The 56,226-nt window shown below is 69.3% G+C and carries 53 protein-coding genes, 1 tRNA gene and 2 pseudogenes (1 of these 56 only partly in view); 25 read left to right on the top strand and 31 right to left on the bottom strand.

The annotated features are described in order from the left end of the window. The 4 genes from JJ683_RS08870 to JJ683_RS08855 form a co-directional block, all read right to left on the bottom strand. Positions 1-945 carry the 5' portion of a class I adenylate-forming enzyme family protein gene (locus JJ683_RS08870; RefSeq protein WP_200173244.1) on the bottom strand. The gene continues 696 nt to the left of window position 1, outside the view, so the window shows 945 of its 1,641 coding nt (coding positions 1-945); the start codon lies at positions 943-945; the stop codon falls past the left edge of the window. Next, positions 933-2,561 carry an ABC transporter substrate-binding protein gene (locus JJ683_RS08865; protein WP_200173242.1) on the bottom strand — a complete coding sequence of 543 codons (1,629 nt, stop codon included), beginning with the start codon at positions 2,559-2,561 and terminating at the stop codon, positions 933-935. The genes JJ683_RS08870 and JJ683_RS08865 overlap by 13 nt, the downstream gene beginning before the upstream one ends. A 53-nt stretch (positions 2,562-2,614) precedes the next feature. Continuing rightward, a complete protein-coding gene (locus JJ683_RS08860; protein ID WP_200173240.1) occupies positions 2,615-3,439 on the bottom strand; it encodes an SDR family NAD(P)-dependent oxidoreductase in 825 nt (274 codons plus the stop codon). Positions 3,440-3,595: 156 nt separating this feature from the next. Then, positions 3,596-4,237, bottom strand: coding sequence for a TetR/AcrR family transcriptional regulator (locus JJ683_RS08855; protein ID WP_200173238.1), 642 nt, complete (start codon positions 4,235-4,237; stop codon positions 3,596-3,598). 338 nt (positions 4,238-4,575) lie between these two features. Between JJ683_RS08855 and JJ683_RS19035 the strand changes: the two genes are divergently transcribed. Next, positions 4,576-5,154: an LLM class flavin-dependent oxidoreductase gene (locus JJ683_RS19035; RefSeq protein ID WP_242474539.1), complete on the top strand. Its 579-nt coding sequence runs from the start codon at positions 4,576-4,578 to the stop codon at positions 5,152-5,154. A gap of 395 nt (positions 5,155-5,549) precedes the next feature. Here JJ683_RS19035 and JJ683_RS08845 read toward each other — a convergent pair whose 3' ends face one another. The 5 genes from JJ683_RS08845 to JJ683_RS08825 form a co-directional block, all read right to left on the bottom strand. Beyond that, positions 5,550-5,825 carry a hypothetical protein gene (locus JJ683_RS08845; protein WP_200173268.1) on the bottom strand — a complete coding sequence of 92 codons (276 nt, stop codon included), beginning with the start codon at positions 5,823-5,825 and terminating at the stop codon, positions 5,550-5,552. A gap of 223 nt (positions 5,826-6,048) precedes the next feature. Then, positions 6,049-6,504, bottom strand: a complete 456-nt coding sequence (locus JJ683_RS08840) for a nuclear transport factor 2 family protein (RefSeq protein ID WP_200173236.1) — start codon at positions 6,502-6,504, stop codon at positions 6,049-6,051. A 43-nt stretch (positions 6,505-6,547) separates the two neighbouring features. Beyond that, positions 6,548-8,146 carry an ABC transporter substrate-binding protein gene (locus JJ683_RS08835; protein ID WP_207280089.1) on the bottom strand — a complete coding sequence of 533 codons (1,599 nt, stop codon included), beginning with the start codon at positions 8,144-8,146 and terminating at the stop codon, positions 6,548-6,550. 88 nt (positions 8,147-8,234) lie between these two features. Further along, entirely contained in the window at positions 8,235-8,915 is a 681-nt protein-coding gene (locus JJ683_RS08830; RefSeq protein ID WP_200173233.1) for a TetR/AcrR family transcriptional regulator, read from the bottom strand. 142 nt (positions 8,916-9,057) lie between these two features. Then, entirely contained in the window at positions 9,058-9,417 is a 360-nt protein-coding gene (locus tag JJ683_RS08825; RefSeq protein WP_372435275.1) for an IS66 family transposase, read from the bottom strand. Positions 9,418-9,478: 61 nt separating this feature from the next. Between JJ683_RS08825 and JJ683_RS08820 the strand changes: the two are divergent. Continuing rightward, positions 9,479-9,940: pseudogene (locus JJ683_RS08820) on the top strand (IS1634 family transposase); the annotation flags it as partial. Between the two features lie 234 nt (positions 9,941-10,174). Here JJ683_RS08820 and JJ683_RS08815 read toward each other — a convergent pair. The 7 genes from JJ683_RS08815 to JJ683_RS08785 all read right to left on the bottom strand — a co-directional run bounded on the left by JJ683_RS08815 (position 10,175) and on the right by JJ683_RS08785 (position 18,305). After that, positions 10,175-10,930, bottom strand: coding sequence for an SDR family NAD(P)-dependent oxidoreductase (locus tag JJ683_RS08815; protein WP_200173228.1), 756 nt, complete (start codon positions 10,928-10,930; stop codon positions 10,175-10,177). Further along, positions 10,923-11,690 carry an ABC transporter ATP-binding protein gene (locus JJ683_RS08810; protein WP_200173226.1) on the bottom strand — a complete coding sequence of 256 codons (768 nt, stop codon included), beginning with the start codon at positions 11,688-11,690 and terminating at the stop codon, positions 10,923-10,925. The genes JJ683_RS08815 and JJ683_RS08810 overlap by 8 nt, the downstream gene beginning before the upstream one ends. Before the next feature lie 32 nt (positions 11,691-11,722). Continuing rightward, the gene (locus JJ683_RS08805) at positions 11,723-13,603 is read right to left on the bottom strand and encodes a branched-chain amino acid ABC transporter ATP-binding protein/permease (protein ID WP_200173224.1); all 1,881 of its coding nucleotides are present in this window, start codon (positions 13,601-13,603) and stop codon (positions 11,723-11,725) included. A gap of 1 nt (position 13,604) precedes the next feature. Beyond that, entirely contained in the window at positions 13,605-14,462 is an 858-nt protein-coding gene (locus tag JJ683_RS08800) for a branched-chain amino acid ABC transporter permease (protein WP_200173222.1), read from the bottom strand. Between the two features lie 75 nt (positions 14,463-14,537). Then, positions 14,538-15,731 carry an ABC transporter substrate-binding protein gene (locus JJ683_RS08795; protein WP_200173220.1) on the bottom strand — a complete coding sequence of 398 codons (1,194 nt, stop codon included), beginning with the start codon at positions 15,729-15,731 and terminating at the stop codon, positions 14,538-14,540. Between the two features lie 106 nt (positions 15,732-15,837). After that, complete coding sequence (locus tag JJ683_RS08790) at positions 15,838-16,611, bottom strand: N-acyl homoserine lactonase family protein (RefSeq protein ID WP_200173217.1); 774 nt, start codon at positions 16,609-16,611, stop codon at positions 15,838-15,840. After that, the gene (locus tag JJ683_RS08785; protein WP_200173215.1) at positions 16,608-18,305 is read right to left on the bottom strand and encodes an AMP-binding protein; all 1,698 of its coding nucleotides are present in this window, start codon (positions 18,303-18,305) and stop codon (positions 16,608-16,610) included. Before JJ683_RS08785 ends, JJ683_RS08790 begins: the two co-directional genes overlap by 4 nt. Before the next feature lie 212 nt (positions 18,306-18,517). Here JJ683_RS08785 and JJ683_RS08780 point away from each other — a divergent pair, with 212 nt between their 5' ends. Continuing rightward, the gene (locus tag JJ683_RS08780; protein ID WP_200173213.1) at positions 18,518-19,471 is read left to right on the top strand and encodes a phosphotriesterase family protein; all 954 of its coding nucleotides are present in this window, start codon (positions 18,518-18,520) and stop codon (positions 19,469-19,471) included. Continuing rightward, on the top strand, positions 19,468-20,394 hold the full coding sequence (locus JJ683_RS08775; protein WP_200173211.1) for an SDR family NAD(P)-dependent oxidoreductase: 927 nt from the start codon (positions 19,468-19,470) through the stop codon (positions 20,392-20,394). The genes JJ683_RS08780 and JJ683_RS08775 overlap by 4 nt, the downstream gene beginning before the upstream one ends. A gap of 55 nt (positions 20,395-20,449) precedes the next feature. Here the strand turns inward: JJ683_RS08775 and JJ683_RS08770 are convergent, their stop codons facing one another. Continuing rightward, positions 20,450-21,190, bottom strand: a complete 741-nt coding sequence (locus JJ683_RS08770; RefSeq protein WP_200173209.1) for an SDR family NAD(P)-dependent oxidoreductase — start codon at positions 21,188-21,190, stop codon at positions 20,450-20,452. A 108-nt stretch (positions 21,191-21,298) separates the two neighbouring features. Then, a complete protein-coding gene (locus JJ683_RS08765) occupies positions 21,299-22,207 on the bottom strand; it encodes an SDR family NAD(P)-dependent oxidoreductase (RefSeq protein ID WP_200173207.1) in 909 nt (302 codons plus the stop codon). A gap of 404 nt (positions 22,208-22,611) precedes the next feature. Between JJ683_RS08765 and JJ683_RS08760 the strand changes: the two genes are divergently transcribed. From JJ683_RS08760 to JJ683_RS08700, 13 genes are all read left to right on the top strand, one after another. Further along, positions 22,612-23,547 carry an SDR family NAD(P)-dependent oxidoreductase gene (locus tag JJ683_RS08760; RefSeq protein ID WP_200173204.1) on the top strand — a complete coding sequence of 312 codons (936 nt, stop codon included), beginning with the start codon at positions 22,612-22,614 and terminating at the stop codon, positions 23,545-23,547. A gap of 15 nt (positions 23,548-23,562) precedes the next feature. Next, positions 23,563-25,224 carry an AMP-binding protein gene (locus tag JJ683_RS08755; protein WP_200173202.1) on the top strand — a complete coding sequence of 554 codons (1,662 nt, stop codon included), beginning with the start codon at positions 23,563-23,565 and terminating at the stop codon, positions 25,222-25,224. Positions 25,225-25,451: 227 nt separating this feature from the next. Continuing rightward, entirely contained in the window at positions 25,452-26,012 is a 561-nt protein-coding gene (locus tag JJ683_RS08750) for an FAS1-like dehydratase domain-containing protein (protein ID WP_307810783.1), read from the top strand. Continuing rightward, the gene (locus JJ683_RS08745; RefSeq protein WP_200173198.1) at positions 26,009-26,446 is read left to right on the top strand and encodes a Zn-ribbon domain-containing OB-fold protein; all 438 of its coding nucleotides are present in this window, start codon (positions 26,009-26,011) and stop codon (positions 26,444-26,446) included. Before JJ683_RS08750 ends, JJ683_RS08745 begins: the two co-directional genes overlap by 4 nt. Continuing rightward, the gene (locus JJ683_RS08740; protein ID WP_200173196.1) at positions 26,443-26,865 is read left to right on the top strand and encodes a hotdog family protein; all 423 of its coding nucleotides are present in this window, start codon (positions 26,443-26,445) and stop codon (positions 26,863-26,865) included. Before JJ683_RS08745 ends, JJ683_RS08740 begins: the two co-directional genes overlap by 4 nt. Then, positions 26,862-28,043 (top strand): lipid-transfer protein, encoded by a 1,182-nt coding sequence (locus JJ683_RS08735; RefSeq protein WP_200173194.1) that lies wholly within the window; start codon positions 26,862-26,864, stop codon positions 28,041-28,043. Before JJ683_RS08740 ends, JJ683_RS08735 begins: the two co-directional genes overlap by 4 nt. An 81-nt stretch (positions 28,044-28,124) precedes the next feature. Then, complete coding sequence (locus tag JJ683_RS08730; protein WP_200173192.1) at positions 28,125-29,336, top strand: DegT/DnrJ/EryC1/StrS family aminotransferase; 1,212 nt, start codon at positions 28,125-28,127, stop codon at positions 29,334-29,336. Position 29,337: 1 nt separating this feature from the next. After that, a complete protein-coding gene (locus JJ683_RS08725; RefSeq protein ID WP_200173190.1) occupies positions 29,338-30,213 on the top strand; it encodes an SDR family NAD(P)-dependent oxidoreductase in 876 nt (291 codons plus the stop codon). Next, on the top strand, positions 30,210-31,358 hold the full coding sequence (locus JJ683_RS08720; protein ID WP_200173188.1) for a steroid 3-ketoacyl-CoA thiolase: 1,149 nt from the start codon (positions 30,210-30,212) through the stop codon (positions 31,356-31,358). Before JJ683_RS08725 ends, JJ683_RS08720 begins: the two co-directional genes overlap by 4 nt. A gap of 31 nt (positions 31,359-31,389) precedes the next feature. Next, positions 31,390-33,651, top strand: a complete 2,262-nt coding sequence (locus tag JJ683_RS08715; RefSeq protein ID WP_307810782.1) for an acyl-CoA dehydrogenase family protein — start codon at positions 31,390-31,392, stop codon at positions 33,649-33,651. A gap of 39 nt (positions 33,652-33,690) precedes the next feature. Further along, positions 33,691-34,932 carry an acyl-CoA dehydrogenase family protein gene (locus JJ683_RS08710; RefSeq protein ID WP_200173186.1) on the top strand — a complete coding sequence of 414 codons (1,242 nt, stop codon included), beginning with the start codon at positions 33,691-33,693 and terminating at the stop codon, positions 34,930-34,932. Between the two features lie 2 nt (positions 34,933-34,934). After that, positions 34,935-36,062 (top strand): acyl-CoA dehydrogenase family protein, encoded by a 1,128-nt coding sequence (locus JJ683_RS08705; protein ID WP_200173184.1) that lies wholly within the window; start codon positions 34,935-34,937, stop codon positions 36,060-36,062. A gap of 26 nt (positions 36,063-36,088) precedes the next feature. Beyond that, positions 36,089-36,922, top strand: a complete 834-nt coding sequence (locus tag JJ683_RS08700; protein WP_200173182.1) for an IclR family transcriptional regulator — start codon at positions 36,089-36,091, stop codon at positions 36,920-36,922. Between the two features lie 65 nt (positions 36,923-36,987). Here JJ683_RS08700 and cysN read toward each other — a convergent pair whose 3' ends face one another. The 4 genes and pseudogenes from cysN to JJ683_RS08685 all read right to left on the bottom strand — a co-directional run bounded on the left by cysN (position 36,988) and on the right by JJ683_RS08685 (position 40,646). Continuing rightward, a complete protein-coding gene (gene cysN / locus JJ683_RS08695) occupies positions 36,988-38,922 on the bottom strand; it encodes a sulfate adenylyltransferase subunit CysN (RefSeq protein ID WP_200173180.1) in 1,935 nt (644 codons plus the stop codon). After that, complete coding sequence (gene cysD, locus JJ683_RS08690) at positions 38,922-39,857, bottom strand: sulfate adenylyltransferase subunit CysD (protein WP_200173178.1); 936 nt, start codon at positions 39,855-39,857, stop codon at positions 38,922-38,924. Before cysD ends, cysN begins: the two co-directional genes overlap by 1 nt. Then, positions 39,854-39,955, bottom strand: a pseudogene (locus tag JJ683_RS19735) (3'(2'),5'-bisphosphate nucleotidase CysQ); the annotation flags it as partial. The pseudogene JJ683_RS19735 and the gene cysD, both read right to left, overlap by 4 nt. 64 nt (positions 39,956-40,019) lie before the next feature. Beyond that, positions 40,020-40,646, bottom strand: a complete 627-nt coding sequence (locus JJ683_RS08685) for a TetR/AcrR family transcriptional regulator (protein ID WP_200173176.1) — start codon at positions 40,644-40,646, stop codon at positions 40,020-40,022. A gap of 83 nt (positions 40,647-40,729) precedes the next feature. Between JJ683_RS08685 and JJ683_RS08680 the strand changes: the two genes are divergently transcribed. Continuing rightward, complete coding sequence (locus tag JJ683_RS08680; protein ID WP_200173174.1) at positions 40,730-41,023, top strand: hypothetical protein; 294 nt, start codon at positions 40,730-40,732, stop codon at positions 41,021-41,023. 522 nt (positions 41,024-41,545) lie between these two features. On the opposite strand, the gene JJ683_RS08675 is transcribed toward JJ683_RS08680, so the two are convergent. Both JJ683_RS08675 and JJ683_RS08670 read right to left on the bottom strand, forming a co-directional pair. Continuing rightward, positions 41,546-41,752 carry a CsbD family protein gene (locus tag JJ683_RS08675; protein WP_200173172.1) on the bottom strand — a complete coding sequence of 69 codons (207 nt, stop codon included), beginning with the start codon at positions 41,750-41,752 and terminating at the stop codon, positions 41,546-41,548. A 244-nt stretch (positions 41,753-41,996) separates the two neighbouring features. After that, positions 41,997-42,593: a helix-turn-helix domain-containing protein gene (locus JJ683_RS08670; RefSeq protein ID WP_200173169.1), complete on the bottom strand. Its 597-nt coding sequence runs from the start codon at positions 42,591-42,593 to the stop codon at positions 41,997-41,999. Positions 42,594-42,658: 65 nt separating this feature from the next. Between JJ683_RS08670 and JJ683_RS08665 the strand changes: the two genes are divergently transcribed. Next, positions 42,659-44,332, top strand: coding sequence for a bifunctional NAD(P)/FAD-dependent oxidoreductase/class I SAM-dependent methyltransferase (locus JJ683_RS08665; protein WP_200173167.1), 1,674 nt, complete (start codon positions 42,659-42,661; stop codon positions 44,330-44,332). 236 nt (positions 44,333-44,568) lie between these two features. Here the strand turns inward: JJ683_RS08665 and JJ683_RS08660 are convergent, their stop codons facing one another. Next, entirely contained in the window at positions 44,569-45,129 is a 561-nt protein-coding gene (locus JJ683_RS08660; protein WP_200173165.1) for a maleylpyruvate isomerase N-terminal domain-containing protein, read from the bottom strand. Positions 45,130-45,288: 159 nt separating this feature from the next. Between JJ683_RS08660 and JJ683_RS08655 the strand changes: the two genes are divergently transcribed. Further along, on the top strand, positions 45,289-45,660 hold the full coding sequence (locus JJ683_RS08655; RefSeq protein WP_200173162.1) for a VOC family protein: 372 nt from the start codon (positions 45,289-45,291) through the stop codon (positions 45,658-45,660). A gap of 109 nt (positions 45,661-45,769) precedes the next feature. Here JJ683_RS08655 and JJ683_RS08650 read toward each other — a convergent pair whose 3' ends face one another. The 5 genes from JJ683_RS08650 to JJ683_RS08630 form a co-directional block, all read right to left on the bottom strand. Further along, positions 45,770-47,278 carry an MFS transporter gene (locus tag JJ683_RS08650; protein ID WP_372435274.1) on the bottom strand — a complete coding sequence of 503 codons (1,509 nt, stop codon included), beginning with the start codon at positions 47,276-47,278 and terminating at the stop codon, positions 45,770-45,772. Positions 47,279-47,359: 81 nt separating this feature from the next. Next, on the bottom strand, positions 47,360-48,028 hold the full coding sequence (locus JJ683_RS08645) for a YoaK family protein (protein ID WP_200173160.1): 669 nt from the start codon (positions 48,026-48,028) through the stop codon (positions 47,360-47,362). Between the two features lie 98 nt (positions 48,029-48,126). Further along, on the bottom strand, positions 48,127-49,467 hold the full coding sequence (locus tag JJ683_RS08640; RefSeq protein ID WP_200173158.1) for a DUF2252 domain-containing protein: 1,341 nt from the start codon (positions 49,465-49,467) through the stop codon (positions 48,127-48,129). A 25-nt stretch (positions 49,468-49,492) separates the two neighbouring features. Continuing rightward, the gene (locus JJ683_RS08635; protein ID WP_200173156.1) at positions 49,493-50,008 is read right to left on the bottom strand and encodes a GNAT family N-acetyltransferase; all 516 of its coding nucleotides are present in this window, start codon (positions 50,006-50,008) and stop codon (positions 49,493-49,495) included. Positions 50,009-50,030: 22 nt separating this feature from the next. Then, positions 50,031-50,807: an SDR family NAD(P)-dependent oxidoreductase gene (locus JJ683_RS08630; RefSeq protein WP_200173154.1), complete on the bottom strand. Its 777-nt coding sequence runs from the start codon at positions 50,805-50,807 to the stop codon at positions 50,031-50,033. A gap of 147 nt (positions 50,808-50,954) precedes the next feature. On the opposite strand from JJ683_RS08630, the gene JJ683_RS08625 reads away from it, so the two are divergent. After that, entirely contained in the window at positions 50,955-51,584 is a 630-nt protein-coding gene (locus JJ683_RS08625; RefSeq protein WP_200173152.1) for a mycothiol-dependent nitroreductase Rv2466c family protein, read from the top strand. A gap of 88 nt (positions 51,585-51,672) precedes the next feature. Then, complete coding sequence (locus tag JJ683_RS08620; protein WP_200173150.1) at positions 51,673-52,317, top strand: dihydrofolate reductase family protein; 645 nt, start codon at positions 51,673-51,675, stop codon at positions 52,315-52,317. Between the two features lie 159 nt (positions 52,318-52,476). Here the strand turns inward: JJ683_RS08620 and JJ683_RS08615 are convergent. Then, a tRNA-Leu gene (locus tag JJ683_RS08615) sits at positions 52,477-52,559 on the bottom strand. A 220-nt stretch (positions 52,560-52,779) separates the two neighbouring features. Between JJ683_RS08615 and JJ683_RS08610 the strand changes: the two genes are divergently transcribed. The 3 genes from JJ683_RS08610 to JJ683_RS08600 all read left to right on the top strand — a co-directional run. Then, the gene (locus tag JJ683_RS08610) at positions 52,780-54,180 is read left to right on the top strand and encodes an FhaA domain-containing protein (protein WP_200173148.1); all 1,401 of its coding nucleotides are present in this window, start codon (positions 52,780-52,782) and stop codon (positions 54,178-54,180) included. 282 nt (positions 54,181-54,462) lie between these two features. Beyond that, positions 54,463-54,927 carry an FHA domain-containing protein FhaB/FipA gene (locus tag JJ683_RS08605; RefSeq protein WP_200173146.1) on the top strand — a complete coding sequence of 155 codons (465 nt, stop codon included), beginning with the start codon at positions 54,463-54,465 and terminating at the stop codon, positions 54,925-54,927. Beyond that, on the top strand, positions 54,924-56,226 hold a 1,303-nt coding region (locus JJ683_RS08600; RefSeq protein ID WP_200173144.1), incomplete at its 3' end, for a PP2C family protein-serine/threonine phosphatase. The genes JJ683_RS08605 and JJ683_RS08600, both read left to right, overlap by 4 nt.

Raw genomic sequence — 56,226 nt, 5'->3', positions numbered from 1 at the left:
CGACAGGTCGTGCGCGCCGCTGTTGGCGTCGTCGAGCACGCGGTGCGCCATCGTCGGCACGCCCGTCCAGTGCGTGACGCCCTCCCGGGCGATGAGCGCCAACACGGCGTCCGCATCGAACCGGCCGGTGTAGATCACCGCAGTCTCGCCGTTGTCCAGACGTGGCACGGCGATGTTGTGCAGCGCCGCGATGTGGAACAGCGGCCCGGTCATCAGGTACCGGCGATCGTACTGGGGGGCGCGGCCCGCCGCGGCGGCGACGGCGTCGTTGTACCGGTAGAAATCGCGCGCGGCGATCATGTTGCGGTGCGAGTGCACCGCGCCCTTGGGCCGCCCCGTGGTGCCGGAGGTGTAGATGACCACCGCCGGCGCGTCCTCGCCGAGCCGCACCGATGGGCAGGCGAGGCCGGCCGGCGCGGTCCGGGCGGGGGCGGCGACGTCGGATTCGATCCGCAGCACCGGCACGCGTGCGGCCGGTTCCTGCGCGGCCGCCTCGGCGAGGCGCTCGCGCCGGCGGGCGTCCGCGACGATCAGCGTCGGCCGCACGTGGGCGCAGCCGTAGGCGATCTCGCCGGCCGCCCAGTGCGAGTTCATGGCCACGGCGATGCCGCCGATCGACACCGTCGCCCAGAAGGTCGCGATCCACTCGATTCCGTTGGCGGCGAGGATCGCGACCCTGTCGCCCGGCCGGACGCCGTGGGTGTCGCGCAGCTCGACGGCCAGCGCGGACACCAGCCGGTAATGCTCCTCGAAGCCCACGCGCCGCCCGTCGCACACCAGGTAGGTGCGATCGCCGTACCCACGTGAGCGCTCGAGCAAGTCCACAAGCGACCGGTCACGATCGGCGAACACGGGCAGCCGGGCCCCGCGCACATCCTCCTCACGGATCGGCGGAATGCCGCCTGCTGCGGCCTCCGGTTCCGCGGCCCCTGTCACGCCTTCCATGCGTCGCCCAGCAGAATCATGGAGTTGGAGGTGCCCACCATGCCGTGCACGTTCTTGTGCCAGGTGGTGTACTCCGCCCAGTACCCGAGGTTGATGAATGGAACGTCTTCATTGACCTGCTGCTGGATTTGCGCCATCACCTGCAGCTTCTGGTCCATATCGGTGGCCGTTTGGAACCGGTTCACCAACGCGTCCATCTCGGGGCTGGTGGGCATGCCGTAGGTCTGCTTGCCGTCGCTGGTCAGGGTGGCGAACATCTTGGGGAACGGGTCGGACTCGCGGTACGCCAGCCCCCACGCGCCCAGGTCGTAGTCGCGCTCGGCGGCGATGACGCGGATCTGGTCGCCGATCGTCGGCATGATCTTGGTGTCCACCGTGAAGCCCACGGCCTCCAGCTGCGCCTCCAAGGCCAGGGCCTGTTGCTGACGGGCCTGTTCGGGGGCGTTGATCGACACGAGCGTTGTGTTGACGCCGTCGGCCTTCGCTTCGGCGACGAGCCGCTTCGCCGCCTCCGGGTCGAATGTCGGCCCGGGAGCATCGGTGTGCCAGCGTGAGTACTCCGGGAACAGCACACCCTCGCCGAACTCCGGGTTGCCGTAGGCGCGCTGCGCCACCGCGGACGGGTCGACCGCCAGTTGAATCGCCTTGCGGATGCGCGGGTCTGCTCCCGGACGGCCCGGTGCCGCATTGATGATGTACACGTTGCCGGCGGAGGTCATGTTGACATAGCCGGGCATGCCACGATCGAGCATTTCGGTGACATCATCGGGTTCACGCACGAACGTCATGTCGACGCCGCCGCCCATGAACGTGTCCTTCGAGACCTCCATAGTGGGCATGTACACGAATTTCACCGCGTCGAGGTGCGGTTTTCCGTTCCAGTAGTCGGGGTTGGCGTCAAGGGTCATCGACTCCCCCGGTCGCCACTCGCCGAGCGTGAACGGACCGGCGCCGACGGGCGTGAAACCGTCCCCCGGAGCGCCTGCCGACGCTGCGACGATCATCCCGGGGCCGGAGGTGAGCATGAGGTCGAACTCCGGCCACGTCTTGTTCAGCGTATAGACCACGGTCTTGTCGTCGGGGATGGAGATGTCGACGACGTTCGCTGCCCACAGGCCGGCCTCGGGGCCCTTGGCGGCGACGTAGCGCTCCTGGCTGGCCTTCACAGCCCCCGCGTCGACCGGTGTCCCGTCGGAGAAGTCCACGCCGTCACGGAGGGTGAGCGTCCACGTGCGGTAGTCGTCCGAGTGTTCCAGATCCTTCGCCATCTCCGGCACCACCTTTTGTTCGGTGGTGTCGTAGCGCATGAGCGAGTCGTAGATGTTCACCAACTCGGTGCCGCCGGTGGTGACCGCCGCGATGGTCTCGGCCGGATCGAGCGCCTTCGGCTCGGAGTATGCGGCGAAGCTGAGTGTGCCTCCCTCGACGGGGGGCCCGGCATCCTCCGTCACATTGACCATGCCATCGCTCAGGTCCTGTATCCGGGCCACCGTCGAGTCACCGGTGGAGCCCGAGGTGGTGTCGTCGCCGGAGCTCGCGCAGCCGGTCGTGATCAGCGCGGCGGCCGCGAGTACGGCCGCGAGCCGCGGGGAGAGTCGCTTCGTCCGTATGTCCATGTGTTCCTCACTCGCTGTGCGATCTTTCGCGCCCGCCGCGCGGGCACGCGGGTTCAGCGGACGGTGAGCTGTCCGCCGTCGATGTTCCAGGCCTGGCCGGTGATCCAGCGCCCCTGCTCGCCGGCCAGGTAGGCCGCCGCCCAGGCGATGTCCTGGGGTTGCCCGGCGGTGCCGAGCGGGACCATGGCGGCGATGGAGCGCTGCCAGTCGGCATCGGACGCCCCGTTCAGCCGGCCGGTGGCCACGATGCCGGGGCACAGCGCGTTCACCCGCACGCGGTCGGCCGCCAGTTCCCGCGCGGCCGAGACCGTCAACGACTGCACCGCCGCCTTCGAAGCGGCGTAGGCCGCGGCCTGCGGGCTGCCGAGCTTGCCGGCGATCGAGGAGATATTGATGATCGCGCCGCCGTCGCCTTGCTCGACCATGCGTTGCGCGCAGCGCCGGGACATCAGGAAAGTCCCGCGCACGTTGGTCTGCATGACCCGGTCGAAGACTGCGGGGTCGAGGTCGGTCAGCGCCACCCTGTCGGCGCCGCGGGGTGCGGCGGCGTTGTTGACGAGCACGTCCACCCGACCATGACGGTCGAAGACGGTGTCCCACAACGCGTCCACGGACGATTCGTCACCCACGTCGACTGCGCACGCCGTGGCCCGCCGGCCCAGGGCGCGGACCTCGTCGGCCACCGATGCGGCGCCGCGCCAGTGCGCGGCACGCTCCTCATCGGTGCGCGGCGCGGCCCCGCCCTCGCTGCCGGTCACCACCACGTGGCAACCGGCGCGCGCCAACTCGAGCGCGACCGCGCGGCCGATCGACCGCATGCGGCCTGCCCCCGTGACCACCGCGACCGCGTCGGTGAGAGCCCCCGGACCCGTCCCCATCGCGCCTCCGTCCCGTTCATCGCCGCCGTCCGCGCGCTCAGGTTTGAGCAAGCGCTTGGTTGAGGATGAAGATAACAGTTCCGCGTGTGAAGTGGAACACCTTGCCGGCCGCGGGATGCGGGCGGGGCCGGTCCGGCGATCCCGCCCGGGGCGCGGTCAGCGGCCGGCGGCCGCCCCGGCCCTTCCTCCTCCGGCCGGCACGGCCTCCGCGGGCGCGTGGTCGGTGCAGTAGCCCCGCAGGAACAGCCGCGACATGAGCGTCGCGAATTCGTCGAGCGAGTAGTTGCGGCGGTCGGGCCAGTGCATGGTGGACCAGAGTGTGTCGCGCACCGAGCGGTAGAAGACCTCCGGCGTGATGTCGTCGCGGAACAGGCCGACGGCCACGCCGTCGCCGATCGCAGCGACCCAGTGCTGGCGCACCTTGCGCGATGCGTCGTCGACGGCGCCGAGCAGGCCGTGGTCGCGAAGATATCCGCGGTCCTGCTGGTAGATGGCCGTCTCGTGCGGGTACTGCTCGATCACGGCGAGGGTCTCGTGGATTAGGCCCTCGATGACCTCCAGTGGTGTGCCCGACCGCTTCTCGACCTCGCCGAACCGGGCCTGGATGTCGTCCATAAACCCGCTCATGAGCTCGGCGACGATGGCGTCCTTGGATTTGAAGTAGTGATACAGGCTGCCCGAGAAGACGCCGGCGGCCTCGCCGATCTCGCGGACCGTGGTGCGCGAGACACCCCGGCTCGCGAACAATTGCGCGGAGCTCTCGAGGATCTCCGCCTTGCGATCGCGGGTTGCGGCCATCGTGTCTCCGTTCATCGCTCTTCGTCCGCCGCGCCGTCCGGGGACGCCGCGACACATTTGAGCAAACGCTTGCTCACCTGCAGCCGATCCTACGTGTCTGGGCGGCGGCCCCGGCGATAACCGGTCGCGGGCGAACCGGGAGTGCGGCCTGATCAAGATAGTGCACCGCCGGTCCGGGCCGCGGGGCGCGTCTGCGGAGATCCGCCGTGGTGCGGGGAAGGACGACGAGGTGCCTCACATAGAGTCGGCGCGAAGCGGTGGCCGGTGACTCACCCAGTGTGAGCGTGGGGGTATTTCGTGGTTGTGTCGCGCGGACAAGTGCCGGATAAGAAGGACCGATGAAGGTCTACACAGGACTGGACGTGGCGATCGGCCGGGTCGACGTCGCCGAAGCGGCTCGCCGGGCCGAGGCTGCGGGGTACGACGGGCTGCATGTGTCCGAAACGGTCCGTGATCCGTTCCTTCTTGCGCTTGTTGCGCTGCAGGCCACTGAGCGGATCGTCGTGCGGACGTCCGTGGCGCTGGCCTTCGTGCGGAGTCCCTTGCTGACCGCATACACGGCGTGGGACCTGTCGAAGCTCTCCGGCGGGAGGTTTCACCTGGGGCTGGGAAGCCAGATCCGGCAGAATATCGAGCAACGCTACGGAATGCCGTGGTCGGCTCCGGCGGATCGTATGCGCGAGTACGTCGGTGTAGTGCGGGCGGCTTTCGAGACCTTCCGCACCGGTGCGCTTGTTCCATATGAAGGGCAGCGGTACCGGTTCACCCGCATGCAGCCATACTTCAATCCCGGTCCGGACCAGGAGACCATCGACCCCCCGGTGTATCTCGGCGGGGTGGGTCGGCGCATGTGCAACGTCGCCGGCGCGGTCGCGGACGGGCTGGTCACACACCCGACCAACTCCGATCCGCGCTAACTGGCCGACGAGTGTCTGCCGGCGCTGACCGAAGCGGCATCCGCAGCCGGCGGCTCGCTGAACCGGTTCGAGCTGGTCGCCGGATTGCAGGTGATCACCGGGGCGAGCGACGTGGAATTAGCCGCTGAGAGTGAACGGCAGCGCCGATTGTTCGCATTCTTGTACTCGACGCCCGCATACCGCGGCGCGCTGGAACCTTACAGCCTATCGCATCTGCAGGAGCAACTGGCGGACATGGTGCGCCGCGATGATTGGGGCCGTCTACGCTTGCTTGTCACTGATGACGTGCTCGACATGCTCGTGCCGACGGCGCGGTACGACTCCCTCGCGGAGGTGGTGGCACGCCGAGTCGCCCCGGTGGCAGCGGCGGGCGCGCCCCCGGAGTCACGTTGGCGTTACCGGAGAACCCCGAACACGACCATCACATGGCGCAGGTCGTAGCGCAGCTGCAAGCAACTGTGAATTCCGGGTGATCCTTGCTCGCAGGCAAGGTGGATCTTCGTGGAGAAGCTGCAGCGGCGCTGGCCGGGCACGTGATCGGCCGGTTCGTCGTCGACGCGCTCTGCGGCGTCGGTGCGTGCGTCGGCGGCGTGCGGTGACGTGCCCTGTCGATCAGTCGACGCAGCGGCCAGACGCGAGGCCGGCAGGATGGTGTACGACGCCGCACGCATCGAGAACGCTCGGTGTGCCGGATCGTACTGCTCGAGCGGATCTGCGCCTCCTACCTACGCATGCTGGGTGGAGGCCGGCCATGCCGACGGCGAAAACCGGGTGCTGGCCGGTGTGGAATCGGAGTTCGGCATCGGCGAGTGGCACGCGGGGGGCGGGGGCAGGCAGGGGGCACGCTCCCCACCCCCGCGCCCGCATACCGCGCGGCTAAGCCGTCGGCCGCCGCTACTGCGCGTTCGCGGCCTTCCACTCCGCCGGCGGGCCCATCGGCGCGTCCGGCAGCGGCTCGCGCCGAGTAATGGCCCGCAGGGTGAGATTGCGGATCCGCCACCCCTCAGTGGTCCGGACGCAATCGACGAAGTAGCGGCCGAGGACCGTCAGGTGCCGGTTGTGCATGTAGTAGCGTCCTCGCGCCGTATCACCGTCGAACTCCACGACGCCGTTGCTGAAGAAGTGCCACGGGACCGCATCGTCACGCCAGCCGAGACTAGCCTCGAGGAAGCCCGTGGCGGCCTCGAGCCCCTCGTACAAGGCGGATTCGCCAGCCAGATCGCGGTAGTCGAGGGTGGCCTGCGGGACGAACAATGCGGGCAGGTCGTCCCACTCTTTCGAGTCGATCGCCCAGGTGTAGCGGGCGAGCAGTTCGTCGACCGCGATGCGGTCGGCAGTGGTGTCGGTCATGGAATCCTCTTTCCGGTCGTTTGTGGTGTCGGGACGGTCGGGGCTACTGCCTGTTCCAGGCGTTGCCGAGCAGAAGAATCCCGTCGAGGGTGGGCACGATGCCGTGCACGGAGTCGACCCAGGGTACGTAGTTCGCGCGCGCCCCCCACACCAGCATGGGCATCTGTTCGTTGAACAGCGTCTGGATGTCGGCGAGTCTGTCTCGCTTGTCGTCCTTCGTGCGTGCGGACATCGCCGCCTGCAGCGCAGCATCCATCTCCGGGCTCGCGAATCCGGAGGCGTTGTTGGACGAGTCGCTGTGCAGGCCGGCGTACAGCCGCAGCACCGGGGCGGGATCGAGTAGGCCGTTCCCTGCGCGCGCGAGATCGTAATCGTGGTCGACGTACAGCTTGCGCACCATGTCGGTGGTGCTGTTGACCAGGTCGACCGTCACGTTGAAGCCGACGGATTCGAGCATCGCCTCCACGGCGAGCGCCGTCTGCTGCGCCTGCGGGCTCTGCACGCCGACATAATGGACGGTGCCGTCGTAGCCGTCCTGCTTCGCCTCGCCGAGCAGGCGCCTGGCCGCGTCAGCGTCGGGCGCGACCGCATCGGTGTCGCTGTGCCAGGTGGACCAGTCCTGGAAGATCTCCGAGCCAGGCAGTCCCTCGCCGGACTGGGCGCGCTTGTCGATTACCGCGGGATCGATCGCGTAGGCCATGGCCTTGCGCACTCGCACATCGGCGCCGGGCCGGCCCTCCCGGCTGTTGATCTGGCCGATCACGCCGAGGCTGATGTTCTCCGCGTACCCGGGGAACTGCTTCTTGGCGTCGGCGACCACGGCAGGATCGGTGAGGTAGGCGCCGTCGACGCCGCCCGTCCGGAGCGTGTCGAGCTTGGCCTGCTGGCCGCTGATGCCGACGAACCGGAGGTGGTCGAGGTGTGGCCGTCCGTCCCAGTAATCGCCCCTCGGCGCCAGCTCCAGCACTTCAGGCGGCGCGAATCTGCCGACCGTGAACGGACCCGCGCCCACCGCTTTGAACGTGTCGCCCGCGTCCGACGCGCGACCGACGATCATGCCGTGGCCGAGCGAGAGCATGGCGGGGAACTCCGAGTAGGGCACCGATAGGGTGAACTGCACCGTCAGCGGATCCACGGCCTTCGCGGCGTCGACCGTGGCGGCCCAGATCTCGCTGTTCGCACCGCCGTTCTTGTTGTAGCGGTCGATGCTCCACAGCACCGCATCCGCATCGAACGGGGAACCGTCGCTGAAGGTGACGCCGTCACGCAGGCGGAGCGTCCAGACGGTGTCGTCGTCGTTCGACCCGATCGATTCCGCCAGCTGTGGGCGATACTCTTGCGCCTCCGGGTCGTAACGCACGAGTACGTCGTAGATGGCGGCGAGTTCGGTCCCGCCGGTGGATCCGGTGACCTGTGTGCGGGCCGGGTCGAGGCTGTTCACCGGCGCCAGCGAGGCGAACCGGAACGTGCCGCCATCGACCGGCGTCCCTGCATCCTGCGACACGCCCTGGATCCCCGTCGCGGAGGCCGATGCCGTGCCGTCGCCCGACCCGCCCCCGCTCGAGCAGGCGGAGAGCGCGATCAGGCCCGCCGCGGATATCGCCACCAACGCCGTTGCACGACGCGAAACTGTTGTGAGCAAGCGGAACTCCTTGATGAGAAGGCCGTGCGCACTGGAGGGCACGGCGGTGACGGCCGGCCGCGGTGCGGCAGGCCCGGTAGGCCGGCGCTCAGTCCCCGCGACCGACGGTGTGCGGTGCACCGAGCGCGGCGACGAGCATGTCGATCAGCGCGGCGACCGTGTCGTCGAGGGAATCGTCTGTGTCGGCGACTCCGCAGTCGCGGCGCTGCTCGTATGCCGCGAACACCGCGACCATCATTTGCATCATCAGGTCGATGCGGCGCGCCGCGAGCGCCGGCGGCAGATGCGTCAACCGTTCCCGGAGAAGCGTGATGAGATGGCCGTTGGCGGCGCCGATCGTGTCGAGATCATCGGTGCTGAAATCGATTGCGGGGGTCATCTGCGCGGCGAACCGCGCATAATCGGATCCCACCGATTCGCGGTGCACGTGTTCCGCCAGGGGAAGAACGGAAATCTTCACCAGATCCGCCAGATCCGTTTCCGAGGAATCGGCCGGCAATTGGGCCACCAACCGCGCACGCGCCTCATTCAACCGGGACATTCGCCGTCGGAACACCGCGTGCATCAGCCCGTTGCGATCACCGAAGTAGTACTTGATGGCGGACATATTGCGCTGGCCCGAGGCGGCGAGGATGTCGCGGATCGAGGTCGCGCCCGAACCGCGCTGCGAAAACAGCTGGTCTGCGGCGTCCTCGATGCAGTCCCGCACCGCCGAATCGCCGTCGCGCATCGTCGGATCGCCGCCCGGCGTCGCTGTGTCGTGGATCACGCATCAGACGTTAAGGCATCACCGCCGCTCTGTCAAGACGACGCATTAAATGAACGTATTAATCGTGAGCAGGCGGGCGGCGTGGGCGATGATGGCATGCGGATGTGACCTCGGGACTGGCTGGCTGGTGTCGCGTAACTGGTCAGGTGGTGGCGTGGAGCCAAGGGTCTCCGCTGGTCAAGCGGGTCAGCGCGTCGCGTCCGTCGATGCCGTGTTTGGCGGTGGTGGCCAGGTAGCTGCGGAGGGCGGCGAAGTGTTCAGCACCGATGAAGGTGCGCATCCCGCCGGAGACCTTCTGGCGCAGCTTGGCCATGCGGATCTCCCGCTCGGCAGGATTGTTGTCGAACGGTGTCTGCGGATCGACGGCGAACCGGAGATAGTCGTCGATCCGGCTGGTGATCCGCCGGGCCAACGCCCGATGCTTGGCCCCGACCGTGCCGGGCGGGGACTCGGTAGCCCCGATCCGGGCGGCATGGGTCATCAGCGTCCGGTGGTGAGCCAGCCGATCGGGGTCGATGGGTGCCTCGCCGGTATCGGCGAGTTTTTTGACCTGTGCAACTCAGGAGCAGGTGCGGTTCGTCAAGGCCAAGGGCAGCGCGAAGAGCCTGGATGCGGCGAGTCTGCAACGGGCCCGCGACCTGTCCGGCCTGAAGGGTTATGTGACCAATGTTCCTGTGGCCCTGATGGATCCGGGTGAGGTGATCGGCAAGTACCACGATCTGTGGCATGTGGAGCAGTCGTTCCACATGTCGAAGACCGACCTGCGGGCGCGGCCGGTCTTCCACCGCACCCGTGATGCGATCGAGGCGCACCTGACGATCGTATTCACCGCCTTGGCGGTCTCTCGCTACCTACAGGACCACGCCGGCGTGTCGATACGACAACTCGTGCACGTTTTGCGACCGCTGCAGGAGATCACCGTGGTCATCGCCGGCCACGAACACACCGCCGCCGATCCGATTGGCCCCGAGGCCGCCGAGATCCTGCACAAACTCCAGATCCCCACCGGCTCGCCAGGGCACTAAACCTGTGCAACTCAGGTCAGGAATCGGAGCTATTGTCAAATTCTTTGGATGGTGGTGTGTCAGTAGGCTGCAAGGCGGGTCATGTGATACTTGGAGAAGACGTTGGGCACCTTCATCCTCACACCGCAGGACCCGCCTACATGTTGTGGTCTCCTCACCCCACCTTCACGACGTCATCGGTCGGCTACGCACTCTCATTTCGGGAGAGCCCCGTATCCATCGATGGTCGGCTTCCTACTGGTGGATGGTCCAACCGCCGTCGACCGGGATGAATGCGCCGTTGACGTACCCCGCGAGCGGGGAAAGCAGGAACAACGCCACGTTGGCTATGTCCTCTGGCCGCCCCATGCGTCCCGCAGGGATCCGGCTGAGCACCTGCGCTCCCAATTCCGTCGCGGCGAATCCCGCGACGCGCGGGGTGTCGACCATTCCCGGGCCGACAGCGTTCGCGCGTACGCGATCGGACCGGTACGCCGCCAGGTGACGGGTGTATCCGACGATCCCCGCCTTAGCCGCCGAGTACCAGTCCGGATCCGTACCGACGATATTACCGGCGACCGAGGCCACGCTGACCAGCGTGGCGTCGGCGGCCGCCCACGAGTCGAGCCACGTGTGCGCCACCGAACGCATGCTGCCCAGGCTTGCGGCGACGCCCTCGTCGAATCCCAGCTCGCTGGAGGACGCCGGCCCGGCGTTGTTGACGAGATGCCGCATCGGCCCCAGTCGCGCAGACTCGTCGAGCGCCTCCGCGACCTGCGCCCGCGACGTCACATCGACGCTGCAGGCGACCGCGATGCCGCCGGCGGCCTCGATGTCATCAGCCGTCCGTACCGCGCCTGCCGCATCGATATCCCACACCGCGACCCGCAGTGCGAGTCGGGAGGCCATCAGTGCGATCGCGCGGCCGATGCCGCTCGCCGCCCCGGTGACGACCACGACGTCCCCCGGCGTGAACCCGAACGTGACCGCCGCCGCCCGATTCTCAGGCATGTTCGCTGCTTCCGAAATACGCGTCCTGCAGGACCGAGACGTCCGACACCGCGGATGCCGGGCTGGACAGCACGTCCCTGCCCATATCGAGGACGGTGACCCAATCGGCGATCGCGAAGGATGCTTCCACCGCCTGCTCCACGAGCAGGACGCCGATGCCGGTCTCCTTCAGCTCCTGCACCTTCGCCATCACCTCCTGCACGATCACCGGCGCGAGCCCGCCCGACGGTTCATCGAGAATCAGCAGGGACGGGTGCGCCATGAGTGCCTGCCCAATGGCCAGCATCTGCTGTTGGCCGCCAGACATGCTCCCGGCGAGCAACCGGCGTTTTTCGCCAAGTATCGGAAACAGGGAGTAGATCCGGTCGAGCTCGCCGCGCAATTCGCGACGACGCAGCTTGCGCGTATACCCGCCCAGCAGGAGGTTCTGTTCGATCGTCTGGCCGTGGAACACTCGTTTGCCCTCCTGGACGTAGGACATGCCCCTGCGCACGCGAAGATGCGGCTTGACCGTCGTCATGTCCTTCCCCTGGAAGCGCACCGCACCCGTGAACACCTTGTTCAAGCCGGTGATCGCCCGGAGGGTCGTGGTCTTGCCTGCGCCGTTGCGCCCGAGGATGACCGTGATTTCACCGCGCCGGACCGTCAGGGACACGTCCCATACGACCCGCAGATCCCCGTATCCGGTTCCCAGGCCGTCCACCTCGAGCAGAGCGGATTCTCCCGACGCTGATGGCATATCTTCCCCATCCTTGCTCATCGGACGCTCCTCACGGGTCCGCTCGCCTGCACTCACTGGCCTTCCCGCCCTTCCACAGCCGTCGGCGCTCCGCCTTCCGGAGCTTCGTCGAAGGCCCGCTCCAACAGTGCGACCCCGCCCGACTCCGCACCGTCATCCACCTCGACACCGAGATACTCGCTCAGCACACGCGTGTCCGTCTTGATTTCCTCCGGAGTGCCATCCGCCATCACCTGGCCCTGCGCAAGGGCCACGATCCCGTCCGCCAACGAGAGCACCAGATCGAAATTGTGCTCCACGAGCACCACGGTTCCGCCGGCCTTCCGGACCATCCGGATCAGCTCGGCGAGACGCTCCACCTCGTCCTCGTCGAGCCCAGACGCGACCTCATCGAGAAGGAGCACGCCGGGGTTGTCGATCACGCAGCGCGCAACCTCCAGCAGCCGCCTCTGACCCAGCGGCAGCGCGGTGGCCTCCGCATCCTCCAGATAACGCAGCCCGACCATGTCCAGCACGCGAAGCGCCTCCGTGATGTCCGCCCGTCGCACGCGGTTGTATCGCGGCAGTCGGAGGATCGTTTCCGCAACGGTGGCTCTGTGCCCCGCGTAACGACCCGCTATCACGGTCTCGAGAACGGTGGTGTCGGCGGGGATGTTCGGCGTCTGGAACGTCCGCGCCACGCCGGCGCGCGCAACATTGTGGGGGCTGAGTCCGTCGAGCCGGCTGGATCCCAGGGTGATCCGGCCGGCGTCGGCACGATAGAACCCGCAGATCATGTTCAGCAGGGTCGTCTTGCCCGAGCCGTTGGGCCCGATCAGCGCGGTGACCCTGCCCGGGGCGGCGGTGAACGTCACGCCGTCGAGTGCGCGGTTCCCGCCGAAAGCCTTCGAGATCCCTTCGACGCTCAGCAACTGTCCGTCCACCGAAGGCACGTCGTCGTATATCGGGCCCGTCGGCACTGGTTCCGCCGAGCGCCGTGCCGCGAACCTCCTCCACAACGTCCGCGCCAACCCTGTCAGGCCACCAGTCAGAAACACTCCGCCCAGGATGAGGAACGCGCCCGTGATCAGTAGAGAATACGACTGATGCCCCGACGACGCGTTCGTGACGTATTGCATGAGAAACGCGCCGATGACGGCGCCGTACACGCTGGCGGACCCGCCAATGACGGACGCCGCAAGGATCGTCGTGGCCAATGCGAAGCTGAACGTCTCCGGCGAAACATACAGATCCATCCCCGCGAACATCGCACCCGCCAAACCGGCGGGGATCGCCCCCAACGAGTACGCGAGCAACTTCATGCGGAACACCGAGATGCCCAGTGATGACGACAGGACAGGGCTCTGCTTCAACACCCGGAGCGCGTTGGCGTGCCGGGACACGACGATGTTCCGCATGACGACGAACCACACAATCGTCACCACGGTCATGACGACATAGAAGTTCTCCTGCGAGAGCGGTTGGCCGAAGAGCGTCGCCGGTTGGATCCCGCGCAACCCGCTGCGGCCACCGGTTTCGTCGCTAAATATCGCCAATATGTCCGGTACCAGGAGCACCAGGAAGAACGACGTCATCGCCAAAGACCACCGGCCCAACCGCAGCCCTGGAATGCCTGTGATCACGCCGATGAGCAAGGCCACCGAGCCGCCGGCGAGTATCTGCAGAACGATATCCGTGCACCCCGCCCGCGAGAGCAGCCCGGCCGTGTAGGCACCGCCCGCATACATCGCCGCCTGACCGAGCGCCAGCTCCCCGGCGAACCCCAAGCTCAGGTTCAGGCCGCTCACAAGCAGCGACAGCAGAAGGGCCAACTGCACCTGCCGCACCGTCGAGTAACCGACCCCCAGCCACGGCAGAAACATCACGATGATGCCGAGCGCGAGCGGGAGAACCCACAGCGGAATCGGGCCGACGCGATTCGACTTGACGGTCATGTCACACCACCCTTTCCTTCGCGGGTGTGAACAGCCCTGCTGGACGCACCATGAGCACCACGATGAGAAGAACGAACACCGCGAGGCTCGCGTACGCACCGCCCAGATACCGGGCGGCGAGCGCTTCGGTAATCCCCACTAGCACCCCGCCGATCAGCGTGCCCGGCATCGATCCGAACCCGCCGATCGCAAGGACCACGAAGCCCTTGATCGCCAACGCGGATGCGAGCGTGGCCACCGCGAAGGTTTTCGACCCCACGAACAGGCCGACCACCCCGGCGAGCAGGCCCGCGGCGATGAAGGCGTAGAGAGCCATCCGCCGCACGTTGACTCCGCGCAGCTGGGCGGCCTCCCGGTCCTCGGACATCGCCAACAACGCTAGGCCGCTCATGGACCGCCTGCTGTACTGCTCGAAAAGGGCGACGATCAGCACCACGAGGATGACCAGAGCGATCTCGACCGGGTACACCCGCCCGCCGAGGAGCCCGACGGCCTCATCACCACCGAAAAACGGTACGGTCAGCGGTTGCTTACCCCACAGCAGCTGTGTCGCGCCGTCCAGGAAGATCGCGGCCCCCAGCGTGGTGACGAGCACGTTGTGCATGTCCGCGACGGGACGCACCGCTATTCGCTCCTCCACAGCTGCGACCACCGCCACCACGACACCCCCGATGAGGATGACCACCGGCCACGGGAGCTTCCACGTGACCAGTCCGGAGTACGCGACGAACGCACCGATCATCATGAGCTGCGCGTGCGCGAAATTGAACGTCCTGATGGACAGATAGACGAGGTTGTAGCCGATCGCGACCAAGGCGTACACGGCGCCGAGCGACAACCCGCCCCAGATGAGAGTCATTATAGAATCCCTACCGGTAGCCGACTGCTCGTCCCGGGCACGCCTGCTCGCAAGCCGCCCGGGATGAGCGCCGAATCAACGGAACTGACCGTCCTTCAATTCGGTCGGCTCAATGAACTGGAAGTCTTCCGGCCCGGTGTTCGCACTGTGATCCTCCGCGGTGAAATGGTAGCGCTTGAGGATCACGGTCTTGGCCGAATCCTGGACATCATCCGATACCAGCGCCTTCGCGATGGCCTTGGAATCCGTCGAATCCGCCTCGTCGGCAGCCGCAGCCACCAGCGGGAACACGTCGTAGTTGTAGGCGAGGATGAGCGTGGACTTGATATCGCCCTTGGCCTTCATCGCCGAAACCGCCTCGGACAGGGCCTTGTTGTCCGGGTCGTAGACGGTGCTGTTGAACACCTCCATCGTGAGGTTTTTCACAACGTCCGTACCAAGCACGCCAGAAGGAGGCGGGGTGGAGATCAGCCCGGTCGCGGACACGGAGAGGTTACCCATGATCGGCACGTCCCAGCCGAGCTTCTGGATGCCTTTGAGGATGTACCCCAACGGCGCGCCATACGCGTCGAGCACCAGAACATCCGGGTTCTTGGAACGTATCGCCTGCAACTGCGGCGTCATGTCCAGCGCCGAGGTGTCGTAGCCTTCATCGGCCACCACATCGAAATCCGCGGCGAACACATCCGCGGCCGCCTTGCCGAAATCGACTCCAGTGGGCGATGACCCGTGCAGGACTCCGATCGTCTTGTAGCCCTTCTCCTTCATCACCGGGATGTAGGCGTTGACCTGCGCCTTGGGCCCCGAAGCGAGATCGAAGTTCAGCGGGAACTTCGCGGCGTTCGCCGAATTCTCCGACGGCCCGATATTGAACGACAGGATGTCGTTCTGATTCAGGATCGGCAACGTGGCATCCGCAATCGTCGACGGCCCGGAGTTGAGGACCATGTCCGGCTTCGCCTTGTTGATCTGCTCACGGAGCTTGGTGATCGCGACAGTCGGATCACCCTCATCGTCGATCACCGTGAGATCGACGTCCTTGCCGTCGATACCCCCGTTGTTGTTCGCCCAATCGGCACCTGCCTTTGCGGCGAGAACCGAGGTGGACGCGTTGTCGGCGAGCACACCGTTCGCACTCAGGCCGCCGAGCACGACCACGTTATACGCATCTTCGTCCGCGCCTCCGTTCAGGGAGCTCGACCCGCAGCCCGCCAGAACGACTGCGCACGCAGATACGGCGACGGTTGCCGCGATCAATCCTTTTTTCATCGTCTTCCCTCGAGTCTCGTTCGAATATTCGCGTGACCATGAAGCTCCGTCATGAGCAATTTCGGCGTCCTCCGTCACGGAGCGCCGCAATCGATGCCGACGTCGTTCAGGTGATCTCGCCGGCACCGAACCGCGCCCAGTCGTCGGGGTCGTGGCAGACCCAGATGTCGGCGCCCGTATCGGCGGCGAGCTTCTTCATCCGCCGGATCGACCGGCGCGCGGTGAGAGTGTCCACGTCGCCCTGGTACGCAGTTTCGCTGTCGAGCGCCGCGCGGGCGTGCACGACGTCGGCACCAAGGATCAGCGTGCGGGCCGGCAGCCGGACCATCGTCGCCAGTGACCCCGGGGTGTGCCCCGGCAGGTACAGGGCCGTCACGGCCCCGTCGCCGAACACGTCGGTGTCGGCGTCGATGGTCTCCCACCGGATGCCGTGCGCGTCGTCGAAGTCCTCCGGCCGGAACCACCCGCGCGCGAACAGTTCCGGGTCGCGCGCGTACTTGATCTCGCCCCGCCCGATGAGGGTCCGCGCGTGCGGGAACTCCTTGAGCGCGCCGGCATGATCGAAGTGCAGGTGCGAGGCGATCACCGTCTTGATGTCGTCGACGGCGAAGCCCAGCCCCGCGAGCTGCCGGTCGAGGCGCTGCTCCGCAGTGAACCGGATGTCGATCCGCTCGGCCATCTCGCCGTACACCCCGACCGGATCCCCCGCCGCGGACGAGTCCAGGCCGCCGTCGAACAGCACCAACCCATCATCGTGCTCGATCAGATATATCGGGAACGGCAGGCGCGGTGCGGCGTCACCGAGCAGCTGCACCTGTTGCGGAGATCGGTACGTCGCCGGAGCGAGCCCATGCATGCGCACCGCCGTCGGCCCCGTCATTCCGCCGCCTCGGTCAGCAGCCTCCGGGAATCGGCAGGCATCACGTTCTCGCGCCCGCCTGCGACGAACTGGTCGCGCAGTGCGGCCCGGTCGGCCACGCTCATGAGTGTGTACCCGCTCGCGCGCGATGGCGCATACCAGACGTCGTCGGCTTCCCAGGCCGTCGCGCGCAGTGGTGCTTTGTTGATCTTCCCGCTGCCGGTCATCGGCACCTCGTCGACGACGCGCAGGAAGGCGGGACGCCACTTGGTGCCCATGTCTGGCTGCGCATCGACGAACGCCGCAAAGTCCTCAGGATCGAACCGTGCGTCCGGCGCCATCGTCACCACGCACATGACCTGGTCACCGGTTTTCGGATCCGGCACGGCCAAGATGTGGGCGCCGGCGAACGCCGGGTATCGCGAGAGGATCCGCTCGACCGGTGCGGCGCCGAAGTTCTCGCCGTCGACGCGCAGCCAGTCCGACCCGCGCCCCGCGAAGTAGAAGTACCCGTCCCCGTCCCGGTAGGCCAGGTCGCCGGTCCAGAAGTCCTCGCCGCCGAACTTGAGCCGATCAGCCATCGCCTCGGGGTTCTTGTAGTAGCCCTCGAACGTCGCCCCCCGGCCAAGGACGACGATCTCCCCCGTCGCCTCCTCCGCATTGAGCAGGACGCCCCGCGAATCGAATCGCGCGGGCGGGCATTCGACATTGTCGTCGTCGCGCACCTCGGCGCGCATCCCAGAAGCGGGCAGGCCCAGCGCGTTGCGCGGCGATCCCGGCACCGGGACGATCCGGATCGCGCCCTCGCTGGCCCCGTAGCCCTCGCGCACCTCGCAGCCGAACCGCTCCTTGAACTCGTCGACCTCCGCCGGAGAGGCCTCCGAGCCGAACGCCACCTCGAGCGAGTTGTCCGACTCGGCCGGATCGCGTGGCACGGCGAGGATGTAGCTGAGCGCACGGCCCACATAGTTGAAGAAGGTCACCTTATGGCGGCGGATATCCTCGACGAAGGCGCTGGCGGAGAACTTGCGCACCATCACGACCGTTGCGCCCTCCTTCGCGGCGGTGCACAGGTTCATCATGATCGCGTGCCCGTGGAACAGCGGCAACATCAGGTAGGTCACCGAATCGCGGTGCAGCGAGATTCGCTCGCCCATCTTCTCGGTGAGCCGGCCGAGCCGGCCGTTGGTGCAGATCACGGCCTTGGGCGCACCGGTGGACCCCGAGCTGAACAGCAGCAGGAAGATGTCGGACGGGTCGGGCAGCGTGTCCGGCACGGGCGCCCCGGCGTACTCGTCCAGGCGCGCCGCGTAGGCCTCGGATTCGACGTCGAGGATCCGCTCGGGCGCGACTCCCAGGTCTTCGACAGCCGTGCTCTCCAGAAAGAGCGGCTCGGTGATCACCATGTCGCAGTCGGCGTGCTCGATGTCGTGGCGCAGCCCCACGCCCTTGCGCGTGGAGTTGACGCCGACGATGACGTCGCCATTCAGGGCCGCACCGAGCAGCCAGAACACGTAGTCCGGCACGTTCTGCAGCAGGATCCCGACATGACGCTGGGCGCGCCCGGCACCCGGCTGCACGAAATCGCGGAGCAGCGCCGCGCGGGCGGCGGATTCGCGGACGACGGCGTCCCACGTCCACGAGCGGCCCTCGAACCGCAGCCCCTCCCGCGAATCACCGGACCTCGTCCGGACTACCTCGGCGAAAGTCTCCACGGTGGTGCCCTCCTCTCCCGGCCGTGCCTCGGCCTCGGCCCGTGACGCGTACAACAAACTTGAGCAAGCGCTTGGTACATTATCTGTGGCGTGGTTCACCGTCAAGCGGGTGCGTTCGAAAACGGGCGCGCCCGGGGCTACCCCACATATCGCCGTCCGGCTGGTCGCACCGGGGCCGGCCGGACCGTCCGCACGGCATAGGAGGCGCACACATGACCGTTCACGGAGTGCTGGGACCGATCGCACGGTCGGCTCTCGGGCAGACGCTGATCCACGAGCATGTCACCACCGCCGACTGGTCCATGCGCCAGGCATTCGGGACCCGTTTCTTCGATCCCGCCGTCATCGCCGACCGCGCCGTCGAACAGTTCTCGCGCGCCCGGGAGCGCGGCGTGCGCACCGTCGTCGACGGCACGCCGGTGAACATGGGCCGCGACATCGGCCTCCTGCGGACCATCGCCGAGCGCACGGGCGTGAACTTCGTCGCCTCCAGCGGCTTCTACTACCAGGACGAGGTGTACCTGACCTGGCGGAGCGTCGACGAGATCCGGGAGCTGCTGGCCGGCGAGTGCGCCGACGGCATCGGCGATACCGGGGTGCGCCCCGGCATCATGAAGGCGGCCTGCGCCGACGACGGCATCACCGACGTCCTCGGCAAGGTGTTCCAGGCAGTCGGTGCCGTGGCCGCCGAGCACGACCTGCCGGTGTTCTGCCATCACCACCCGTCCGTCGGCAACGGCGACGCCATAATGGACATCTTCGACGCCGCCGGCGTGCGTCCCGAGCGCGTCATCCTCGGCCACTCCGGCGACTCCGGCGACCTCGACTATCTCGAGCGGATGCTGGACCGCGGCTGCTACCTGGGCATGGACCGTTTCGGGCACTGTGCGGCCAGCCGCAGCCTGGAAGACAGGGTGGCCACCATCGCCGCACTGTGCGAACGCGGACACGCCGACAAGCTGCTGCTCTCACACGACCTCGCCGTCTACTTCGGCGTGTTCGGCGACTGGGAGGCGTTCCTGGCCCAGCCGTACCCGGAGGTCGACTTCACCTTCATCCACGACACCGTGGTGCCCGCGCTCGAGGGCGCCGGCCTGACCCCCGAGGCCGTCCGGTCGATGCTCGTCGACAACACCGCCACAGTGCTCACCGGGGAGCGAGCATGACCGGCGCACCCGGCACCGCCACACTGACCGACCTGCGCGGGCGCGTCGCCGTCGTCACCGGCGGCGCCAGCGGCATCGGCAGGGGGCTGTGCGAGGCGCTGCTGCACGAGGGCACGCGTGTGGTGATGGCCGACATCGAGCAGGTCGCGCTCGACCGCACGGTCGCCGAGCTCGAGCCGCTCGGCGACATCGTCGGGCGGGTCGCCGATGTGAGCGACTTCGCGTCGGTGACGTCCCTGGCCGACTTCGTCTTCGACACGTACGGCGCATGCCACCTGCTGTGCAACAATGCGGGAGTCTCCGCGGGGGTGGGCAGGATCTGGGAGCAGGAGCCCAACGACTGGTACTGGTGCTTCGGCGTCAACACCTTCGGCGTGACGCACGGGGTGCTCGCGTTCCTGCCGCGCATGCGGGAGTCGGGCGAGCCCGGCTGGATCGTCAACACCTCCTCGGCGGACGGCGGCCTGGCGCCGTCGCCCGGCACCACCGTGTACTCGGCGAGCAAGGCGGCGATGACATGCTTCACCGAGTCGCTCGCCGCGCAACTCGCCGCCGACGACGCGCCCATCGGCGCGTCCGTGTTCTACCCGTCGGGCGGGCTCACGCGCACCAACATGTGGACGTCGGAACGCAACCGCCCGGCGGCGCTGGCGCGGCGCACGCCCGCGCCGCCGGGCAAGTTCGCCACGTTCGACGAGTTCACCGACTGGCTCGGGTCGGGGGGCGACCCCGTCCGGTTGATGGACCCGGTGGAGCTGGGGCGGTTCGTGCTGCGGCAGGTCACCGAGGGGCGGTTCGTCATCGGGCACGAGACGGACGTCATGGCCGGCCTGCTACGCGACCGCGCCGCGGCGTTCGCGGCCGCCGAACTGCCGCCGAACAACGGGTTCGGGCTCAGCGCTCGCCGGCAGAGCAAGGGCTGACCGGACACGGCGACGGGGCCCGGCCTGCGCCAGGGCCCCGTCGGGCGTGATGCCGCTACGTCGCGATGATGCCGCCGTCCGAGACGAAGGCCCCGCCGGTGGAGTAGCTCGACATGTTCGAGGCGAGGAAGACGACCAGATCGGCGACCTCCTCGGGGTCGCCGATGCGCTTCATGGGAATCTTGTCGACGAAGGCGTCCACGACCTGCTTGATCTCGGGCGCCTCGATGCCCGGCGTCCAGATCGCGCCGGGGTGCACGGAGTTCACCCGGATGCCGTACTCGGCGTACTCCTGCGCCACGGCCTTGGTCAGCCCCGTCACCGCGAACTTCGAGGCCGAGTAGAGCGAGTTGAGCGCGGTCGGACGCAGCCCCTCCATCGAGGAGATGTTGACGATGGAGCCGCGGCCGGCGCGGCGCATCGACGGCAGGATCGCCTGCATGCCGTGGAAGTTGCCGAACAGGTTCACCCCCAGCAGCGTGTGGAACTCATCCTCGGTGAAGTCGATGAACGGCTTCATGACGTCGATGCCGGCATTGTTGACCAGCACGGTGACCGGGCCGAACTTCGCCTCGGTCTGCTCGATCACCGAATCCCACTGATCGCGCTTGGTGACGTCGTGGGCGAGGAAGATCGCATTCTCGCCCAGCTCGGCGGCCATCGCCTCGCCCTGCTCCATCCTGATGTCGGTGATGGCGACACGAGCGCCGTGCTCGAGGATTCTGCGCGCGTGGGCCGCGCCCATTCCCTGGGCGCCTCCGGTCACGATGGCGACATCGTTGTCAAGCAAACCCATCGTGTGCTCCTTCCGTTCGGATTCTCCGACTGCCCGCGGGCAGAGTCGTCTGCGATTCTGCCCGCCGCCGCGCCGGTGCACAGTGCAACGGCGACGTCGACGCGCGGATCATTCGGTGGCGCCGGTGGTGTCGAGCGCGGTGATGCTGGTGGCGGCGTAGCTTTGCCCGGCCGGCAGCCCGGCGACATGGGCGGGGATGAGACCGGCGAATTCGTCCACCGAGAACGTGCCGTCGGCGGCGATGAACTTGTGCTCCACCGTGGGCGGGGCCATGAGCGCGACCATGTCGCCGTAGACGATGAACACCTGGCCGCTGACGTTCTCGGCCGCCGGGGTGGCGAGGAATGCGGCCAACGTGGCGACGCGGTCGGGAGAGAGCAGGTCGGGGCCGTCGCCGGCGTCGGCGAACACGTCGGCCGTCATCTCGGTGCGGGCGCGGGGGCAGATGGCGTTGGCGGTGACGCCGTAGCGCGCCATCCCGCGCGCGGTGGACAGGGTCAGCGCCACGATGCCGGCCTTGGCCGAGGCGTAGTTGGCCTGCCCCGCGCCGCCGAGCAGGAACGCCTCGGACGCGGTGTTGACGATGCGGCCGAAGACCTTCTCGCCGCGCTCCTTCGACAGGGCGCGCCAGTGGATCGACGCCGCACGGGTCAGGCCCGCATGGCCCTTGAGGTGCACGGCGATGACGTCGTCCCACTGCTTTTCGGTCATGTTGAACAGCATCGCGTCGCGGGTGATGCCGGCGTTGTTGACCACCACGCCGAGGTCCCCGAACTCGGCGACGGCCGTCTGCACGAGACGGTCGGCCACGGCCCAATCGCTGATGTCGCCCGTCACGGCCACGGCCTGCCCGCCATCGGCCTGGATCTCGGCCGCCACCTCGGCGGCGCCCGGGCCGAGGTCGTTGACGACGACCGACGCGCCGCGTGCGGCGAGTGCGAGCGCCTCGGCCCGGCCCAGGCCGGCGCCCGCGCCGGTGACGATGGCGCCGTGCCCTGCAAGTTCGATATCCGGCATGTTTGCCTGCCCCTCATCGCTGTGTTGATGGTTGCGCGTCGCACGGCGATGCCGCGCCGTCGTCCGCGGCACGGCCGACGGCGCGCAGCGGAAGGTGTGTGCGGGGCCGCGCGGCCCCGCCGGCGATCGCCGTCCGATGCGGGTGGTTCCCGATGGACACTAGCGTCTCGTCCGCCGGGGGAGGGTGGGCCTCGTCCGTCCACCGGCATGCGCGCGCCCGCGTGACAGTGTTGATTCATGTCACAACATCATCCATAATGGATCAAGCGCTTGCTCAACTTATTTTCACTGTGTCCGTTTCTTTGCGGCGACGGTGCCGACGCGGTTGCCCGATCCCTTGCGGGCCCGCCGCGCACGGCAGACCGTGCAGCGCCGGTATCGTGCCGCAGTCAGGAGTTCTTGGCATGTCATCCGCAGATCACAAACCCGCACTGGCCCTGGTGACCGGCGCGAGCCGGGGCATCGGCAGCGCCATCGCACGGCGACTCGCCGCGGACGGCGTGGCCGTGGCCGCGGTGTCGCGCACGCTCCGGCCCGGTTCCGGCGCCCTCGGCGGGTCGCTGGAGGAGACGGTGCAGCAGATCCGTGCCGCCGGCGGCACCGCCGAGGCCTTCGCCGCGGATCTGGGCGACCCGGAGCTCGATCGCCGCGCCCTGATCGCGCAGGTGGAGGACGCCTTCGGCCTGCGCGTCGATGCACTGGTCAACAATGTCGCCGCGGCGCGCCGCTACGACGTGCTCTTCGCCGACATGCAGCGCGAGTGGTTCCAGGATTCGGTGGAGACCAACCTCTGGAACACCTGGGACCTGATGAACGCCGTCATCCCCGGTATGCGCGAACGCGGCGCGGGCTGGATCGTCAACATCTCCTCGCGGCAGGCGGGCCCGCGGGTGGGGCCGCCCTTCGCGTTCCACCCGCTGGCGGGGTCGGTCCTCTACGGCGGCACCAAGGCCATGCTCGACCGCATGACCACGGGCGCCGCGATGGAGCTCTACGACGACGGCATCGCCGTCAACACGCTCGCACCCAACCGCGGCGTGGCCACCGAGCACGCCGCCGGCGCCGTCCCCGGCTGGCCGTCCGAGCCCGAGGCGACGATGGCCGAGGCCACGCTGCTGCTGTGCACCGAGGACCCGCGTGAGGTCACCGGCCGGGTGGCCTACAGCCTGCCGCTGCTCAAGGAGTTCGGGCGGCCGGTGCGTGCGCTCGACGGCACCGGGCTGGTCGAAGGCTGGCAGCCGGACGATCTCGACCCCGAATCGTTCCTGCCGCCGTACCTCAACTTCAACCCTCCTGGCGCTGTCCCCGAGAACCTGCTGCCCTCGGCCGCGCAGTCCTGACAAGAAACGGAGACGATGGTGGAAACTTTCGCCGAGGTCGTGCGCCTGCGCGCCGACGACGACAAGACCGGCCTGCTGTTCGAAGACGACTCGTGGACGTGGCGCGAGATCGTGCAGGCCGGCGCCGACCGCGCCGCCGCACTGGCCGACCTGGTCCCGCAGCCGGCCGACCGTCAGGTGCACGTGGGGGTCCTGCTCGAAAACGTCCCCGACTTCGTGTTCTGGCTCTGCGCCGGGCCGTTGGCCGGCGCCGTGATCGTGGGCGTCAACGCCAGCCGCAGCGGCCCTGAGCTGGCGCACGACATCCAGCACGCCGACATCGACGTCCTCATCACCGAGGACAAGCTCGCGCACCTGGTCACCGATACCGGCCACGGCGTGCCCGCCGAGCGGGTGCTCAACGTCGACGGCCCCGCGTACCGCGAGTGGCTCGGTCGGTACAAGGGCTCGCCGCTGCCGACGGAGATCCCGGGGCCGGAGCTGCTCGCGCTCCTGATGTTCAGCTCCGGGTCGACGGGGGCGCCCAAGGCCGTCATCGTCGGCCAGGGCAGGCTGGGCCGGCTCGTCGAGGCGCTGGTCGACCGCATCTCGCTGCGGCGTGATTCGGTGACCTACCTGAGCATGCCGCTCTTCCACGGCAATGCGGTGATGATGAACCTCGCGACGGCGATGCGCGTCGGCGCCACGGTGGGGATGACCCGCAAGTTCACGGCCGGCGGCTTCTCGGCAGACATCCACCGGTTCGGCGCGACGTTCGTCAACTACGTCGGCCGGGCGCTGTCGTACGTGCTCACCACGCCGGAGGATCCGCGTGACCGCACGAGCACCCTGGAGCTGGCCTTCGGCACCGAAGCATCCGAGACCGACGTGACCCGGTTCGCCGAGCGCTTCGGCTGCACGGTGTTGGAGGGCTACGGGCTCAGCGAGGGCGTGTTCCGCCTGGGCCGCACCGCGGAAAGTCCGTCGCAGTCGCTGGGCAGGCCGCAGGGCGACGCCGACATCCGGGTCCTCGACCCGGCCACCGGGGTCGAGTGCCCGCGCGCCGAGTTCGACGAGGACGGGCGGCTGATCGATGCGGCCGCGATCGGCGAGATGGTGGCCGTAGGGCTGGCGCACACCTTCGAGGGGTACTACAAGAACCCCGGCGCCATGGCCGACCGCGTCAAGGGTGACGATTTCTGGTCGGGCGATCTCGGCTACCGCGACGCCGACGGCTGGTTCTACTTCGCCGGCCGCTCGTCGGACTGGCTGCGGGTGGACAGCGAGAACTTCTCGGCCGCCCCCGTCGAGCGGGTGCTCCAGCGCATGCCCGGCATCGCCGCGGCGCCGGTGTTCGCCGTGCCCGACCCGCGCACCGGCGACAAGGTCATGTGCGCCGTCGAACTCGAGCCCGGCGCCCGCTTCGATCCCGCCGAGTTCGGCGCGCACCTCGAGAAGCAGCCGGAGATGGGCGCCAAGTGGTGGCCGTCGTTCGTGCGGGTCGTCGAGGCGATCCCCCTCACCGGCAGCGGCAAGGTGAACAAGGCCCCGCTGCGCAACGCCGCATGGGTCACCGACGACCCCGTCTACGCCCGCGTCGGCCGCACCAGCGGCTACGCCCTCCTCGATGAGGAGCGGCGCAGCGAGATCGAATCGGAGTTCCGCAGCCACGGGCGCATCGCGCTGCTGCCCCGATAAGGCCGTCTCGCGCGGTCGCACGACGGCTCCGTCCGGGCCCTTCGCGAGGGCCGGGACGGAGCCGTCGTGCGCGCGGCCATGTCGCGCCGGGTACCGGGCCCGCCGTGTCCAGAGGACATCCCCGTGGTCGGGACGCGGGCGTTTCCTTTCGCAGCCGACCCTGCTACCTTTTAGATCAAGCGCTTGCTCAACTTGAAATGATGCGAATCCCGAGAGGGGAGGAACCGGTGGACGATCTGGACGAACGGCTCCAGCGGTACGTGGGGGCCGAGGCTGAGCCTCCGCGCGTGGCCCGCTACGACGTGGGCGAGGCGATGATCCTCAACTGGGTCGAGGCGCACGACGACCGGAACCCCGTCTACGTCGACCGCGACGCCGCGCGCGCCACCGGCCGCACGGACGTGATCTGCCCGCCCGCGATGATCTCGACCTGGGTGATGTCGGGCTACCGGCGCTACCGCGAGGTGCAGCGCCTGCGCGCCGAGGGTGTCGTGGAGGACTTCGCCTACTCGCGCCTGCTCGCCGAGCTCGACAAGGACGGCTACACCTCGGTCGTGGCCACCAATGTCGAGCAGGACTACCACGTGGAGCTGCACCCCGGAGACCATGTCACCTGCCACTTCACCATCGAGGCCGTCTCGCCGGTGAAGAAGACGGGTCTGGGCGAGGGGCGCTTCATCACCTTGCTCAAGAAGTACGTCGACCGGGACGGAAAGCTGCTGGTGACCGAGCGTTTCCGGCTGCTGCGCTTCGCCCCGGGCACCACCGATTCCCAGGAGACGGCATGACCGACCAGCAGCACACGGCCGTACCCCGGCTGACGATCACGCAGGACAACGAGTTCTTCTTCTCCGCCGCCCGCGAGGGGCGCCTGGAGATCCAGCGGTGCACCGACTGCGAGACGCTGCGGCACCCGCCCGCCCCCACGTGCCCGCACTGCCGCTCGCTGAAGTGGGACACCGTCGCGTCCACCCGCCGCGCCACCCTGCACAGCTTCACCGTGCTGCACCACCCCAAGGACCCCTCGTTCGACTATCCGCTGGCGGTGGGCCTGGTCGACCTCGAGGAGGGCACCCGCCTGGTGGCCGACATCGCCGGAATCGACCACGACAAGCTCGAGTTCGGCATGGAACTCGAGGTGGGCTTCGCCGAGCACGCCCACGGTGAGATGCTTCCGCAGCTGCGCCTGCCCGGCTCCACGGATGAGGAGGCCGGCCGATGAGCACCTTCGCCGATCTGCGCAGCGCCGCGGCGGGTGAGACCCTTCCCCCGCTCGACATCCCGCTCGACCGCACGCTCATCGTCGCCACGGCCGTCTCCTCGCAGGACTTCGAGGACGTCCACCACGATCCGGGCAAAGCGCAACAGCGCGGAACACCCGACATCTTCATGTCGATCAACACCACCAACGGCCTGATCGACCGCTACATCACCGACTGGTCCGGTCCCGCCTCGAGGATCACCCGCACCGCGCTGCGCCTGGGCGTACCGAACTTCCCCGGCGACACGATGACCTTCACCGGCGAGGTCACCGCAGTCGAGGGCGCCGCCGTCACCGTGAAGGTGGTGGGCGCCAACTCGCGCGGGGTGCATGTGAGCGCGCAGGTCACCGTCGAACCGACCGAAGGAGCCGCACGATGAGCAGCGGACTGTCCGGCGCCGCCGCGATCGCGGGCATCGGCGCCACCGAATTCTCCAAGAACTCCGGCCGCAGCGAATGGCAGCTGGCGTGCGAGTGCGTGCTCGCGGCGCTGGCCGACGCGCAGATCGGCGTCGACGAGGTCGACGGCGTCTCGCTGTTCACGATGGAGAACAACCCCGAGATCGCCGTCGCCCGCGCCCTGGGCATCCCGCAGTTGAAGTTCTTCAGCCGCATCCCCCACGGCGGCGGCGGGGCTTGCGCGCCGGTGCAGCAGGCGGCGCTGGCCGTGGCCACGGGCGTCGCCGACGTGGTCGTCGTCTACCGCGCGATGAACGAACGCTCCGGCCACCGCTTCGGTGCCGGCCCGCCCGCCTTCGCCTACAACCAGAACACCGATCAGGAATACCGCAACTGGATCAATCCGTACGGGCTGCTCACCCCCGCCCAGCAGGAGGCGTTCCTCGCGAAGCTGTACATGCATCGCTACGGAGCCACCAGCGCCGACTTCGGTGCGATCTCGGTGCTCTCGCGCAAACACGCTGCGAACAACCCGGCCGCATGGTTCCACGAGCGGCCGATCACCATCGAAGACCACCAAGCCTCGCGCATGATCGCGGATCCCATCCGGCTGCTCGACTGCTGCCAGGAGTCCGACGGCGGTCAGGCGCTGGTGATCGTTTCCGCCGAGCGCGCCCGTGATCTGCCGCATCCGCCGGCGATCATCTCCGGCGCCGCGCAGGGCGTCGGCCCGCAGCAGATCTCGATGAGCAGCTACTACCGCGACGACATCGACGACATGCCCGAGGTACGCCTCGTCGCCGAGCAGCTGTGGAGCCAGGCCGGCATCGGGCCTGACGACATCGACGCCGCGATCCTCTACGACGCGTTCACGCCCATGGTCCTGCTGCAGCTGGAGCAGTACGGCTTCTGCGGCACCGGCGAGGCCAAAGACTTCATCGCCGACGGCAACCTCGAGCTCGACGGGCGGCTGCCGATCAACACCAACGGCGGCCAGCTCGGCGAGGGGTACATCCACGGCGTCAACGGCATCGCCGAGGCGGTACGGATGATCCGCGGCACCTCCGTCAACCAGCCGCCGAAGCAGCTCGACCACGTGCTGGCCACCGGCGGTTCGCCGGTGCCGCACAGCGCACTGGTGCTGTCCTCCGACCGCTGAGCATCCGCCGCGGCACGACCGGAATGCTCCGACCGCGCCGCACACGCACCGCACTTTCAAAGTCACAATAAGGAGAAGGCAATGACCGATCGCATCACCTACGCGCGGGCCACGCACGGCGAGGAAGAGATCCAGGCCGTGATCGACGTGCTGCGCAGCGGCCACCAGGGCCTGCGCATCGGCAAGAACGTCGACGCCATGGAGACCCGGGTCCCGGCGCTCAGCGGCAAGAAGTACGGCGTCATGTGCAACTCGGGCTCGTCCGCGCTGTACCTGGCCGTCGAGCTGCTGGACCTGCCCAAGGGCAGCGAGGTCATCACGTCGGCGCTGACCTTCTCCACCGATATCGCCCCGATCGTGCGCGCCGGGCTGGTCCCGGTGTTCGTCGACGTCGAGCCGAACACCTTCAACGCCGACGCCTCCAAGATCGAGGCGCTGGTCTCCGACAAGACCCGCGCGATCCTGCTGCCGAACCTCGCCGGCAACTGCCCCGACTGGGACGCGATCCGTGAGATCGCCGACCGGCACGACCTGAAGATCATCGAGGACTCGTGCGACGCGCTCGGGCCCGAGCTCCGCGGCCGCCCCACCGGCGCGCGCGCCGACATCTCCGTGACCAGCTTCTCGATGGCCCACATCATCACCTGTGCCGGCCAGGGCGGCATGGTGATGGTCGATAGCGAAGCCGAGCGTGACAAGGCCCTGCTGCTGCGCCGCTGGGGCCGCCGCAGCGAGCCCAACCTGTTCGGCAGTACCAAGAACGTGGGGCGCGTGTTCCGCGAGAAGCTCGACGGCGTCGACTACGACAACGACTTCATCTTCGATGTGATGCCCTGGAACTTCGAGCCGTCCGAGCTCGGTGCCGCCTACGGTGTGGTGCAGCTGGGCAAGCTGGCGGACAACTACAAGCGCCGCAAGGAGACCCGCGCCGCCTACACCGCCGCCTACGCGGAGTTCCCGGAGTTCTTCTCCACCCCCGTCGAGCACGAGGGCCTGGACACCGCGTGGCTGTGCTACCCGGTGATGGTCAACAAGGACGCCCCGTTCAGCCGCAGCGATCTGCAGGAGGCCCTGGAGGCCGACGGCATCGACACCCGCACCGTGTGGAGCGGCAACCTGCTGCGCCACCCGATGATGGCGGGCGTCGAGTTTCGCCAGCCGGCCGAGGGCCTGCCGGAGACGGACGCCGTCTTCGAGCGCGGCATGACCCTCGGCATGAGCCACGGGCTCACCGACGCCGAGGTGGCCCGCATCGGCGAGAGCATCCACAACTTCGCGCAGAAGCACCGCTGACATGGGCCCCGCGAAGAATGGGACCGCCGCGGCCGGCCGGTTCTCCGGCCGGCGCGCACTGGTCACCGGCGCGAGCCGCGGCATCGGGGCGGCCATCGCCGAGCGGCTGGCCGCCGAGGGCGCAGACGTGGTGATCACCGCCCGCACGCAGGATCCGGGAGGCCCGCTCGGCGGCAGTCTGGCCGAGACGGCCGACCGGCTGCGCGCCTACGGCGGCACCGTGGGCACGATCACCGCCGACCTCACCGATCCCGAGCAGCGCGCGGGCATCGTGGAGCGGACCGTGGAACTGCTCGGCGGGCCGATCGACGTGCTCGTCAACAACGCGGCCGCCGCGATCTACCAGCCGCTGCTGGAGTACCCGCTCAAGAGGCGGCAGATCACGTTCGAGGCCAACGTGCACGCGCCGCTCGATCTCATGCAGGCGGCGGCACCCGGCATGGTCGGGGCCGGCGAGGGCTGGATCGTCAACGTCTCCAGCGCCACCGCCCGGCACGCCGCCGGACCGCCGTTCGACCTGGTGCCCCCCGGCACCGCGATGGCGGTCTACGGGGCCTCGAAAGCGGCGCTCGACAGGATCACGCACGGTATGGGCGTCGAGCTCTACGGCACCGGCGTGCGCGTGAACACCGTCCAACCCAAGGCCGCAGTGCTGTCGGAGGGCGCCCGTAACCTCGTCGGCGACACCATCCGCCCCGACCAGGTCGAATCGATGGAGCAGATGGTCGAGGGCGTGCTCGCCGCGTGCGACTGCCCGCCCGAGGTCACCGCCCGCGTCTGCGTGAGCCTGGATCTGATCGACGAGTTCGGCGCCGAGGTGCGCGGGCTCGACGGCGGTCCGCTAGAGCAGTCCACCGCGAAGGAGGAGAGCGCATGAGCGATCCCGTCATCGTCGACATGCTCCGCACGCCGTTCGGCAAGCGGGGCGGGTGGGTCTCTCCGATCCACTCCGCTGCGCTGCTGGGCACGGTCCAGCGCGGGGTGATCGAACGGGCCGACGTCGCACCCGAGCTCGTCGAGGAGGTCGTGGGCGGCTGCGTCACGCCGCTGGGCGAGCAGTACGGTCACATCGCCCGCACCTCGTGGCTGTACGCAGGCCTGCCGCCGCAGACCGGCGCCACCACCATCGACGCCCAGTGCAGCACCGCGCAGCGGTCCGTGCAGCTGGTCGCCGGCCAGATCGCGCTCGGTGCCATGGACGTGGGTTTGGCCTGCGGCGTCGAGGTGATGACCCGCGCCCCGCTCACCGCGAAGGCGGGCACCGGTCTGGGCACCCCGCGCCCGGCCGATTGGGCGGTGGAATACCCCGATCAGTACACCGGCGCCGACCGCATCGCCGCCCACCGCGGCTTCACGCGCACCGACATCGACGCGTTCGGGCTGCGCTCGCAGCAGCGCGCCCGGGCCGCGTGGGACGCGGGCAAGTTCGATCGCGAGGTCCTCCCGGTGTCCGTGCCCAGCGAGGAGGAGGGCGGCGAGCCCACCCTCGTCACCCGCGACCAGGGCCTGCGCGAGACCTCCATGGAGGCGCTCGCCGGGCTCAAGCCGGTCAAGGAGGGCGGGCTGCACACCGCCGGCACCTCGTCGCAGGTGTCCGACGGCGCATCGGCCGCGCTGCTCATGTCGGCGCAGCGCGCGGGCGAACTGGGCGTCAAGCCCCGCGCCCGCCTGCTGGCGCAGACCATCGTCGGCGGCGACCTGACCTACCTGCTCGACGGCCCCATCGCGGCCGGGCGCAAGGTCATGGACAAGCTCGGCATGACGGTCGACGACATCGACCTGTTCGAGGTGAACGAGGCGTTCGCATCGGTGCCGATGTCCTTCGCCCAGGTGCACGGCGTGCCGGACGACAAGCTCAACGTCAACGGCGGGGCGATCGCCCTCGGCCACCCGGCGGGCGCCACCGGTATCCGTCTGCTTGCCACCGCGGCGAACGAGCTCGAGCGGCAGGACAAGTCGATCGCGCTGGTCGCGATCTGCGCGTCCGCGTCGACGACCGCAGTCATCCTCGAGCGTCTCTGAGCGCTCCTCCCCGCGAAAGGAAGACCACGACGTGGCAACGGCAACCGACGACAAGGCGGCGCCGATCCCGAGCCTGGCTCTCGGTGAGGACCAGGCGGCGCTCGCGGAGGCGGTGGCGGCATTCGCCCGGCACGCCGGCGGCGCCTCCGCCGCGCGGGCCGGGCTCGCCGGCTTCGCATCCGGCACTCTCCCCGAAAACTGGCCGCGGCTGCTGGCGCAAGGCTTGCACGCGATCCACCTGCCGGAGCGCTGCGGCGGCGACGGCGCGGGGATGGCGGAGCTGGCCGTCGTGGTCGAGCAGCTGGCCCGGGGCCTGCACCCGGGCCCGTTCACGCCCACCGCCATCGCCGGCGCGACGCTGACCCAGGCCGCGCAGTCGGAGGCGGTGGACGCACTTCTCGCGCGCTTCACCGAAGGGGCCACCGGAGCAGTGTGCACCGGCGCGGGCCTCACCGCGCAGCGCGCCGACGGCGGATGGACGGTGACGGGGACGAGCGACCCGGCGCTGGGCATCCCCGGGGCGGACGTGGTACTCGTGCGCGCCGAGGCCGACGGGTCGCCGGTGTGGTTCCGGCTGCCCGAGGGCCCGGGCGCGACGATCACGCAGCGGATCGGTGTCGACGCCACCCGCGCGATCGGGACGCTGACCCTGCAGGAACTGCACGTTCCCGGCGAGGACGTGCTCGACGATATCCGGGACGGTGACGCCGAGTGGGTGCGCGCCGTCGTGTTCGCCGCCGAGGCCGCCGGCATCGCCGGGTGGTCGCTGGAGACGGCCACGGCGCACGTGCGCACCCGCGAGCAGTTCGGCAGGCCGATCGGCTCGTTCCAGGCGGTGCAGCACAAGGCGGCGATGATGCTGGTGCGGTCGTCGATCGCGTGCGCCGCCGCGTGGGATGCCGCGCGCGCCGAGTCGGGCGACGACGTGCAGCGCGCGATCGCCGCCGCGCAGGCGGTGGTGGCCGCGCTCGAGGCCGCGGTGGACAACGCCTTCGAGTGCGTCTCGCTGCTCGGCGCCGTGGGCTTCACCTGGGAGCACGACGTGCACCTGTACCAGCGCCGAGCATTGAGCATCGCCGCCCTGGCGGGCTCGCCCGAGCGGTGGAGCGCACGCCTGGGCGAGCTGGCGTTGGCGGGCGGGGCGCGGGACTTCTCCTTCGTGACCTCAGAGACGCTGCCGGAGTTGCGCACCCAGATCGGCGCGACGCTCGACCAGGCGGCGCAGATGCCGCCGGACGAGGTCGAGGGGTACGGCTGGGGCACGGGCCGCGGCGGCGCACGCCGTGCCGTTCTCGCCGAGGCGGGCCTCGTGGCGCCGCACTATCCGGCCCCGCACGGGCTGGGAGCCGGACCCGTGGAGCAGGCCGTCATCGCGCAGGAGTACGCGGCGCACGGCCTGGACCAGCCGACGATGGTGATCGGCGAGTGGGTGCTGCCCACACTGCTCTCGCACGGCAGCGACGCCCAGCGCGAGCGGTTCGTCGGCCCCACGCTGCGCGGTGAGATCGTGTGGTGCCAGCTGTTCAGCGAGCCGGGCGCCGGCTCCGATCTGGCCGGGCTGTCCACCGCCGCGCGCCGCGTCGACGGCGGCTGGGTGATCAACGGCCAGAAGGTGTGGAACACGAACGCCCACGAGGCCGACTGGGGTGTGTGCCTGGCACGCACCGACCCGTCGGCCCCCAAGCACCAGGGCATCTCGTACTTCCTCATCGACATGCACGCCGAGGGGGTGGACGCCCGTCCCCTACGCCAGGCTACCGGCCGGGCTGAGTTCAACGAGGTCTTCCTCGACGAGGTGTTCGTCCCCGACGAGTGCCTGGTGGCAGGTCCCGGCGAGGGCTGGCGTCTCGCCGCCACCACGCTCGCCAACGAGCGGCTGCAGATGGGGGCGGCACTGGGCCACGGCGCCGGCGACCGGTTCCAGCGGCTCATCGAGGCGGGCGAGTACGACTGCCCGCGCGAGGACGCCGTCCGCACGATGGGGCGTGGGGTCTCACGCGAGCTCGCCCTGCAGGCGCTGAACCTGCGCGGCGTGCTGGCGCGTCTCGCAGGCGCCGGGCCGGGCGCGGAGATCAGCGTGTCCAAGCTCTACAACGCGCTCGCGCAGCGGGACGGCTCCCGCGACCTGATCCGGCTGCTGGGGCCGGGCGCCGCGGCGCACGACGCCGAGCCGGGCGTGACAGACGACCACGTGACCGACCACCTGGGGCTGCCCGCGGTGTTGTTCGGTGGCGGAACCATCGAGATCCAGCTGGGCGTGATCGCCCGGCGTGTGCTGCGTCTGCCCCGCTGACCGGCGGCATCCGCAGCACGAACCGTGAAGGAGCGACACATGTACCCAGACCTGTCCGACGCATCGAAGAAGCTGCGCAGCGAACTGCGCAGTTACTTCGCGGAGATCATCAACGACGAAGACCGCCACGCACTGATGGACCAGACCGAGGGCGGCCCCGTCTTCGACCGGATCCTGCAGAAGATGGGCGCCGACGGCTGGCTCGGGCTCGGCTTCCCCACCGAGTACGGCGGGCGCGGCGAAGACCCCGAGGCCCTCTACGTGTTCTACGACGAGGTCATCCGCGCCGGCGCGCCGCTGTCGCTGGTCACGCTCAACACGGTGGCCCCGGCGCTCATGCACCACGGCACCCAGGAGCAGAAGGCCTTCTTCCTCCCCAAGATCCTCACCGGCGAGCTCATCTTCGCGATCGGATACACCGAGCCCGGCGCGGGCACCGACCTCGCGTCGCTTGCCACCCGGGCCCGCATCGAGGGCGACGAACTGGTCATCAACGGCAACAAGATCTTCACCTCCGCCGGCGTCTACGCCGACTGGGTCTGGCTGGCCGTACGCACCGATCCCGACGCCCCGCGGCACAAGGGCATCTCGGTGGTACTCGTGCCCACCTCCTCGCCCGGCTTCTCCGTCACCGAGATCCACACCGTCGGCGGCATCAGCACCTCGGCCACCTACTACGAGGACGTGCGCGTCCCCATCAGCAATGTGGTGGGCGAGCTCAACAAGGGCTGGGGCCTGATCACCAACCAGCTCAACCACGAGCGGGTGGCCCTGGCCGCGCGCGGCGGTATCGCCAACGAGCTGCTCTCCGAGGTGCTCGAGTGGGCCAAGGCCGAGCCGTACGGCGACGGGCACGTCTACGACCTGCCGTGGGTGCGCGGCAAGTTCGCCGAGCTCTACGCGCTGCTCAGCGCGGTCGACCTGATCAACCTGCGCCTTGTCGCCGACGTCGCGGCGGGCACGCTCGGCGGCGGCGATTCGGCGGCCGCCAAGATCATGGGCACCGAGGGCGTCGTCTCCGCTTACGGGATGCTGCAGGAGATTCTCGGCGCCAAGGGGCTGCTGCGCCCGGGCAGCGTCGGCGCGGCCCTGGAGGGCCGGGTGGAGGCGCTGGGCCGTCGCGCCCAGAACAACACCTTCGGCGGCGGCACCAACGAGGTCATGCGCGAGATCGTCGCCTCGAAGACCCTCGGCATGACGATGGCCTCCCGGCGCCGCCCCTCGGCGGAGCCGGCGAAGGCCGCCGACCCTGCCGCCACGACCACGAATGGAGCGAAGTAACCATGCAGTTCGACTTCTCGGAAGACCACGCCTCTATCCGTGACCTGGCGCAGCAGATTTTCGCCACCCGCACCGACACCACCGTGTTGCAGGCGATCGAGCGCGACGGCGGCTTCGACGCCGAGCTGTGGAAGAACCTCTCGGAGTCCGACCTGCTGAGTATCGCCGTGCCGGAGGCGGCGGGCGGCGCCGGGATGGGCATGCTCGGACTGGTCGCGCTGCTCGAGCAGCAGGGCCGGCGGGTCGCCGCGGCGCCGGTGTGGTCCACGGTGGCCACCGCCGCGCTCCCGCTGGCCGAGTTCGGCAGCGACGTGCACAAGCAGACCTGGCTGCCGGGGCTTCTCGACGGTTCGCGGATCGTCACCGGCGCGTTCGAGGTGGGCGACGGCTCCGACATCGCCGTGCGCGCCGAGACGTCGGGCGACGGCTGGTCGCTGACCGGCACCCTGGCCTCCGTGCCGGCCGCGCAGCAGGCCGCCGCGATCCTCGTTCCGGTGCGGCAGCCCGACGGGGAGCCCGCCGTGGTGATCGTCCGCACGGACGCGGACGGGGTCACCCGCACCGCCGTCGACGTCACCAGCCACGAGGCGCACGCCGCAGTGGAACTGTCGGGCGTGGCCGTCGCGGCCGACGACGTCCTCCCCGCTGACGGCGCCGACGTCATCGCGTGGACCCTGCGCCGCGCGCGTATCGCACTCGCCGCGCTCGCTGTGGGCGTGTGTTCGCAGGCGCTCGCGATGACGGCGAAGTACGTCTCCGAACGCGTGCAGTTCGGTCGCCCGCTCTCCACCAACCAGGCCGTCTCGGTGCGCGCCGCCGATGCGCACATGGATATCGAGGCCATCCGGCTGACCACCCTGCGCGCCGCGTGGCTGCTCGACCTGGGCCGTGAGGACGAGGCCGAGACCGCGGCGCTGGTGGCCAAGTGGTGGGCATCGCGCGGCGGTCTGCGCGCGGTGCACGCCACCCAGCACCTGCACGGCGGCATCGGCGCGGACGTCGACTTCCCGATCCACCGCTACTTCATCTGGGGCCGGCAGATCGCATTCTCGCTGGGCAGCGCAGACGCCGTCGGCGCAGAGCTGGGCGACGCACTCGAAGCGGGAGCTGCCATCGGATCGCCCGCCTGACGGGCAGGCACGACCGGGAGGACCGTATGCCTCGCACAGCAGCCGGCGACATGCCGACGTCGATGATCGAGCGGGTGACGCTGATCTTCGACGCCTTCCACAGCGCCGGCGAGACGCTGACCCTCGGCGGCGTCGCGCTCCGCGCGGGCCTCCCGTACTCGACCACCCACCGCATTCTGGAATCGCTCATCCGGCTGGAGTGGGTCAACCAGACGCCCCTCGGCTACGCCCTGGGGAGACGCGGGCTGCGGTTCCGCAGCGCGGCGGCCGATTACTCCGCGCTGCGCGGTACCGCCGCACCGCACCTGCACGCGCTGCACTTGAAGACCGGCACCCCGGTGTTCCTGACAGTGCTGGACGGGGTGGACGAGCTGGTGCTGGACCGGGTCGGGAGTGGCCGCACCTCGGCGCCCGGCTTCGAGGTGGGGGCACGGGGGGCACTGCACAGCACCGTCGGCGGCCGGGCGATGCTGTCCGTCCTGGTCCCCGAGGACGTGGAGGAACTGATCGCCGCGTCGCAGCGAGGCGGTCGCGTCGACCTGCCACCGTCCCTGCCGCCGTTGCACCGCGAGCTCCACAGCGTGCGGAGGCGCGGCGGGCTCGCCGTCGAGCGCGCGGCGACCGTCCCCGGTTTCGGCGTCGGGGCCGGGCGCGTGAGCACCGCCTCCGCGATCGTCGGCCTCGCCGCCCCCGTACCCGGCGCGCAGGGAGCCCCTGCCGCGGTGTCACTCTGCGCGCGGCCGACCATTCCGATCCGCGAATGGTGCATTCCTCTGCTCGTGCAGGCGGCGCGCCGAATCAGCAGCGAGGCTGCCGGCCACGCCCCGGAAACCCGGCCCTCGGTCCGCGCGACCGCCTGAACGTCCGCGCAAACGACGGCGTCCTCCGCTATGACGCCGATCCGATGGGGACTCGACGACGACCGTTAGACGATGATGCCGTCGCCGCGCAGCGCCGACACGACCGCGGCCGCGGCGTCCTCCGGCGCGCCGTCCGCGGTGCGCAGATGCACCCGCGGTTCCAGAGGCTCCTCGTAGGGCGAGTCGATGCCGGTGAAGTTCACCAGCTCCCCGCGGCGGGCCTTTCCGTAGAGGCCTTTGGGATCGCGCTCCTCGGCGACCTCCAGCGGCGTGTCGACGAATACCTCATAGAAGCGGTCCGCGCCGATGGCTTCGCGCGCCGCGTCCCTGTCCGCCCGGAACGGCGAGATGAGCGAGACCAGCACGATGAGGCCCGCGTCCGCCATGAGCGTGGCCACCTCGGCGACACGCCGGATGTTCTCCACGCGGTCGGCTTCTGTGAATCCCAGGTCACGGCCCAGGCCGTGCCGCACGTTGTCGCCGTCGAGCAGGTAGGTGTGACTGCCCCGCGCATACAGGTCGCGCTCGACGAGGTTCGCGATGGTCGACTTGCCCGCGCCGGACAGCCCGGTCAGCCACACCACCGCCGGCTTGTGCCCGTTGAGCCGTGCCCGTGCCTCCGCGTCCACGTCCACCTGCTGCCAGTGGATGTTGTCGGCCCGCCGCAGTGCATAATCGATCATCCCGGCGCCCATCGTGTTCCCCGACATGCGATCGACGAGGATGAATGCGCCCGTCTCGCCGCCCTCCGCGTAGGTGTCGAACGGCACCGGGCGGTCGAAGCTCACGTTGCACGCCCCGATCTCGTTGACATCAAGGGTCGTCGTCGCCGTGTGCTCGAGGGTGTTGACGTTGATCTTGTGCTTGGGGCGCGTGATCCGCGCCTGCACCTCGCTCGTGCCGATCCGGCACAGGTACCGCCGTTCGGGGATCATCTCCTGCTCGGCAAGCCACACCACGTGCGCGGCGAACTGGTCCGAGACCGCCGGCGGGTCGCCCGCGGCCGCGATCACGTCGCCGCGGCTCACGTCGATCTCATCGGCCAGGGTGAGCGTGACCGACTGCCCGGCGACGGCCAGGTCCAGGTCGCCGTCCATCGTCACGATCCGGTCGATCGTGCTCGACTGCCCCGACGGCAGCACCCGCACCGCATCGCCGGGAGCCGCAGTGCCGGATACGAGCTGCCCGGAGAACCCGCGGAACGTGTGGTCCGGCCGGTTCACCCACTGCACCGGAAGCCGCATGGGCCGCGTCTGATGATCGTCTTCGATCTCCACCGTCTCGAGGTGCTCGATCAGCGAAGGGCCATTGTACCAGGGCGTGTGGGGGCTCCGGCCGGTGAGGTTGTCCCCCATGAGCGCCGATATCGGGATCGTGACGACGTTCGCCGCGCCGACGCGCCCGGCGAACTCCCGGAACTCGCTGTCGATCGCGTCGAACACGTCCTGCGAGTAGTCCACCAGGTCGAGCTTGTTCACTGCGAGGACCACGTGACGGATCCCCAGTAGCGACACCAGGAACGCGTGCCGGCGGGTCTGCTGCAGCACCCCCTTGCGTGCGTCGACGAGCAGCACCGCGAGGTCCGCGGTGGATGCCCCGGTGACCATGTTGCGGGTGTACTGCTCGTGGCCCGGGGTGTCGGCGACGATGAACTTGCGCGAGGTGGTGGTGAAGAACCGGTAGGCGACGTCGATGGTGATGCCCTGCTCGCGTTCGGCGGCCAGCCCGTCGACGAGCAGCGCGAAGTCGAGGTTCTCCCCTTGCGTCCCGGACCTGCGCGAATCGGATTCGAGTGCGCTGAGCTGGTCCTCGAACACCAACTGGGACTCGTAGAGCAGCCGGCCGATCATCGTCGACTTGCCGTCGTCCACGCTGCCGCAGGTGATGAAGCGCAGCATCGACTTGGTCGCGTGCATCGCCAGATACGAGTCGATGTCGGCGGCGATGAGGTCGGAGTCCACGGCGCGGGCCGGCGCGACCGGTTCGGATACCTGTGCCATCAGAAGTAGCCCTCCTGCTTCTTGCGTTCCATCGACGCGGCACCGTCCTTGTCGATCACGCGCCCCTGCCGCTCGGAGGTGGTGGTGAGCAGCATCTCCTGGATGATGCGGGTCAGCGTGTCCGCCTCGGACTCGACCGCACCGGTGAGCGGGTAGCAGCCGAGCGTGCGGAACCGGACGCTGCGCATCTGCGGGGTCTCCCCGTCGGCCAGCGGCATGCGGTCGTCGTCGACCATGATCAGGGTGCCGTCGCGCTCGGCCACCGGCCGCTGCGCGGCGTAGTACAGCGGCACGATGGGGATGTCTTCACGCAGGATGTACTGCCAGATGTCGAGCTCGGTCCAGTTCGACAGCGGGAACACGCGCAACGATTCGCCGCGGGCCTTGCTCAGGTTGTAGAGCCGCCACAGCTCCGGGCGCTGACGCTTGGGATCCCAGCGGTGCTCGGGCGACCGGACGGAGAAGATGCGCTCCTTGGCGCGCGACTTCTCCTCGTCGCGCCGGGCCCCGCCGAACGCGGCGTCGAACCCGTACTTGTCCAGCGCCTGCTTGAGCCCCTCCGTCTTCCACATGGTGGTGTGCACGGCGGACCCGTGATCGAACGGGTTGATGCCGCGCGAGACGCATTCAGGATTGCGGTGGACGAGCAGATCCAGGTCTTCCGACGCCGCGATCCGGTCGCGGAACTCGTACATCTGACGGAACTTCCAGGTGGTGTCCACGTGCAGCAGCGGGAACGGCAGGCGCGACGGGTGGAAGGCCTTGCGCGCCAAGTGGAGCATGACCGACGAGTCCTTGCCGATCGAGTAGAGCATCACCGGGTTCTCGCTGCCGGCGACGGTCTCGCGCATGATGTGGATGCTCTCGGCCTCGAGGCGCTCCAGGTGGGTGAGGGTCTTCGCGGGCCCCCGTGCAATGGCTGCGGGAACGTTCATCGGGCCAGTACCTCCAGGGTCTGTGGAGCCAGTTCCGGTCGGCAGATCAGCAGGTCCGGAAGCTTCGGGTCAGAGCGGTTGAAGTGCAGCGCCGAGCCGACTCCACGAACTCGGCCGCCGCGGCGGCGTCCGCAACGTGCGGCGGGCGGTGGTCCAGATCGGTCATGAGTGCATCTCCGGTAATTCGAGGATGGAGCGGGCGAGCGCGGCGGTGGAGTAGGCGACCAGGTCCTCCCGCGCTCCACCGCGCAGCCACTTGTTGGTCAGGGTGTCCGCGATGCCCGTGAGCCCGGCCCACACGTACAGCACCATCGCGGGACCGTCATGCAGCGTGCGGCCTTCGGTGTCCGCGGACTCGACGAGCGCACGGTGCAGTGCAGCGAACTGGCGGTCGGAGCACGCACGCAGCTCGCGCACGGACTTACGCTCCATCCCGCTGCCGTCGACCGTCTGCCACGTGGATGCGAGGTGGCCGACGCGCTTCCACTGCCGTGTCGCCTCCGGCACGATCGCCGCGAGCAGCCCGGCGACTCCCCCGTCGCGCGGCAGCGCCTCGATGAATTCCGACAGCTCCGTCTCCGCCTCCTGCAGCAGCGTGATGAAGATGTCCTGCTTGTCGACGAAGTACTGGTAGATCAGCCCGGGGCTCATGCCGGCGCGCTTGGCAACGGCCCTGTTGGTGAGCGCCGGATAGCCGCCCTCGTCGAGGATCTCCACCGCTGAGTCCAACACGGCACGGCGCCGCGCGACCGCGTCGCCGTAGACGGAACCGCCCTGTGTCGAGGTCATGACGCCACAGTAGACACGGATTGACCATTGATCAATCTATGACGCCGATCACCGTTACGGGGCGGTCGTGCCGGGGTTGGCTCATGGCGGCGATTCGGCACGACAGACGGACGCCGGCGCTGTTCGCCCTCGTTCTGTCCATGGCCCTCGTCGCGGTGGACACGACGATCGTCGCCGCCGCGGTGCCACAGGTGGTGGCCGATCTCGGCGGGTTCTCGCTGATCGGCTGGGTGTTCTCCGTCCAGATGCCCGCCCGGACCGTGACGATCCCGGTCTACGGCAAGCTTGTCGGCCTCTACGGCCGCAAGCCGGTTCTGCTGTTTGGGCGCGCCGCCTGCCTGCCGGCTCCTACGCGGCCACGTTCACCGCCGGGATGATGGTGATAGGCCTGTCGATCCACCTGCCCAACTGGACCCAACAAGTGCGGCCCAACAAGTGCTCGGCCTCGGCGCGGTGGCCGCCGGCTTCGCCATCGCCTCCGGAATCGTCTTCAGCATGTTGTCGGTGTCCTCACCCCTGTGGCAGGCGGTGCTCGGCAGCGCTCTCATAGGCGCCGGGATGGGGCTGATCGTCTCGCCGCTGCGGTCGCGACCGCTCTCATCCTCACCGTCGTGGTCCCACGCAGTCTCCGTGCGCACGCGGCCCGGTGACCATGCCCCTGACCGTCCTCATCGCGGGCGACAAGTCGGGGATCGTTGCACATCGACGACCGGATCCACGATCCTCGATGTGAACTCGCTTGATGTCGGCGTGCAATGCGACGTCGCCGCGGCATGCAGGCCGACGATGCGGTCCGCAGGCCGCGGTCCCCACAAGTGTTGGTGGGGCGACCCCGCACAGGGGCCGCCCCACCGCATGCTCCGGCGCGGCTGGGCAGCGTCAGCCCGGCCGGCGTCGCGTCACTCGTCCTTGCCGCCGGTGAGCTTGTCGGCAACCTCGTTGGCCTTGTCCTTGGTTTTCTCGACGCCCCGCTTCACCGACGAGGAGGCTTGGTCCGCCTGCCCCTCGTTCCTGAGGTCCTCGTCACCGGCCGCGGCACCGGCCGCCTCCTTGGCGCGGCCCTTGAGTTCCTCGGCCTTGTTTTCGAACTTGTCCTGGACTCCCACAGCATCCTCCTCGTCGCACTGGCAGCGGACCATGCGCCGCGGACGCCGGTTCCCGGCGCTCACAGCCATGCCGCTGATCGCCAAAGTACGCGCGTCCCGGGCTCACCGCTTGCCACGACGACAACGCCCGGCCGACCCGCTACGCCGGCCATGATCGCCCGAGGCCGCCCGAGGCGATCGCCGTCGTGGACGAAGCACTCACGCACGCGGCCGCAGTGCATCCATTGCACGGCGCGAATCGGTGTCAAGACGCGGAGTCCACGTCGCTTCGCGGCCGGGCCCGCACGTGCATCCGCTCCCCCTGGGGCCCGAAAAGCACCAGCAGCTCCACCGGGTGCCCGTCGGCGCTGCCGAACCAGTGCGGGGTATGCGTGTCGAACTCGGCCGCCTCGCCCGCGCCCAGCACCAGGTCGAGCGCTCCCAACAGCAGCCGCAGGCGCCCGCCGAGCACGTACATCCACTCATAGCCCTCGTGGCTGCGTTGCCGGCCGGGCGCCCCCTCCGGGCCGATGATCATCTTGAACGCCTGCACGCCGCCGGGCCGCCGGGTCAACGGCAGGAAGGTCCGCGCGCCCTTGCGCACCGCGCTCCTCCGCACCCGGGGGTCCTCGGTGGCGGCACCGTGCACGAGTTCCTCCAGCGGCACGTCGTGCGCCCGTGCCAGCCGAAGCAGCAACTCCAGGGTGGGCCTGCGGCTGCCCGACTCCAGACGTGACAGCGTGCTCACCGAAATCCCGCTCGCCCCCGACACGTCCGTCAGCGTGGCCCCGCGCCGCTCCCGCACCTCCCGCAGGCGGGGCCCCACGCGCTCCAAGGTCTCGTCGATGTCGCCGCCGTCCATGTCCCTATTTTGCCGTTTCAGCAACGTAGTTTGTCAACCGCTCTCACTGCGCGCATTCTTTTGGCATGACCGATTCCCTTCAGGAGACCCCCGCACGTCACGACGCGACGTTCGACGTGGCGGTGCTCGGCGGCGGCGCCGCGGGGCTCGGCGGCGCCCTCGCCCTGGCCCGTTCCCGCCGCAGTGTATTGGTGTTCGACGCCGGCGAGCCGCGCAACTCCGTCGCCGGGCACGTGCACAACTACCTCACCCGTGACGGCACACCGCCCGCCGCGTTGTACGCGGCGGGGCGGGCGGACGTCGAGGGCTACGGCGGCACGGTCATCACTGCGCAGGTCACCGAACTGGCGCGCGACGACGACGGGAACTTCCGCGTCACCTACGACGAGGGCGATGCCCGCGCCACCGTCCGCGCCCGCAGGCTGCTCGCCGCCACCGGGTCACGCGACGCGCTGCCGGACATCCGTGGGCTGGCGGATCTCTGGGGCTCGGGCGTCCTGCACTGCCCGTACTGCCACGGCTGGGAGGTGCGCGACCAGAGAATCGGCATCCTGGCGACAGGCCCGATGGCCGCGCACCAGGCCCTGCTGTTCCGGCAACTCAGCGAGTACGTCACCGTCATCGTGCACGACGCGTCGCCGTTCGACGACGCGCAAGCCGAGCAGTTGGCGGCCCTCGGCATCCCCCTCGTCGACGGTCCCGTCACCGCCGTCGAGTCCGGGCCTGCCGGGCTCACCGGTGCCCGCCTGGCCGACGGCACCGTCGTCGCGCTCGACGCACTGGTCGTCGCCCCGGTGACGCACGCTCGCGCCGGGATTCTCAGGCCCCTGGGACTGCGGCCGCAGGACTTCCTGGTCGGGCACACGGTGATGGGGACGGTGATCGGCGCCGATCGGACAGGAAAGACCGATGTGCCCGGTGTGTGGGCGGCGGGCAACATCACGGATCCTTCCGCTCAGGTGATCGCCTCCGCCGCAGCGGGTCTCCAGGCGGGCGCCATGATCAACGCCGACCTCGCCGCCGCCGACGCCGAGGCCGCGCTCTACGAGCACCGCTACGGCCGACGTGCCTGGGACGACCGCTACCGGGGACGGGACGGCCATCGGCACGGCGCCCGGCGCGTCGGCGCACAGGACGACGACGTCCCTGAGAACAGTGCGCACGTCCAATCCCACGGCCGAATGTGGAGCGGCAGGCCCAACGCCGTGGTGGTCGACGAGCTGTCGGACCTGCAGCCCGGCAGCGCATTCGACGCAGGTGCCGGCGAGGGAGGCGACGCGCTGTGGCTGGCCGAACACGGATGGAAGGTGACAGCGGCCGACCTGTCGCCCGTTGCGCTCGAACGCGCCGAGGACTCCGCCGCCCAACTGGGGGTGACGGTCGACTGGCGCCGCCTGGACCTCACGCGCGATCCCGTGCCCGGCAGTTACGACCTCGTCGCCGCCTCGTACCTGCACCTCCCCGCCGACAGGCGGACGCGTCTGTTCTTCCGCCTCGCCGCAGCAGTCGCCCCGGGCGGCACCCTGCTCATCGTGGGTCACCACCCGAGCGACGCGGACTCCGGCGTACACCGGCCCGACCTCGCCGACATCAGCTGGACCGCAGAGGACCTCGCGGCATCCTTGCCGTCTGGATGGGTCGTGGACACCTGCGCCACGCGGTCGCGCACCGAGCACGGAGCCGACGGAAAGGAATGCACCGTCCACGACGCCGTGCTCCGCGCGCACCGCGAGGAGTAGCAGGCAAGGGCGATCCGGCGTCGGTGCGGGCCGGTGTCCGTGCTCCAGCGGCCGACCATCGCAGCGAGTTCAGCAGCCTGTCCCCAGCCTGCACAGTGCAGTTCACACCCCTACGTCCTGCGGATCATGCCCGCAGCGACGCGGCGGCGCAGATCACTGCGCCCAGCGCCGCGCCCGCAATGAACTGCGCTTTCGTGTGGTCGCCCAGTTCGACGCACACCCGGGTACGCCCGCTGTCACTCCGTCCTGCCGAGAAAACCCAGCAGCACTGCCGACGGCGCCGGCGTGGCGGGCGGGACCGGCGGGCCGAAGCGCACCCCACGGTCGCCCGGCGTGACGAGCATCCGCGCGACCGGCAGCAGGTCCCGCGCCAACGGGCCGGGGAGCGCCGGCCCCCGCGGGCCGGTCCCCGCCACGTCGTGCCCGTGGACCGCGATCTCCAGCGCCGCCGCCTGCAACAGAAGCCGCGGGTCAATCCGCGTGCCGGCGAGCCGGACGCACCCGGTTCCGGCTGCCGACCACGCGCTCAGCAGGTCGCACGCCTTGCACTGCAGCGCCTCGACGTGCGCCCCGACCGAGCGCGCGGGAATGTCTCGGCGCCCGGGGCCCGGGTGGACCTCGACCACGCCCGCACTCGCCTCGATGAACGCATCGAGCGCATCGGACATGTGCTCCAGGAGCCGTCCCAGAGTCCACTGGCTGCACGGCGTCGGCGCCGACAGACAGACCCCGGCCGATTGCAGGGCGCCGCGCGTGTACGACACGGCGCGTTCGAGCAGCTCCACAGGGTCCGACACGCCCGCCTCCTTGCTCCGCCGGATGTCAGTGGTGACCGGAGACGACGCGCTGACTCATCGCCCAGCCCGATGAGTTCCGCCGCCGACTGCGGTCGATACGCCCAGCACCGCACGCCGCGCTTCGGCACACGATCAGAAGGCAGGTACACCACGGCGCGCATGATCTTCCCTAACCTCCCGGTCGCGGATGTCGCGAAAGCCCGCGAGTTCTGGACCGTGCTGGGATTCGGGTTCAACGAGAGCTTCAGTGACGACAGGGCCGCATGCCTGGTCATCAACGACCTCGCCCCGGTGATGCTGCTGCGCCAGGACTTCTTCCACGGCTTCCACGACGCCGCGCCGCGCTCGGGCACCGAGACGATCCTCGCCTTCGACGCGCCCGACCGCGCCGGGGTGGACGAGCTGTGCGCCAAGGCCGCGGCAGCCGGTGCCACTCGCACCGAGTGGCGCATGGACGACGGGCCGATGTACGCCGGCGCCTTCCGCGATCTCGACGGGCACCGATGGGAGGTGCTGCACATGGGGATGTAGACCGCGTTTGGCACCTGATTCGCATTCTGCAGGGGTGGGGTGGCCGTTTCCCCCGTCCCGCCCCTATAGAATGCGAAGCACGTGCCGCGAAAGGTCCAGGTATCCGAGTTCAAGGCCGCGCGGGCACCGGCAGTTCCGTGCGCGTCCTCGCCCGGTCACGCAGATCCTTCACGCCCACCCCCAGCGCGAGCACCACGACGACCGCGATCAGGCCGAAGCCCGTGGGAACCGCGACCGCCCACGAGCTCGCGTCGAGCGTCGCGAACACGGCCGCGGTGATCACCGCGATCCCGATGGAGGTACCGATCCGCTGTCCGGTCTGCATGATCGCCCCGGAGCTGCCGGCGTACGACAGAGGCACGTCCGCCAGGGTGAGCGTCTGATTGGGGCTGATCACCGATCCTTGCGCGATGCCGATGAAGACCAGCGACCCCAGCAGCCACCACTCGCTGATGTGTCCGGCCTCGTGCAGGACTACGACGGCGATGCTGAGCACCAACCCGACGAGCGCACTCAGCAGGCCGCCGATCACAACCTTGCGCCCGTAGGTCATCACACGCGTGCCCGCCCAGTGCGCGGCCACCGCGGAGATGAGTGCGGCGGGTATTCCGACCGCCCCGGCCGCGAGTGCGGAGTGCCCGGCACCGTCCTGCATGTAGAGCGCGACGAGCACCCAGATGCTCGTCATCCCCAGGAAGTACAGCGCCACGATGATGCTGCCGTTGGTGAAGCTGCGGGTGGAGAAGATCTTCAGGTCCACCATCGGGCTGTGGCCCATGCGCGCGTAGCGGCGTTCCCACCGCACCCACGCATACGCCAGCAGCATGCCCAGCAGTAGGACGAGCCAGATCAGCGCCGTGTCGCCGGATTCGACGAACGGCAACAGCACCGCGAGCACTGCGAGCCCCAGGAGTATCGAGCCGACGGGATCGAGGGCGCGCACAGCATCACCGACCCGGACCGCCCGGCCGGTCGCCGCATCCCGGATGCGGCGGAACAGCGGCCGCGGGAACCACAACAGCGCCAGCGCCAGGCAGGCGAGGCCTATCGGCACGTTCACCAGGAACGTCAGCCGCCAGCCGATGTCCGGCCCGCCCAGTTTGATCAGGAGCCCGCCGATGATCGGCCCGATGCCCACCGCCACCCCGACGGTGCTGCCGAAGAAGCCGAAGGCGCGTCCCCTCTCGGCACCGCGGAAGTACTGCTGGATCATGCCCACTCCCTGCGGGTTCAGCAACCCCGAACCGAGGCCCTGCGTGAAGCGCGCGGCGTTGAGCGCATCCGCGTTGGGCGCGAGCCCGGCGGCCACGGACGACGCGGTGAAGACGACCACACCCATGATGAAGATGCCGCCGCGGCCCATCAGGTCGCCGGCCCGGCCCGCGGCGACGAGCACGATGCCGAAGGTGAGCGCGTACCCGGACAGCACCCATTGCACATCGGACTGCGCGGCGTCGAGGCCGTGCTGGATCGAGGGCAGGGCCACGTTGACGATGCTGACGCCGACGAGGGACATGAAGATCGCCACCAGCAGCACCACCAGGATGCGCCAGCGGACCGGATCCGGAGTGTCGCCGCCCGCAGCGCCGCTGGGACCGGTCCGTGACTCCACCGAAATCCTCCTCTTTGAGTGCTTCGCCCCAATCCGGCCGAACGCCGCCGGCACCGGGAACATTCCGAGGCGTGACGGGCTCAACCGCTACTCGAACTGCAACGTCGGTGTCAGCCACAGAGCGGCCCCCGCCATCGCCGCGGCGGCCACGGTGAGCCAGAGCGCCGCGGTCCCGATGGCCAGATAGGAGACCGCGCCGATCACCGTCCCCGCACCGAGGCCGCCCCACAAAGTCAGATACCGGCGCCACGGCGATGCCGGTTCGCGGGCTATGAGCGCTGCGATGCTCTGACCCAGTTTCACGAGCGTGCCCGTCATGTAGGTGAGTCCGATGGTGACCTTGCCGTCGTGCTCGAACACCGCGTTCTCCACACCCATGGCCAAGGCCAGCAGCGGGGCCACGGCGACGGCGGTGGTGGTCGACTGCTCCGCAAGCACGGCCGCCAACAGGATCACGGCCACCGCCGTCAGCACCACCGACATCCGGCGCCGGTGCGGTAGGCCGTCACCGCCCACACTGCGTCCGAGCAACGAGCCGGCGATCACCCCCAGCACGAACGTGATCACCAGCCCGGCCGCCAATCCGAAGTCGTGGAACCGCCCCTCGGCCAGCGATACCCCCGCGAGCGTGGTGTTGCCGCTCATGAAGGCCACGAAGTAGCCGCCGATCTTCATGAAGCCGACGGCGTCGACGAAACCGGCGAGTCCGGCCAGCGCACTCGCAGTGGCGATCTCCGTCTTGCGGGGGCTGTTCATCGGGGGCCGCCCGGGGGGCGATGCAGGTGGCGCGCAGAACAGGCGCCCGGCACGGGAGTGTTCATGGTGCCATGGTCGCCCACCCGCACCGGCTCCGGTCAGCTTGCCGTCGGATTGATTCCGGGGATCTTGCCGTTGCGGAAGGCGTCGACGAACAATTCGCGGTCGTTGCGGGCCTGCCGCGCGTAGTGCGCGCCGAACTCCACCATGTCGTCGACGAACGCGTCATCCCGGCCGCCGATCGCCGCGGTGATGGCCTCTTCGCTCTGGAAAGCGACCAGCGTCTGATTGGAATCGGCATCGGAGACGCAGTGCATGCACGCGGTGGATTGGCCCAGGTAGCCGAGCACCGGCCGGATTTCCTCCGGCTCCGTCAGGTCGGACCAGTCCAAGTCGTCCACGTACGGCGACAGCTCGGATACGACGTATCCCACGCCGTCGAGAACCGTGTAGCCGAGCCACGGATCAGCGTGGGCCTGCAGCGCACGCTGCGACACCGCAGTGCGGTGCCCGTGATCGGTGAAATACTCGGTGACGTGCGTGTCGCGCACGATCCTGCTGGGCGCGGCGATGTTCCCCTGCTTCATCGACAGGATGACGTCGTTCTCGAGCGCCTCCGTCTGCCCCTCGACGAGGATGTTGTAGGCGGGCAATCCGGCAGAACCGATGCCGAAACCCTTGCGGCCCACGATGTCCTTCACCGCGTAGGTGATGCTGTGGAACCGCTTGTGGGCGGGGATCGTTTCCAGGTACCTCTCGAACGCGGCCGCCACGCGCGCGTGCTCGTCGGCGTCCAGCCGGCGGACGCCCTTGCCCGGGCCGAACCGCCGTTCATGGTCTTCGATCACCGTGTTCCGGTCCAGCAGCGCCACGCGGGTGCGGGTCCGCGCATTCAGGAGGGCCTCGTGGACGGTCCCCTCGGTATTGCGCAGGTGCAGCTTGAAGTCCTCCGCCTGCAGCGGGCCCCGGGCGAAGTCGCGGACGGTGCGCAGGTAGGCACGGACGTAGGTCCTGATGAGCGCGGCGATGTCGCCGTCGGAGATGGCCTTGCGCCGCGCCAGCAGCGCGATGCTCGCGCAGAACCGCCGGATGTCCCAGGTGAATGCGCCCAGATACGCCTCGTCGAAGTCGTTGACGTCGAATACGATCTGGCCGGCGGAGTCCATGTACGTTCCGAAGTTCTCCGCGTGCAGGTCGCCCTGGATCCAGATGCGCCCGGTCCGCTCGTCCGCCCACGGGTCGTCGCAGTCGGCCATGTCGGCGTAGAAGAGGCATGCCGAGCCCCGGTAGAATGCGAACGGGTTGTCGGCCATCTTGCGGAACTTCTTGCGGAACGCGTCCGGGTCCGCCGCGATCATCTCCCCGAAGGCGTCGACGAACACGTCGATGATCTGTGCCTGACGCTCCGTGTCGTCGAGATCGCTCCGTCCGCGTGTCATGCCCATCGCGATTCCTTTCTGCCGGTCAGATGTCGCCGAATGCGGCGGCGTAGCGGATGACGCCGGCGGGCACGGCGGTGCCGTCGAGACTCAGTACCATCAGCGCGTCGTCGGGCACTGCGGCCCGCATCCGCACGCCGTGCGCGGACGCGCGCTCGAAGCCGAACCGCGGATAGTATTCAGGGTGGCCGAGCACGGTCACGAACCTCTCCCCGCGCCGGCGCGCCGCCTCGAGCACCGCCCGGGTCACCGCCGTACCCGCGCCGGTCCCTTGGTGCTCCGGCAGCACGGAGCACGGCGCCAGGCACACCGCGGGCCGATCCCCGATCGCGCACCGGGTGAGCAGCGCGTGGGCGGCGACGGCTCCCTCGCCGTCCACCGCCACCGCCGACAGCCCGTCGATCCACGCCGGGTCCTGCCGCAGCGCGTCCACCAGGTCCGCCTCTTCCGCCGTATCGAATGCGGACAGCAGAACGCGCCGGACCGCCGCCGCATCGGCGGCGGTCTCGGCGCGCGTCGGCCATCCCTGCGTCGCGGGCATCGCGTCGGGGTGCGTCAGGCGATCACTTCGGCGGCATCCGGATGCCGCCATCCACCCGGACCACCTCGGCGTTCATGTACGAATTGGTGAGCAGTTCCTCGACCATCGAAGCCAGCTCGTCCGGCACGCCGAGGCGCTTGGGGAACAGCACGCTCTCGCCCAGCTTGGCCTTGAACGCGTCCGACTCCGGGCCGCTGCCGTAGATGGGGGTGTCGATGAGGCCCGGCGCGATGGTGTTGAGGCGGATCCCCGCCGCGGACAGGTCGCGCGCCACCGGCAAAGTCATGCCGACGACGCCGCCCTTGGACGACGAATAGGCCGCCTGCCCGATCTGGCCGTCGAACGCGGCCACCGAAGCCAGGTTGACGATGGCGCCGCGGTCTTTGTCCTCGCCCGGGTCGTTGCGGCTCATCGCGGTGGCGGCCAGGCGCACGGCATCGAAGGTGCCGATCAAGTTGATGGCGATGACCTTCTTGTACACGTCGATGTTGTGCGCGGAGGCGAACTCGCCGTCGCGGCCGATGGTGCGCTGCGCCGAGCCGATGCCGGCCGAGTTTACCAGCGCCTTCAGCGGCGCCAGCTCGACGGCCGTGTTGACTGCGGCCTCAATCTGCGCGGTGTCGGTGACGTCGACCGAGGCGAACACGCCGTCGATCTCCTGCGCGAGCTTCTGCCCGGCCTCCGCGTTGAGGTCCGCGACGACCACCTTGGCGCCGCGCGCGGCCAGCCGGCGGGCGGTGGCCGCGCCGATTCCTGAAGCGCCGCCGGTGACGATTGCACTAGCTCCCCTGATCTCCATATTCCGCAGCGTAAAGCACCGGCCGCGCGGTCGACCATGAGGCCCCGGTCACACCGTGGTGGCGGTGGTTTGGCGGGGCGGGAACTCGGCAAAACTCCGTTGACGCGCCGGAGACGGCCGGCGCGACGCAGAAAGCGGGTGAAGGATATGACCGACGCAGAGAGCGGCGCGCAACGCACAGTGGTCGTCGACGTGTGGTTCGACCCCGTGTGCCCGTACACCTGGGTGACCACGCGGTGGCTGGCGACGGCCGCCCAGCGACGCCGGGTCGAGCTGCGTTGGCATCTGATGAGCCTGGCCGTGCTCAACGCCGGCAAAAACATGGGCGAGGAGGAAACTGCGGAGATGGCGGATTCGCGAGCCGCCGGCCGGTTGCTCGCAGCGGTCGCGCAGGAGCAGGACGGAGACCTGCTCAGCACGGTGTATACGGCGATGGGCGAGCGATACCACCGCCGAGCGCAGCAAATGGACCATGATCTGGCCTCCGCGGCATTGGCTGAATGCGGAGCAGACCCCACTCTGGCCGACGCGATGGAGGATTCCTCGTACGATGACTACGTTGAACGCTCGCACGCAGCGGGGCAGCGGGCGCTCGGCGACACCGGCGGCAGCCCGATCGTGTCGATCGACGGCACCGCGTTTTTCGGCCCGGTACTCATGTCGATCCCGGGCTCCGATGAGGCGGCCTCATTGTTCGACGCGGTGACCGCCTTGGGGCATGCTGGCGCGTTCTCCCAGATCAAGCGGCCACGGAGCGGCGCACCAGACGTGGGGTGAGCTGCAGTAGGGGCGCCGATGATTCTTCCCGGCCGGTCCGGTCCACCCATCATCCACTGGTCAGTAAGCGCGAAACGGGAGGATCGGCATGAGCCAGTCGTTGCGAGTCCAGAACTTCACCGTTTCCAGTGACGGGTTCAGCGCCGGCGAGGGGCAGAGCCTTGAGCAACCGTTCGGGCATGCCGATCCGGAGAAGTTGCTCGCTTGGGCCTTCGCCACCGACCACCCACCCATCAACCGCTCCGAACCCGGCAGCCGAGGCCTGGACGACTATTTCACCCGCGACTACGCCCGCAATATCGGCGCGGAGATCATGGGCCGCAACAAGTTCGGACCGCAGCGCGGGCCCTGGCTGGACCACGAGTGGCAAGGATGGTGGGGCGACGAGCCTCCGTTCCACACTCCGGTGTTCGTCATGACGCACTACAGCCGCCCGTCGTTCACGCTCTCCGACACCGCGTTCCGCTTCGTCGGCGGCGACCCGGCAGCAGTGCTTGACCAGGCGAAGGAGGCGGCACAGGGCAAGGACGTCCGCCTCGGCGGCGGGGCCACGATCATCCGGCAGTTCCTCGACGCCGACCTCATCGACACTTTGCACGTGGCGGTCGCGCCGATGAAGCTCGGCTCCGGGCCCCGGCTATGGGAGTCCCCCGACGTGCTGCTCGACCGGTTCCACCAGGACGTCGTGCCCAGCCCGAGCGGCGTGACGCACCATCTGTTCTGGCGGAAGTGAGGTCGACCGAGTCGGCGCCCGGCCCGTCGGCCCCGCCACCGGAGAAGTTCCCGGTCGCATCCTCGAAGGTCACGATGCCCCCGGATGCGACAAAAGCGGGACCAGCCAGAAGTTTCTCTGACTGATCCCGCCTGCCGCGGCTTTGCGAACCGCACACTGTGGGCGAAGGGGGACTTGAACCCCCACGTCCCGAAGGACACTGGCACCTGAAGCCAGCGCGTCTGCCATTCCGCCACTCGCCCGAGCAACGCGGTCGAGACTAGCACGGCGTCTCGCAGGCCCTCAAATCCCCTGTTCACACACGTGTGATCTGCATCGATGCGCGCGGCCCGAGATGCGGCGACAATGGTTGACAGGCCATATGGACCGGTGTAGCAGTACCCGCCCAGTATCCTCTAATGGTCAGGAGTCCCCGCTCCTGCTCACTGTGGTTACGCCGCGCGGCGGGAGAGGAGGCAGTCGGTGGGGTTTGTGCAACGCTTCGAGCGCAGGTTGGAGGGCGCCGTGGACGACGCCTTCGCGCGGGTGTTCGGCGGCAAGATCATGCCGGCGGAGGTCGAGGCCGCGCTGCGCCGGGAGGCGTTCGACGGCCTCCGCATGCAGGGCGACCAGCCGGTGGTCCCCAATCACTACGTGCTCACGGTGAGCGATTCGGACGAGCAGAACCTTACGGCGGACGCCGAGCTCACGTTGCGGTCGTTCGCGACGCATCTCGCCGGCTTCGTCGACGAGCAGGGGTGGCAGACTTACGGCGACGTGTCGGTGGAGTTGCAGTCGTCGCCCAACCTGCACACCGGCCAGTTCCGGGCGCAGAGTTCGATCAACCCGGACTCCGGCTTCTCCGTCTCCTCGGATCCGGTGCCCGGCCAGGCACCGCAGCGCGGTGCGGACTCCACGCAGCGGCCCCAGGCACCTCGAGAGGAGCCCGGAGTGTCGGACAGCAGCCTGCCGTCAGAGCGCTACCGTGCGCACAACGAGGGCCGGCTCACCGCCTCCCCGGCGCCGCCGCCCGACGCCGCCCCCGCGCGACGCGGCGAGGCGCCCGGGGCCGAGCAGCAACCTCCGCACGACCTCCCAGGACGGGGCGGTCACCCGCCCGTGTACGGCGGCGAGGCCTACAGCGCGTGGGGCGGTCCGGGCTACGGCCGCGACCGCGACCCCGGGCAGGCCGGCCCTCCGGCCCCGTACTATGAGCAGGGGCGCAACGCCGGGCGGCCGGACACCGGGCAGGACTACTCCGGACGGGAGTTCGGCGGCCGACAGTACCGAGACCGGCCCGCCTACCCGTCCCAGGACTACGAGTACCCGCACCAGGACTACCCGCACCAGGACTACGAGCCGCAGGACCACGCCCCCCGGGGCTACGCGTCACCCGGCTACGGCGCCCCGGCGCAGCCGCCGCAGGGCTACGGATCGCAAGGATATGCTCAACCTCAACAGAGCCCCGACCCCCGGGACTACGGCCGGCAGGAATCCGACCCCCGGGCGGTGTACCCGCCGCAGGATCACACACAGAGTTACCAGCAGCAGGGCTATCCGCAGACGGGCGGTTACGGTGCGTGGTCCCAACCGCGCACCCTCGGTGTTCGGCTCGTGCTCGACGACGGCAGCGGCCGCACCTTCGACCTGCGTCAAGGATCCAATGTGATCGGCCGCGGCCAGGCCTCGCACTTCCGGGTCCCGGACACCGGAGTGTCCCGGCAGCACGCAGACGTCCAGTGGGACGGGGCGGTGGCGCTGCTCGTGGACCTGGGCTCCACCAACGGCACCGTCGTCAACGGCAATCCGGTCACCGAGTGGCAACTGGCGCACGGCGACATCATCCGCGTGGGCCACACGGACATCGCAGTGCAGTTCCACTGATCACGTATCGCACCATCGCCGCAGGTCGCGAGCAGATACGCCGATGAGACGGGCGGGATGCCCGGCCGCACAAGTACGATGATCTCTCGGTGGCGCACGCGACCGGCGCGGGCTCCTGCTCCGCGCCCGGACCGCGGTTCCGGCCAGTAGGCTGCGATCTGCGCCGCCCGTACCGGCCGTGCCCTACTGACGACGCAACCCCGACGATGCAGACCCCCGACTGCACTGCCCGCAAGAACCCCGGGTGCCCGCACCCGCCGAACCTCCAGGAGGTGGACCACCGTGCAAGCCCTGGTGCTGCAACTGACGCGTGGCGGCTTCCTGCTGCTCCTGTGGCTGTTCGTGTGGGCGGTCCTCCGCGTGCTCCGCACCGACGTCTACGCCGCCTCCGGCTCCCGCTTCTCCAGCGCCCGGTACCCGGTCAAGCCCGCGCGCATCAGCGGCCGGCGCGCCAAAGTCGCCAAGTATCTCGTGGTCACCCAGGGCGCGCTGGCCGGCACGCGGATCACGCTCGGTACGCAGCCGGTGCTCATCGGCCGGGCCGATGATTCCACTCTCGTGCTCACCGACGACTACTCCTCGGCCCGGCATGCACGTCTGTCGCCGCGCGGCGCGGAGTGGTACGTGGAGGACTTGGGCTCCACCAACGGCACCTATCTGGACCGTGTGAAGGTCACCACCGCCACGCCCGTCCCGTTGGGTACTCCGGTGCGCATCGGCAAAACCGTCATCGAGTTGCGCTCGTGACACTGGTACTCAAGTACGCCGCACGCAGCGACCGCGGCTTGGTGCGCGGCAACAACGAGGACTCCGTCTACGCGGGCGCACGGCTGCTGGCCCTGGCCGACGGCATGGGCGGGCACGCCGCCGGCGAGGTGGCCTCCCAGCTCATCATCGCGGCGCTCGCGCCTCTGGACGACGACGATCCGGGCGGGGACATCCTCGGCATGCTGGAGGAGGCCACGCGGGCGGGCAACGAGGCCATCGCCGACCACGTGGACGAGGAGCCCGAGCTCGAGGGCATGGGCACCACCCTCACCGCGATCCTGTTCGCCGGCAGCCGCCTGGGCCTGGTGCACATCGGCGATTCCCGCGGCTACCTGCTGCGCGACGACCAGCTCACGCAGATCACCCGCGACGACACCTTCGTGCAATCGCTCGTCGACCAGGGACGCATCACCGCCGAGCAGGCCAAGACGCATCCGCAGCGTTCGATGATCATGCGCGCGCTCACCGGTAACGACATCGAGCCCACGCTGACCATGCGCGAGTCGCGCGCGGGCGACCGCTACCTGCTGTGCTCGGACGGGCTGTCCGACGTCGTCAGCGCCGAGACCATTGCGGACACCATGCGCCAGGGCGATCACCGCGAATGCGCGGACCGTCTCATCGAACTGGCCCTGCGCAGCGGCGGGCCGGACAACATCACCGTCGTCGTCGCCGACGTGATCGACCTCGACTACGGGCAGAGCCGTCCGATCGTCGCCGGGGCGGCGTCGGACGAGGAGGACGATGATCCTCCCCCGGACACCTCGGCGGGGCGCGCTGCGGCGATGCGCCCGCCGGCCGCCAAACCGCGCAGGGTCCTCGCGACCCAGCCGCCCCCGGCGGCGAAGCGGCGCTGGGGGCGCATCGGGTTCGGCGCGGCGCTGCTCATCGTCCTCGCGGGCATCGGCGTCACCGTGGCGGTCATGTGGATCCGCAGCAGCTACTACGTGGGCGAATCCGACGGCCTGGTCGCAGTGCACCGTGGGGTGCCCGGCAGCGTCCTCGGCATCTCGATGCAGAGCGTGCAGCAGGTGGGGTGCGTCAACGACGAGGGCACCCTGCAGCTCGTGGCGCCCGACGCCGACCCCGCGGACTGCGACGTGCTCACCATCGACGACCTGCAGCCCGCCGCGCGGGAGCAGGTGCGCTCCGGCCTGCCCGGCGGCAGTCTGGAGAACGCGCAGCAGCAGATCGGCCAGTTGGTGCGGACCGAGCTCCTGCCGGTGTGCCGCCCCGCCGAGCCGGCGCCCGCGCCCGGGCCGGGCGCGGATCCGGGGG

This window comes from Tomitella cavernea, from assembly GCF_016599145.1.
Taxonomy (GTDB): domain Bacteria; phylum Actinomycetota; class Actinomycetes; order Mycobacteriales; family Mycobacteriaceae; genus Tomitella; species Tomitella cavernae.
The sequence above is the reverse complement of the archived record's forward strand: the minus strand, read 5'-3'. Positions and strand labels throughout refer to the sequence as shown.

What these genes read in the sequence shown, in the direction of transcription:
- JJ683_RS08865 (WP_200173242.1), bottom strand. Translation starts at nt 2,561, where the DNA reads ATGGACATACGGACGAAGCGACTCTCCCCGCGGCTCGCGGCCGTACTC.
- JJ683_RS08860 (WP_200173240.1), bottom strand. Translation starts at nt 3,439, where the DNA reads ATGGGGACGGGTCCGGGGGCTCTCACCGACGCGGTCGCGGTGGTCACG.
- JJ683_RS08855 (WP_200173238.1), bottom strand. Translation starts at nt 4,237, where the DNA reads ATGGCCGCAACCCGCGATCGCAAGGCGGAGATCCTCGAGAGCTCCGCG.
- JJ683_RS19035 (WP_242474539.1), top strand. Translation starts at nt 4,576, where the DNA reads ATGAAGGTCTACACAGGACTGGACGTGGCGATCGGCCGGGTCGACGTC.
- JJ683_RS08845 (WP_200173268.1), bottom strand. Translation starts at nt 5,825, where the DNA reads ATGCGTGCGGCGTCGTACACCATCCTGCCGGCCTCGCGTCTGGCCGCT.
- JJ683_RS08840 (WP_200173236.1), bottom strand. Translation starts at nt 6,504, where the DNA reads ATGACCGACACCACTGCCGACCGCATCGCGGTCGACGAACTGCTCGCC.
- JJ683_RS08815 (WP_200173228.1), bottom strand. Translation starts at nt 10,930, where the DNA reads ATGCCTGAGAATCGGGCGGCGGCGGTCACGTTCGGGTTCACGCCGGGG.
- JJ683_RS08810 (WP_200173226.1), bottom strand. Translation starts at nt 11,690, where the DNA reads ATGAGCAAGGATGGGGAAGATATGCCATCAGCGTCGGGAGAATCCGCT.
- JJ683_RS08805 (WP_200173224.1), bottom strand. Translation starts at nt 13,603, where the DNA reads ATGACCGTCAAGTCGAATCGCGTCGGCCCGATTCCGCTGTGGGTTCTC.
- JJ683_RS08800 (WP_200173222.1), bottom strand. Translation starts at nt 14,462, where the DNA reads ATGACTCTCATCTGGGGCGGGTTGTCGCTCGGCGCCGTGTACGCCTTG.
- JJ683_RS08795 (WP_200173220.1), bottom strand. Translation starts at nt 15,731, where the DNA reads ATGAAAAAAGGATTGATCGCGGCAACCGTCGCCGTATCTGCGTGCGCA.
- JJ683_RS08790 (WP_200173217.1), bottom strand. Translation starts at nt 16,611, where the DNA reads ATGACGGGGCCGACGGCGGTGCGCATGCATGGGCTCGCTCCGGCGACG.
- JJ683_RS08780 (WP_200173213.1), top strand. Translation starts at nt 18,518, where the DNA reads ATGACCGTTCACGGAGTGCTGGGACCGATCGCACGGTCGGCTCTCGGG.
- JJ683_RS08775 (WP_200173211.1), top strand. Translation starts at nt 19,468, where the DNA reads ATGACCGGCGCACCCGGCACCGCCACACTGACCGACCTGCGCGGGCGC.
- JJ683_RS08770 (WP_200173209.1), bottom strand. Translation starts at nt 21,190, where the DNA reads ATGGGTTTGCTTGACAACGATGTCGCCATCGTGACCGGAGGCGCCCAG.
- JJ683_RS08765 (WP_200173207.1), bottom strand. Translation starts at nt 22,207, where the DNA reads ATGCCGGATATCGAACTTGCAGGGCACGGCGCCATCGTCACCGGCGCG.
- JJ683_RS08760 (WP_200173204.1), top strand. Translation starts at nt 22,612, where the DNA reads ATGTCATCCGCAGATCACAAACCCGCACTGGCCCTGGTGACCGGCGCG.
- JJ683_RS08755 (WP_200173202.1), top strand. Translation starts at nt 23,563, where the DNA reads ATGGTGGAAACTTTCGCCGAGGTCGTGCGCCTGCGCGCCGACGACGAC.
- JJ683_RS08745 (WP_200173198.1), top strand. Translation starts at nt 26,009, where the DNA reads ATGACCGACCAGCAGCACACGGCCGTACCCCGGCTGACGATCACGCAG.
- JJ683_RS08740 (WP_200173196.1), top strand. Translation starts at nt 26,443, where the DNA reads ATGAGCACCTTCGCCGATCTGCGCAGCGCCGCGGCGGGTGAGACCCTT.
- JJ683_RS08735 (WP_200173194.1), top strand. Translation starts at nt 26,862, where the DNA reads ATGAGCAGCGGACTGTCCGGCGCCGCCGCGATCGCGGGCATCGGCGCC.
- JJ683_RS08730 (WP_200173192.1), top strand. Translation starts at nt 28,125, where the DNA reads ATGACCGATCGCATCACCTACGCGCGGGCCACGCACGGCGAGGAAGAG.
- JJ683_RS08725 (WP_200173190.1), top strand. Translation starts at nt 29,338, where the DNA reads ATGGGCCCCGCGAAGAATGGGACCGCCGCGGCCGGCCGGTTCTCCGGC.
- JJ683_RS08720 (WP_200173188.1), top strand. Translation starts at nt 30,210, where the DNA reads ATGAGCGATCCCGTCATCGTCGACATGCTCCGCACGCCGTTCGGCAAG.
- JJ683_RS08710 (WP_200173186.1), top strand. Translation starts at nt 33,691, where the DNA reads ATGTACCCAGACCTGTCCGACGCATCGAAGAAGCTGCGCAGCGAACTG.
- JJ683_RS08705 (WP_200173184.1), top strand. Translation starts at nt 34,935, where the DNA reads ATGCAGTTCGACTTCTCGGAAGACCACGCCTCTATCCGTGACCTGGCG.
- JJ683_RS08700 (WP_200173182.1), top strand. Translation starts at nt 36,089, where the DNA reads ATGCCTCGCACAGCAGCCGGCGACATGCCGACGTCGATGATCGAGCGG.
- cysN (WP_200173180.1), bottom strand. Translation starts at nt 38,922, where the DNA reads ATGGCACAGGTATCCGAACCGGTCGCGCCGGCCCGCGCCGTGGACTCC.
- cysD (WP_200173178.1), bottom strand. Translation starts at nt 39,857, where the DNA reads ATGAACGTTCCCGCAGCCATTGCACGGGGGCCCGCGAAGACCCTCACC.
- JJ683_RS08685 (WP_200173176.1), bottom strand. Translation starts at nt 40,646, where the DNA reads ATGACCTCGACACAGGGCGGTTCCGTCTACGGCGACGCGGTCGCGCGG.
- JJ683_RS08680 (WP_200173174.1), top strand. Translation starts at nt 40,730, where the DNA reads ATGGCGGCGATTCGGCACGACAGACGGACGCCGGCGCTGTTCGCCCTC.
- JJ683_RS08670 (WP_200173169.1), bottom strand. Translation starts at nt 42,593, where the DNA reads ATGGACGGCGGCGACATCGACGAGACCTTGGAGCGCGTGGGGCCCCGC.
- JJ683_RS08665 (WP_200173167.1), top strand. Translation starts at nt 42,659, where the DNA reads ATGACCGATTCCCTTCAGGAGACCCCCGCACGTCACGACGCGACGTTC.
- JJ683_RS08655 (WP_200173162.1), top strand. Translation starts at nt 45,289, where the DNA reads ATGATCTTCCCTAACCTCCCGGTCGCGGATGTCGCGAAAGCCCGCGAG.
- JJ683_RS08645 (WP_200173160.1), bottom strand. Translation starts at nt 48,028, where the DNA reads ATGAACAGCCCCCGCAAGACGGAGATCGCCACTGCGAGTGCGCTGGCC.
- JJ683_RS08640 (WP_200173158.1), bottom strand. Translation starts at nt 49,467, where the DNA reads ATGACACGCGGACGGAGCGATCTCGACGACACGGAGCGTCAGGCACAG.
- JJ683_RS08635 (WP_200173156.1), bottom strand. Translation starts at nt 50,008, where the DNA reads ATGCCCGCGACGCAGGGATGGCCGACGCGCGCCGAGACCGCCGCCGAT.
- JJ683_RS08630 (WP_200173154.1), bottom strand. Translation starts at nt 50,807, where the DNA reads ATGGAGATCAGGGGAGCTAGTGCAATCGTCACCGGCGGCGCTTCAGGA.
- JJ683_RS08625 (WP_200173152.1), top strand. Translation starts at nt 50,955, where the DNA reads ATGACCGACGCAGAGAGCGGCGCGCAACGCACAGTGGTCGTCGACGTG.
- JJ683_RS08620 (WP_200173150.1), top strand. Translation starts at nt 51,673, where the DNA reads ATGAGCCAGTCGTTGCGAGTCCAGAACTTCACCGTTTCCAGTGACGGG.